52 protein-coding genes (2 of these 52 cut by a window edge) are annotated in these 57,671 nt (G+C 48.9%); 49 read left to right on the top strand and 3 right to left on the bottom strand.

The genetic code is table 11. The annotated features are described in order from the left end of the window. From leuD to ACT53C_RS09505, 28 genes are all read left to right on the top strand, one after another. A protein-coding gene (gene leuD / locus ACT53C_RS09640) for a 3-isopropylmalate dehydratase small subunit (protein ID WP_194746846.1) crosses the window boundary here: on the top strand, nucleotides 1-614 show its 3' portion. It extends 25 nt beyond the left edge of the window; only the last 614 of its 639 coding nucleotides appear in the window; the start codon falls outside the window, past its left edge; it ends in the stop codon at nucleotides 612-614. A gap of 177 nt (nucleotides 615-791) precedes the next feature. Next, entirely contained in the window at nucleotides 792-1,856 is a 1,065-nt protein-coding gene (gene leuB / locus ACT53C_RS09635; protein ID WP_275356369.1) for a 3-isopropylmalate dehydrogenase, read from the top strand. A 107-nt stretch (nucleotides 1,857-1,963) separates the two neighbouring features. Beyond that, a complete protein-coding gene (ppnP, locus tag ACT53C_RS09630; protein ID WP_194746844.1) occupies nucleotides 1,964-2,275 on the top strand; it encodes a pyrimidine/purine nucleoside phosphorylase in 312 nt (103 codons plus the stop codon). Between the two features lie 102 nt (nucleotides 2,276-2,377). Next, nucleotides 2,378-2,872 (top strand): YajQ family cyclic di-GMP-binding protein, encoded by a 495-nt coding sequence (locus ACT53C_RS09625; protein ID WP_476145735.1) that lies wholly within the window; start codon nucleotides 2,378-2,380, stop codon nucleotides 2,870-2,872. 34 nt (nucleotides 2,873-2,906) lie between these two features. Then, a complete protein-coding gene (locus ACT53C_RS09620; protein ID WP_343223934.1) occupies nucleotides 2,907-3,029 on the top strand; it encodes an entericidin A/B family lipoprotein in 123 nt (40 codons plus the stop codon). A gap of 63 nt (nucleotides 3,030-3,092) precedes the next feature. Continuing rightward, a complete protein-coding gene (gene asd, locus ACT53C_RS09615) occupies nucleotides 3,093-4,205 on the top strand; it encodes an aspartate-semialdehyde dehydrogenase (RefSeq protein WP_476145733.1) in 1,113 nt (370 codons plus the stop codon). Between the two features lie 209 nt (nucleotides 4,206-4,414). Further along, nucleotides 4,415-7,387 carry a motility hub landmark protein FimV gene (locus tag ACT53C_RS09610; RefSeq protein WP_476145731.1) on the top strand — a complete coding sequence of 991 codons (2,973 nt, stop codon included), beginning with the start codon at nucleotides 4,415-4,417 and terminating at the stop codon, nucleotides 7,385-7,387. Between the two features lie 77 nt (nucleotides 7,388-7,464). Continuing rightward, nucleotides 7,465-8,253: a tRNA pseudouridine(38-40) synthase TruA gene (gene truA / locus ACT53C_RS09605; RefSeq protein ID WP_476145730.1), complete on the top strand. Its 789-nt coding sequence runs from the start codon at nucleotides 7,465-7,467 to the stop codon at nucleotides 8,251-8,253. Nucleotides 8,254-8,269: 16 nt separating this feature from the next. Continuing rightward, complete coding sequence (locus tag ACT53C_RS09600; RefSeq protein WP_476145729.1) at nucleotides 8,270-8,917, top strand: phosphoribosylanthranilate isomerase; 648 nt, start codon at nucleotides 8,270-8,272, stop codon at nucleotides 8,915-8,917. 22 nt (nucleotides 8,918-8,939) lie between these two features. Then, entirely contained in the window at nucleotides 8,940-10,142 is a 1,203-nt protein-coding gene (trpB, locus tag ACT53C_RS09595) for a tryptophan synthase subunit beta (protein ID WP_476145728.1), read from the top strand. A gap of 79 nt (nucleotides 10,143-10,221) precedes the next feature. Then, nucleotides 10,222-11,022 (top strand): tryptophan synthase subunit alpha, encoded by an 801-nt coding sequence (gene trpA, locus ACT53C_RS09590; RefSeq protein WP_194746836.1) that lies wholly within the window; start codon nucleotides 10,222-10,224, stop codon nucleotides 11,020-11,022. Between the two features lie 50 nt (nucleotides 11,023-11,072). Beyond that, nucleotides 11,073-11,939 (top strand): acetyl-CoA carboxylase, carboxyltransferase subunit beta, encoded by an 867-nt coding sequence (accD, locus tag ACT53C_RS09585; RefSeq protein ID WP_194746835.1) that lies wholly within the window; start codon nucleotides 11,073-11,075, stop codon nucleotides 11,937-11,939. Then, nucleotides 11,939-13,234, top strand: a complete 1,296-nt coding sequence (gene folC / locus ACT53C_RS09580) for a bifunctional tetrahydrofolate synthase/dihydrofolate synthase (RefSeq protein ID WP_476145727.1) — start codon at nucleotides 11,939-11,941, stop codon at nucleotides 13,232-13,234. Before accD ends, folC begins: the two co-directional genes overlap by 1 nt. A 137-nt stretch (nucleotides 13,235-13,371) precedes the next feature. Next, complete coding sequence (locus ACT53C_RS09575) at nucleotides 13,372-14,025, top strand: SPOR domain-containing protein (protein ID WP_476145725.1); 654 nt, start codon at nucleotides 13,372-13,374, stop codon at nucleotides 14,023-14,025. Nucleotides 14,026-14,031: 6 nt separating this feature from the next. Beyond that, entirely contained in the window at nucleotides 14,032-14,550 is a 519-nt protein-coding gene (locus tag ACT53C_RS09570) for a CvpA family protein (protein WP_338657551.1), read from the top strand. A gap of 33 nt (nucleotides 14,551-14,583) precedes the next feature. Further along, nucleotides 14,584-16,119 carry an amidophosphoribosyltransferase gene (purF, locus tag ACT53C_RS09565; protein ID WP_476145722.1) on the top strand — a complete coding sequence of 512 codons (1,536 nt, stop codon included), beginning with the start codon at nucleotides 14,584-14,586 and terminating at the stop codon, nucleotides 16,117-16,119. 193 nt (nucleotides 16,120-16,312) lie between these two features. Beyond that, the gene (locus ACT53C_RS09560; RefSeq protein WP_194746830.1) at nucleotides 16,313-17,500 is read left to right on the top strand and encodes an O-succinylhomoserine sulfhydrylase; all 1,188 of its coding nucleotides are present in this window, start codon (nucleotides 16,313-16,315) and stop codon (nucleotides 17,498-17,500) included. A gap of 210 nt (nucleotides 17,501-17,710) precedes the next feature. Next, the gene (gyrA, locus tag ACT53C_RS09555) at nucleotides 17,711-20,284 is read left to right on the top strand and encodes a DNA gyrase subunit A (protein WP_194746829.1); all 2,574 of its coding nucleotides are present in this window, start codon (nucleotides 17,711-17,713) and stop codon (nucleotides 20,282-20,284) included. Between the two features lie 24 nt (nucleotides 20,285-20,308). Further along, nucleotides 20,309-21,388, top strand: a complete 1,080-nt coding sequence (gene serC, locus ACT53C_RS09550) for a 3-phosphoserine/phosphohydroxythreonine transaminase (RefSeq protein WP_476145719.1) — start codon at nucleotides 20,309-20,311, stop codon at nucleotides 21,386-21,388. Nucleotides 21,389-21,411: 23 nt separating this feature from the next. Continuing rightward, the gene (pheA, locus tag ACT53C_RS09545; protein WP_476145717.1) at nucleotides 21,412-22,494 is read left to right on the top strand and encodes a prephenate dehydratase; all 1,083 of its coding nucleotides are present in this window, start codon (nucleotides 21,412-21,414) and stop codon (nucleotides 22,492-22,494) included. 14 nt (nucleotides 22,495-22,508) lie between these two features. Next, a complete protein-coding gene (gene hisC, locus ACT53C_RS09540) occupies nucleotides 22,509-23,630 on the top strand; it encodes a histidinol-phosphate transaminase (protein ID WP_476145715.1) in 1,122 nt (373 codons plus the stop codon). Continuing rightward, nucleotides 23,627-24,709, top strand: coding sequence for a 3-deoxy-7-phosphoheptulonate synthase (locus tag ACT53C_RS09535; RefSeq protein WP_275355079.1), 1,083 nt, complete (start codon nucleotides 23,627-23,629; stop codon nucleotides 24,707-24,709). Before hisC ends, ACT53C_RS09535 begins: the two co-directional genes overlap by 4 nt. A gap of 251 nt (nucleotides 24,710-24,960) precedes the next feature. After that, nucleotides 24,961-25,902, top strand: a complete 942-nt coding sequence (gene pqqB, locus ACT53C_RS09530) for a pyrroloquinoline quinone biosynthesis protein PqqB (RefSeq protein ID WP_194746824.1) — start codon at nucleotides 24,961-24,963, stop codon at nucleotides 25,900-25,902. Nucleotides 25,903-25,911: 9 nt separating this feature from the next. Beyond that, the gene (pqqC, locus tag ACT53C_RS09525; protein ID WP_275355082.1) at nucleotides 25,912-26,673 is read left to right on the top strand and encodes a pyrroloquinoline-quinone synthase PqqC; all 762 of its coding nucleotides are present in this window, start codon (nucleotides 25,912-25,914) and stop codon (nucleotides 26,671-26,673) included. Between the two features lie 14 nt (nucleotides 26,674-26,687). Then, on the top strand, nucleotides 26,688-26,972 hold the full coding sequence (gene pqqD, locus ACT53C_RS09520) for a pyrroloquinoline quinone biosynthesis peptide chaperone PqqD (RefSeq protein ID WP_194746822.1): 285 nt from the start codon (nucleotides 26,688-26,690) through the stop codon (nucleotides 26,970-26,972). Nucleotides 26,973-26,986: 14 nt separating this feature from the next. Next, nucleotides 26,987-28,168, top strand: a complete 1,182-nt coding sequence (gene pqqE / locus ACT53C_RS09515; RefSeq protein ID WP_194746821.1) for a pyrroloquinoline quinone biosynthesis protein PqqE — start codon at nucleotides 26,987-26,989, stop codon at nucleotides 28,166-28,168. Between the two features lie 65 nt (nucleotides 28,169-28,233). Continuing rightward, on the top strand, nucleotides 28,234-29,433 hold the full coding sequence (locus ACT53C_RS09510; RefSeq protein WP_476146045.1) for a multidrug effflux MFS transporter: 1,200 nt from the start codon (nucleotides 28,234-28,236) through the stop codon (nucleotides 29,431-29,433). A 177-nt stretch (nucleotides 29,434-29,610) separates the two neighbouring features. After that, nucleotides 29,611-30,312, top strand: a complete 702-nt coding sequence (locus ACT53C_RS09505) for a hypothetical protein (RefSeq protein ID WP_476145712.1) — start codon at nucleotides 29,611-29,613, stop codon at nucleotides 30,310-30,312. A 65-nt stretch (nucleotides 30,313-30,377) separates the two neighbouring features. Here ACT53C_RS09505 and ACT53C_RS09500 read toward each other — a convergent pair whose 3' ends face one another. Beyond that, a complete protein-coding gene (locus ACT53C_RS09500) occupies nucleotides 30,378-31,181 on the bottom strand; it encodes a pyruvate, water dikinase regulatory protein (RefSeq protein ID WP_275355085.1) in 804 nt (267 codons plus the stop codon). Between the two features lie 44 nt (nucleotides 31,182-31,225). After that, nucleotides 31,226-33,598 carry a phosphoenolpyruvate synthase gene (gene ppsA, locus ACT53C_RS09495; RefSeq protein ID WP_476145709.1) on the bottom strand — a complete coding sequence of 791 codons (2,373 nt, stop codon included), beginning with the start codon at nucleotides 33,596-33,598 and terminating at the stop codon, nucleotides 31,226-31,228. Nucleotides 33,599-33,801: 203 nt separating this feature from the next. On the opposite strand from ppsA, the gene ACT53C_RS09490 reads away from it, so the two are divergent. The 9 genes from ACT53C_RS09490 to ACT53C_RS09450 all read left to right on the top strand — a co-directional run bounded on the left by ACT53C_RS09490 (nucleotide 33,802) and on the right by ACT53C_RS09450 (nucleotide 42,731). Next, nucleotides 33,802-34,776: a GHMP family kinase ATP-binding protein gene (locus ACT53C_RS09490; protein ID WP_476145707.1), complete on the top strand. Its 975-nt coding sequence runs from the start codon at nucleotides 33,802-33,804 to the stop codon at nucleotides 34,774-34,776. A 120-nt stretch (nucleotides 34,777-34,896) separates the two neighbouring features. Next, nucleotides 34,897-35,790, top strand: coding sequence for an NAD(P)-dependent methylenetetrahydromethanopterin dehydrogenase (locus ACT53C_RS09485; RefSeq protein ID WP_476145705.1), 894 nt, complete (start codon nucleotides 34,897-34,899; stop codon nucleotides 35,788-35,790). A 7-nt stretch (nucleotides 35,791-35,797) separates the two neighbouring features. After that, the gene (locus ACT53C_RS09480) at nucleotides 35,798-36,907 is read left to right on the top strand and encodes an ATP-grasp domain-containing protein (RefSeq protein WP_476145703.1); all 1,110 of its coding nucleotides are present in this window, start codon (nucleotides 35,798-35,800) and stop codon (nucleotides 36,905-36,907) included. Beyond that, the gene (gene mch / locus ACT53C_RS09475; protein ID WP_379076469.1) at nucleotides 36,873-37,868 is read left to right on the top strand and encodes a methenyltetrahydromethanopterin cyclohydrolase; all 996 of its coding nucleotides are present in this window, start codon (nucleotides 36,873-36,875) and stop codon (nucleotides 37,866-37,868) included. Before ACT53C_RS09480 ends, mch begins: the two co-directional genes overlap by 35 nt. 76 nt (nucleotides 37,869-37,944) lie before the next feature. Next, entirely contained in the window at nucleotides 37,945-38,841 is an 897-nt protein-coding gene (locus ACT53C_RS09470) for an ATP-grasp domain-containing protein (protein ID WP_476145701.1), read from the top strand. 9 nt (nucleotides 38,842-38,850) lie between these two features. After that, the gene (locus ACT53C_RS09465) at nucleotides 38,851-39,711 is read left to right on the top strand and encodes a triphosphoribosyl-dephospho-CoA synthase (RefSeq protein ID WP_476145699.1); all 861 of its coding nucleotides are present in this window, start codon (nucleotides 38,851-38,853) and stop codon (nucleotides 39,709-39,711) included. Between the two features lie 62 nt (nucleotides 39,712-39,773). Further along, the gene (locus tag ACT53C_RS09460; RefSeq protein WP_194746812.1) at nucleotides 39,774-40,148 is read left to right on the top strand and encodes a 4a-hydroxytetrahydrobiopterin dehydratase; all 375 of its coding nucleotides are present in this window, start codon (nucleotides 39,774-39,776) and stop codon (nucleotides 40,146-40,148) included. A gap of 38 nt (nucleotides 40,149-40,186) precedes the next feature. Then, the gene (gene miaA / locus ACT53C_RS09455) at nucleotides 40,187-41,155 is read left to right on the top strand and encodes a tRNA (adenosine(37)-N6)-dimethylallyltransferase MiaA (RefSeq protein ID WP_476145696.1); all 969 of its coding nucleotides are present in this window, start codon (nucleotides 40,187-40,189) and stop codon (nucleotides 41,153-41,155) included. Between the two features lie 130 nt (nucleotides 41,156-41,285). After that, nucleotides 41,286-42,731 (top strand): lipopolysaccharide biosynthesis protein, encoded by a 1,446-nt coding sequence (locus ACT53C_RS09450; protein WP_476145694.1) that lies wholly within the window; start codon nucleotides 41,286-41,288, stop codon nucleotides 42,729-42,731. A gap of 7 nt (nucleotides 42,732-42,738) precedes the next feature. Here the strand turns inward: ACT53C_RS09450 and ACT53C_RS09445 are convergent, their stop codons facing one another. After that, nucleotides 42,739-44,148: an undecaprenyl-phosphate glucose phosphotransferase gene (locus ACT53C_RS09445; protein WP_476145692.1), complete on the bottom strand. Its 1,410-nt coding sequence runs from the start codon at nucleotides 44,146-44,148 to the stop codon at nucleotides 42,739-42,741. Between the two features lie 234 nt (nucleotides 44,149-44,382). Between ACT53C_RS09445 and epsL the strand changes: the two genes are divergently transcribed. From epsL to ACT53C_RS09385, 12 genes are all read left to right on the top strand, one after another. Continuing rightward, a complete protein-coding gene (gene epsL, locus ACT53C_RS09440; RefSeq protein ID WP_476145690.1) occupies nucleotides 44,383-45,582 on the top strand; it encodes an XrtB/PEP-CTERM-associated polysaccharide biosynthesis outer membrane protein EpsL in 1,200 nt (399 codons plus the stop codon). 327 nt (nucleotides 45,583-45,909) lie between these two features. Then, nucleotides 45,910-46,938 carry an SLBB domain-containing protein gene (locus ACT53C_RS09435; protein WP_476145688.1) on the top strand — a complete coding sequence of 343 codons (1,029 nt, stop codon included), beginning with the start codon at nucleotides 45,910-45,912 and terminating at the stop codon, nucleotides 46,936-46,938. Between the two features lie 17 nt (nucleotides 46,939-46,955). Beyond that, nucleotides 46,956-48,311 (top strand): chain length determinant protein EpsF, encoded by a 1,356-nt coding sequence (gene epsF / locus ACT53C_RS09430; RefSeq protein WP_476145686.1) that lies wholly within the window; start codon nucleotides 46,956-46,958, stop codon nucleotides 48,309-48,311. A 48-nt stretch (nucleotides 48,312-48,359) separates the two neighbouring features. Next, nucleotides 48,360-49,223 (top strand): chain length determinant protein tyrosine kinase EpsG, encoded by an 864-nt coding sequence (gene epsG, locus ACT53C_RS09425; protein WP_476145684.1) that lies wholly within the window; start codon nucleotides 48,360-48,362, stop codon nucleotides 49,221-49,223. 1 nt (nucleotide 49,224) lies between these two features. Then, nucleotides 49,225-50,124, top strand: a complete 900-nt coding sequence (gene xrtB / locus ACT53C_RS09420; protein ID WP_476145682.1) for an exosortase B — start codon at nucleotides 49,225-49,227, stop codon at nucleotides 50,122-50,124. Nucleotides 50,125-50,132: 8 nt separating this feature from the next. Continuing rightward, nucleotides 50,133-50,846, top strand: a complete 714-nt coding sequence (locus ACT53C_RS09415; protein WP_476145680.1) for an exosortase C-terminal domain/associated protein EpsI — start codon at nucleotides 50,133-50,135, stop codon at nucleotides 50,844-50,846. A 49-nt stretch (nucleotides 50,847-50,895) separates the two neighbouring features. Further along, a complete protein-coding gene (locus ACT53C_RS09410; protein WP_476145678.1) occupies nucleotides 50,896-52,062 on the top strand; it encodes a nucleotide sugar dehydrogenase in 1,167 nt (388 codons plus the stop codon). 53 nt (nucleotides 52,063-52,115) lie between these two features. Continuing rightward, complete coding sequence (locus ACT53C_RS09405; RefSeq protein ID WP_476145677.1) at nucleotides 52,116-53,564, top strand: lipopolysaccharide biosynthesis protein; 1,449 nt, start codon at nucleotides 52,116-52,118, stop codon at nucleotides 53,562-53,564. Then, nucleotides 53,561-54,718, top strand: coding sequence for a glycosyltransferase (locus ACT53C_RS09400; RefSeq protein ID WP_476145675.1), 1,158 nt, complete (start codon nucleotides 53,561-53,563; stop codon nucleotides 54,716-54,718). Before ACT53C_RS09405 ends, ACT53C_RS09400 begins: the two co-directional genes overlap by 4 nt. Before the next feature lie 90 nt (nucleotides 54,719-54,808). Next, nucleotides 54,809-55,879, top strand: coding sequence for an acyltransferase family protein (locus ACT53C_RS09395; RefSeq protein WP_476145673.1), 1,071 nt, complete (start codon nucleotides 54,809-54,811; stop codon nucleotides 55,877-55,879). Between the two features lie 21 nt (nucleotides 55,880-55,900). Further along, nucleotides 55,901-56,767 (top strand): glycosyltransferase family 2 protein, encoded by an 867-nt coding sequence (locus ACT53C_RS09390; RefSeq protein ID WP_476145671.1) that lies wholly within the window; start codon nucleotides 55,901-55,903, stop codon nucleotides 56,765-56,767. A gap of 15 nt (nucleotides 56,768-56,782) precedes the next feature. After that, a protein-coding gene (locus tag ACT53C_RS09385; protein ID WP_476145669.1) for a beta-1,6-N-acetylglucosaminyltransferase crosses the window boundary here: on the top strand, nucleotides 56,783-57,671 show its 5' portion. Its footprint extends 8 nt past the window's final position; the window shows 889 of its 897 coding nt (coding positions 1-889); the start codon lies at nucleotides 56,783-56,785; its stop codon lies beyond the right edge, outside the window.

Below are 57,671 nucleotides of genomic sequence, written 5' to 3'. Positions count from 1 at the left end.
GGCTGGTTTGTCCGCTGGATCGAGCCAACGTGGACACTGACGCGATTATTCCCAAGCAGTTCTTGAAATCAATCAAACGTTCTGGTTTCGGCCCGTATTTGTTTGATGAGTGGCGCTATACCAACTATGGCGAGCCTGGTATGGATTGCAGTACGCGTCCATTAAATCCGGACTTTGTCTTGAACCAGCCGCGTTACCAAGGTGCACAAGTCCTGCTCGCGCGTGACAACTTTGGCTGCGGCTCTTCACGTGAGCATGCGCCATGGGCGATTGAAGACCAAGGCTTCCGTGTCATTATTGCGCCCAGCTTTGCCGATATTTTCTTTAATAACTGCTATAAAAACGGTATTTTGCCCATCGTGGCTGCTGCCGAGCAGGTGGATCAGTTGTTCAAAGAATGCTTTGCCAATGAAGGGTATACACTGAATGTCGATCTGGTAGCGCAAACAGTGACCACGCCTTCTGGCCAGTCATTCAGCTTTGAGATTACACCGACACGCAAGCACAATTTGCTCAATGGCCTGGATGAGATCGGCCTGACCTTGCAGCATGCAGATGAAATCAAAACGTTTGAAGAGAAACATAAGGCTGCACAACCCTGGTTGTTCGCATAAAAACGTAATTCATCTGCGACAAAATGAATTGGCGTTGTTGCTCGGTGCTCGAAATCCTTATGTATTCAGTGTACATTCCGGTTTCTGCGCTCCGAGCGCCTAGCCACGCCATCGCTCGCGACGGTTTTTCATCGTTTTTATTGAGATTGTATATATAGTTAGGAAAAAATAATGGCATTGAATATTGCAGTGTTGCCAGGCGATGGCATCGGCCCGGAAATTATTAAACAAGCCTTGCGCGTACTGGATGTGTTGCACAAAGAAGGTCTGGAAATGACCTTCACCGAGGCACCGTTGGGTGGTCAGGCGTATGACCAGTTCGGTCATCCCTATCCAGAGTTTACGCAAAAAGTTTGCCGTGAAGCGGATGCTGTTTTGTTGGGCGCGGTAGGCGGCCCACAGTATGACACCCTGGACCGTCCATTGCGTCCAGAGCGCGGTTTGCTGGCGATTCGTAAAGACTTGGGTCTGTTTGCCAACTTGCGCCCAGCGGTGCTGTTCCCAGAGTTGGCCAACGCTTCTACGCTAAAACCTGAAGTGGTGGCTGGTCTGGATATCATGATTGTGCGTGAACTGACCGGTGACGTCTATTTTGGTCAGCCACGCGGCATGCGCACCAACGAGCAGGGCGTGCGCGAAGGTTTTAATACCATGATTTACAGTGAGCCAGAAGTCCGCCGTATTGCGCACGTCGCTTTCCAGATCGCGATGAAACGCCAGAAAAAACTGTGTTCAGTAGACAAGGCCAATGTGCTGGAAACCACCGAGTTCTGGAAAGAAATCGTGATCGATGTAGCGAAAGAATATCCGGAAGTCGAGTTGAGCCATATGTATGTGGACAATGCCGCCATGCAGCTGATTCGCAACCCTAAACAGTTTGACGTGATGGTGACTGGTAACATTTTTGGTGACATCCTGTCTGATGAAGCCTCCATGCTGACTGGCTCAATTGGTATGCTGGCTTCTGCATCCTTGAACGAGAGCAAAAAAGGCCTGTATGAACCATCACACGGTTCTGCACCGGATATCGCCGGCAAGAACCTGGCTAACCCGATTGCGACCATTTTGTCTGCGGCCATGATGTTGCGCTACAGCTTTGATAATGAAGCTGCTGCCACCCGCATTGAAAATGCTGTGAAAAAGGTTCTGGCAGCGGGCTACCGCACCGGTGACATCTACGAAGAAGGCACCAAACGCGTGTCATGCTCGGAGATGGGCGACCAAATCGTAGCGGCCATGTAACACTGGTTGCGCGGGCGGATGCAACTTCATCGCGCTCGCGCAGATTTAGCTGTGATATAGTCCTTTGCTTGTTTTGCAGCGTATTGAAATTAAACAGGAATTTAAAAATGGCGCAATTTGATAATGTCAGTGTAAAAAAGAAAGCCAACGTCTATTTTGATGGCAAATGTGTGAGTCACACCGTGCTGTTCCCGAATGGCACGCGGTGTACCGTAGGCGTAATTTTTCCGAGTACATTGACCTTTAATACAGGCTCCCCGGAGTTGATGGAAATCAACGATGGTGTTTGCAAGGTACGCCTGAAAGGCGAGGAAAACTGGACCACCTACAAGGGCGGTGAGAAATTCACGGTACCGGGTAATTCCAGTTTTGAGATTGAAACAGTAGAGACCGTAGACTACGTCTGCCACTTCGAATAATTGCGATTGCTCGGCATGACTGCGTTGGTCGCGCTGGTCGTACTAGATGTACTGCCTGCGCGCTTCCGCCTTGTCCTGCCATCGCTTGTGAGGTTTTAAAAAATGCCTAGCTTTGATATTACATCCGAAGTCGATATGGTTAATTTGAAGAATTCGATTGATGCTGCCAGCAAGCAAATTACCAATCGCTATGACTTTAAAGGCACTTCGGCCAACATCGAGTTTAACGAGAAAGACAAAGTGATCACTTTGTTTGGGGATAATGATTTTCAGCTGGATCAGGTGAAAGATATTTTGCTGCCAGCCATGGAAAAAAAAGAGCCAGAGTCTTCCAAGCGGCTGGAGCACAAGGATGTGCAAAAGGTGTCTGGTAACAAGGTCAAGCAGGAGTTGATTGTGCGTGATAGCATTGATAGCGACCTGGCCAAAAAAATCACCAAGCTGATTAAAGACAGTGGCATGAAAGTCCAGGCCACCATTCAGGGCGACACCGTGCGCGTGAATGGGGCGAAGCGAGACGTCCTGCAAGAGGCGATTGCATTTGTGAAAAAGAGTATTACTGATTTTCCGTTGAAATTTGGTAACTTTAGAGACTGATGACGGTCGGCATCAGTCATTTGAGGAGAGGATGATGTTTAAAACGTTAATTTTGTGTGTAATCACTGCATTGACCTTGGCGGCCTGTAATACCATTGACGGCATGGGCAAGGATCTGGAAAAGGCTGGCGAAGCCGTGCAAAAGTCAACCAAATAAGGGTTGAATCAAAATTATCTGCGTTTATCCGCACGGCTGTGCGGTTAACAATAAAGGTTGAATATGTTGAAGGTAGGGTTTGTAGGCTGGCGTGGCATGGTGGGTTCTGTGCTGATGCAACGCATGCGTCAGGAAAATGATTTTGCGGATATCGAACCGCAGTTTTTCACCACCTCGCAAGCAGGCGGTGCAGCACCCAATGTGGGTAAAGCATCTCCCGCGCTTAAAGATGCGAAAAATATAGACGCATTGAAGCAGATGGAGGTGATTGTCACCTGCCAGGGCGGCGATTACACCAGTGAAGTGTTCCCGCAATTGCGCGCTGCCGGCTGGAACGGTCACTGGATTGATGCTGCCTCGACCTTGCGTATGGAGGACGATGCCGTGATTATTCTTGATCCGGTCAATATGCATGTCATTAAAGATGCGCTCGCGAATGGCGGAAACAACTGGATAGGCGGCAATTGCACGGTTTCGTTGATGCTGATGGCGCTTAATGGCTTGTTCAAGGCCGATCTGGTTGAGTGGGCAACGTCCATGACCTACCAGGCTGCGTCTGGTGCCGGTGCACAAAATATGCGTGAATTGATTACGCAAATGGGCGTGGTCAATGCCTCTGTGGCTGACTTGCTGGCCGATCCTGCTTCTGCGATTCTGGATATCGACAAACAGGTGGCCGATACCATCCGCAGTGAAGCGCTACCGCAATCCAACTTTGGCGTGCCGCTTGCCGGTAGCCTGATCCCCTGGATAGACAAGGATTTGGGCAATGGTCAAAGCAAAGAAGAGTGGAAGGGGGGCGTTGAGACCAACAAGATTCTGGGGCGCTCGGCAAATCCGATTGTGATTGATGGTTTGTGTGTGCGCATTGGCGCCATGCGTTGCCATTCACAGGCTTTGACGCTCAAACTGCGCAAAGACGTGCCGCTCGATGAGATCAACCAGATGCTGGCGGAAGCCAACCCCTGGGCAAAGGTGATTCCCAACGAGCGCGAAGTGAGTATGCGTGAGTTAACGCCAGCGGCGATTACCGGCACGTTGACCACGCCGGTGGGGCGTTTGCGCAAACTGGCAATGGGTGGCGAATATCTGTCCGCGTTTACAGTCGGCGACCAGTTGTTGTGGGGTGCCGCCGAGCCATTGCGACGCATGTTAAGAATTTTGGTAGAAGCTTAAGTAGTTTGTGAAGTAGCAGCCCGTAAAGCTATGATTTATCAATGAAATCATAGTCTTTTCGGGCTTTTGCTTTTTTGGGGCTAGTGTTTAATGGATGCGAGACACTAAAAACAGTGTATATATTGCCTGCAAGCCGTCTGCACGCGCTTGCGTGGCTGTCTGAATGATGCTATTTTGACAAAAGCCATGAATGAAAAAAGGGTGAATCGGTGCGTAAAATTCAATTAAAAAAAATAGCCTTTGCCTTGAGTCTGGGTGCTGCCATGTCAGCGCATGCTGCCGGATTGGGTACCATCACGTCCAGCTCAAAACTGGGGGAACCACTCAATGCTGAAATCGAGCTGTTGGCCGTCACGCCTGCAGAGTTGAGCAGCATTCAAGCTGCGCTTGCCAGTGAGCAGGTATATCAGGATCAAATGCTGGAAAAGCCTGCGGCTTATCCATTCATCAAAATTGAGGTTGGCAATAATACAAAAGGCCTTCCTATCCTCAAGTTGAGCAGTACACAACCGATTACAGAAGCCTTCCTGGACATGCTGATCCAGGTAGACTGGCCGACCGGTCGCCTGGTAAAAGAGTACACCTTACTGTTAGACCCGCCCGGTTTTAACTCTAATTATGCTGCCGAAGCTGCGGCGACGCCCACGGTGAAACAGTCAGAAGCCCAACCTGCGCCAGCCGTGGCCGCTGAGAGCCGTCCTGCAGAAACTAAGAGTGCGAAGGCTCCGACTGCAGCCAAGCTAGCGGTCAAAAAAGTCGAGCCTAAATCACCGGCTCAAGACACTGCCTCTGAGGCGCAAGCGTTGACGACAGAGCGTGGTGATACGCTATATGCCATCGCGCGCCAGATGAAGCCAGAAAATGTCAGCATGGATCAAATGCTGGCTGCGCTTTATCAATCCAATCAGGACGCTTTTGACGGTAAAAACATGAACCGTCTCAAGGTAGGTAAAATCATTCGTCTGCCTGACCAGGCAAGCCTGGAGCGTCTGAGTCGCAAGCAAGCGCAGCAAGTGGTGGCTGAGCATACGGCCAACTGGCTAGCTTATAAAAATACGCTGGGCAAAGTGGTTAAGGAAAGTGCGCCTGCCCAGACCGGTGGCAACACTCAACAATCTGCAGGCAAGATTGGCAGTGCGGGTGACAAACCATTGCCACAGTCCAAGCCAGCCAAGGATGTGTTAAAGCTTTCGGCAGGTGACGAAAAATCGACTTCGTTGACTGACAAGGCCAACAGTAAGGCCTCCGCGACTGCTGCACAAGAGGACGCGACCGCCAAAGCGAATGCGATCAAAGAAGAGCAAGCACGTGCTGCAGCGCTTGAGAAACAAGTGGCCGACATGAAAAAGCTCGTGGAAATGAAAAGCAATGCCATGGCACAGGCTGAAAAAAATGCTGCGCAGGCAGCGTCTGCATCCAACGCTGAACAGAATAAAACGGCTACCGAGCCAGTTAAGCCTGAACCAGCCAAGTCAGAATCTACAACCTCTGCCCCGGCTAAAGCAGAAGCAGATAAGGCCGCTGGTGAGAAAACTGAGCCGGCTAAAACCGAGTCACCCAGCACTGTTGCAGAAAACAAGCCAGCGGCACCACCGGTTGAGCCTGCGCCTGAAGTTGCGACCACCCAACCCTCATTTATGCACGTGTTGCTTGAGCGTCTGAAGTCAATTAACCCTGTCTTGCCATTTGCCTTGATTGGATTGCCTATCTTGCTTTGCATTTGGGCTGTGATCCGTATTCGTCGTAAAAAGCAGATTGATAACTTTGAAGACGTGATTGTGACCTCGCCGGCCACTGAAATGCAAAACAATACAGTGTTCGGGGATACACAAGCGGCTGCTTCGGGCGACACTTCATTTCTGACCGACTTCTCGCAGAGTGGGGTAGGCGGCATGATTGACTCTCATGATGTTGATCCGATTGCCGAGGCTGAGGTGTATATGGCCTATGGCCGCGATGCGCAGGCCGAAGAAATCCTCAAAGATGCCATTCAAAAAGATCCTGACCGCCATGAACTCAAACTTAAACTGCTGGAAATTTATCAGGCAAGCGCGAATAAAGGCGCATTTGAGTCGTTGGCCAGTGATCTTTATGCCAAGCTGGGGCCGGCTGACAGTACCTGGGCAAAAGTGACGGCTATGGGACAGAAGCTGGACCCTGAAAACAGCCTGTATCAGGTCAGTGCAGAGCCCGTGAGTGCGTCAGAGGATGACAATGTCACTGTTGCCCGTGCAACTGAACCATCTACTTCAGCCGAAAATGAAGAGGGTTACCATTTCAATTTTGAGGCCCCTGCTTTAGAGTTTGAGTCTGTAAATGCAGCGGTCTCGGCTTCACCCGAGCCTGTTGAAAAGTCTCAGAATAATGAGGTCGCCGAAACTGAGAAAAATGAGGCTGAGGCTGCCATTGGTATGAGCCAACAAGCGGAGGACGAGCCATTGGTTTTTGAGTCAGCTGCGTTGGCTGAAACTGATGTTGCAAAAGAAACCCTTGCACAGCCTGGCGCAACAGCATTAACGCTCGAGGATGAGCCGTTGTCATTCACCGCGCCCGAGCGTGCTGCAGCTGAACCGGAAGCGTCAGCTCTCAACAGCACTGGGCTTGAAGATGTGGCAGATTCTGTAAATGAGGCAGCCGCTACCGACCCTGCGCTGCAGGTCGCCAGTGCCGAGGCTGAGTTGACCCCAAAATCACTGGATTTGCCATCACTCAATCTGGATGATGCTGAACAGACTGCGGCGCCATTTGCCGCGCCTGCTAATTCAGTCAGTGGCGAGCCTGCATTGTCCAATGAAGACGCTGTATTCGAGTCGCTGCCGGAGCTCTCTCTGGAATTGGGTGGGCCTAACGATGCAGCCGGAAATGATCCTGAGGACTTGTCATTGGACGATCTGGATATGGAAGCTCCGGTGGCCTCATTGAATGAGCCCGTTGCGCCAGAGGCTGCTGCTCCTGAAGCTGAGTTTCCTGAGATTTCCCTGGATGTGAGCGAAGCAGTGCCTGCGCCAGCCGAAGATCCGGTCGACGAGCCTGAAGAGGTCAATACCAAGCTGGATTTGATTCAGGCCTATATTGATATGGAAGATGTCATTGGTGCCAGAGAACTGATCGAAGAGGTGATGGCAGAAGGTGGTGAACGCCAGCGGCAACGCGCCAGTGAGTTACTCGAGAAAATTGCATAATCAAAGGCCGGGTTTCCGGCCTTGTTTTTGTGTGCCTTGATTAGGCGTTATCGCACTCAGCCCTTATACTAGGCGCCATGAAAATTGCGATTGGCATAGAATATCATGGCGCTCACTTTCAGGGCTGGCAAAGTCAGCCCAATGGTGCCGGGGTACAGGATGCATTAGAGCGCGCAATTGCGCTGGTTGCAGGCGAACAGGTGCGTTTGCATGCGGCGGGACGGACGGATAGCGGGGTGCATGCATTGATGCAAGTGGCCCACTTTGAGACTGCTGTGGCCAGGCCCTTGAATGCCTGGGTGCGTGGCAGTAATGCACATTTGCCGCCTTGGGTACGTGTATTGTGGGCAAGCGAAGTCGCTAATGATTTTCATGCCAGGTTTAGTGCACGGGCACGCAGTTATCAGTATGTGCTATATAACCACCCGGTTGCGCCTGCGAGTCAGCATGGAAGAGTAGGCTGGTATCATCGGCCACTGGCGGTTGCCGCCATGCAGCAGGCTATGCAAACCCTGCTTGGCGAGCATGATTTCAGTGCGTTTAGGGCCAGTGAGTGTCAGGCCAGTAGCCCGGTGCGCACCCTCTCTCAGGCAGCGCTTAAGGCGCAGGGGCGTTACCTGATTTTTCACTTTCAGGCCAATGCTTTTTTGCAGCATCAAATCCGTAATATGGTCGGCGCCTTGATCTATGTTGGACAAGGGAAGCTGGATGTCTCAGCGTTTGCCGAGCTGCTGCAACATCGGGATAGACGGCTTGCTCCGCCCACCTTCATGCCCGATGGTCTGTATTTTACCGGCGTTCAATATGAGGCCGCCTGGCAATTGCCGCCATGCAGTGCCGATTGGGATGCATTCAACACGGATTGAAACCTGACTGAACAACATGAGAAGAACCAGAGTTAAGATTTGCGGGATTACCCGGTTAGAGGATGCGCTGGCGGCGATCGCTGCTGGCGCAGATGCGTTGGGGTTTGTATTTTACGCGCCCAGTCCGCGTGCGGTGAGCGCTGAGCAGGCAAGGGCGATTGTGGCTGCGTTGCCTCCATTTGTCAGTAAAGTGGGATTGTTTGTCAATGCGCCAGCCGACGAGGTGCGCCAGGTGATTGCCACGACCGGTCTGGATTGTTTGCAGTTTCATGGCGATGAGTCTGCGCAGGATTGCGCGCAATTTAATCTGCCATATTACAAGGCAATCCGCGTCAAACCAGGGGTAAATTTGATACAATGCGAGTCTGATTTTGCTTCTGCGAACGCTTTGCTACTGGATACCTATTCTGAAAAGGCTGTGGGCGGAACCGGCGAAACCTTCGACTGGTCACTGATCCCGTTGCAGATGCAAAAGCCCTTGATTCTCGCTGGCGGATTGCAAGTAGAGAATGTGGCGCAAGCTGTTGAGCAGGTTCAACCCTATGCCGTGGATATTAGCGGCGGTGTGGAAGTACAAAAAGGGATAAAGTCCCCACAAAAAATAGCTGCATTCATGCGGCAGGTCGTGCAGGCAGATGCTGTACATAATGGGCGGTTTGAGTAACGAGATAGATACGGAGTAATACATGCAAGTCTATGATATGCCAGATGCGCGTGGCCATTTTGGTCCTTTTGGTGGGGTTTTTGTAGCTGAAACCTTGGTCGAGGCGTTGGAAGAACTGCGCCTGATGTATGAAAAATACCGTCACGACCCTGAATTTCTGGCTGAGTTTGCTTATGATCTCAAGCATTTCGTCGGTCGCCCCAGCCCGATTTACCATGCCAAGCGTTTGTCCGACAAAGTCGGTGGCGCTCAAATTTACCTCAAGCGCGAAGACCTGAATCACACGGGTGCGCACAAAATCAATAACACGATAGGTCAAGCCTTGTTGGCTAAACGCATGGGTAAGCCACGCGTGATTGCCGAAACCGGGGCCGGTCAACACGGCGTGGCTACAGCTACGATTGCGGCCCGTTTGGGTCTGGAGTGTGTGGTCTATATGGGCTCGGAAGATGTGAAGCGCCAGGCGCCTAATGTGTTCCGCATGAAGCTGCTGGGAGCGACCGTTGTGCCGGTTGAAAGTGGCTCAAAAACGCTCAAAGATGCCTTAAACGAAGCCATGCGTGACTGGGTGACCAATATCTCGGATACGTTTTACATCATTGGTACCGTTGCCGGCCCACATCCTTACCCGACGATGGTCAGGGACTTTCAGGCCGTGATCGGCGTGGAGGCCAAACAGCAGATGCAGGAAATGCTTGGTCGCCAGCCCGATGCTGTGGTGGCCTGTGTTGGTGGTGGTTCCAACGCGATGGGGATCTTCTATCCCTATATTGATGTAGAAGGCGTACGCCTGATTGGCGTAGAGGCGGGTGGTCATGGCTTGACCACTGGCCAGCATGCCGCACCTTTGACCGCTAACAGCCCAATCGGTGTCTTACATGGCAACCGTACCTATCTGATGCAGGATGAAGACGGCAACATCATAGAAACGCATTCGATTTCTGCCGGCCTGGATTATCCCGGTGTGGGTCCTGAGCATGCCTGGTTGAAAGACATCAAGCGCGCCGAGTATGTGGCCATTACGGATGATGAAGCCATGGCTGCCTTCCATAACTTGTGCCGTACCGAAGGCATTATCCCCGCGCTGGAGTCCAGTCATGCCTTGGCCTATGCTGAAAAATTAGCCAAAACCATGTCACCAGATCAGGTTGTGTTGGTGAACTTGTCCGGACGCGGCGACAAAGATATCAACACCGTCGCAAGCTTGGCCAATATTACATTGTGATTCGCAGCCGCCAGGGAGAAAGACCTCTCTGGCGCATGTGCATCTTTCATTTTCTGAACCCTTAAAAACACAGATTCTTATGTCCCGTATTCAATCGGTTTTTGCCTCGCTCAAGGCGCAAAACAAAAAAGCATTGATCCCCTATATCACAGCAGGTGACCCGCATCCTGATCAGACCGTGCCTTTAATGCATGCGATGGTTGCTGCTGGCGCAGACATGATCGAGCTTGGTGTCCCTTTTTCTGATCCGATGGCGGATGGCCCGGTCATTCAGCGTGCCAGTGAGCGCGCGTTGGTGCACAAAATGGGCTTGCGTAAAGTGCTGGGCATGGTGAAGACCTTCAGGGAAACCAATCAGCAGACGCCGATTATCCTGATGGGTTACGCTAACCCCATTGAAGCCATGGGCGCTGCAGAATTTGTTGCATTGGCGCAAGCCTCAGGTGTCGATGGCGTGTTGACTGTGGATTATCCGCCTGAAGAGTGTGATACGTTCAATCAAACGCTCGCAGCTGCAGAGATAGACAGCATTTTCCTGTTGTCTCCGACGACAGAGCCTTCACGTACCGAGCTGATTGTGAAACAGGCGACTGGATTTCTTTACTACGTTTCGCTGAAGGGCGTGACAGGGGCGGCCAACCTGGATATCACGGAAGTGAAAAAACGCGTGGCTGAAATCCGTCAGCAGACAAGTTTGCCCATAGGCGTTGGCTTTGGTGTGAAAGATGCGGCCACCGCGCGTGAAGTGGCCGCGATTGCCGATGCGGTGGTTGTCGGTAGCCGGATGGTGTTGGCGATTGAACAATCCGATGCGGCTAACTTGCAGTCAAATGTACAAGCCTTGGTAAAAGAATTACGTACTGCGATTGACTCTGTTTAAGCTGTGATGAACAGGTATTCAGAGATCGTCATCTATCCGTAGGAGAAGTTATGAGTTGGTTAGACAAGATTCCACAAAAGATTAAACGTGCGGTAGGCTCGGTACAAAAGCGTAACGTGCCCGAGGGCTTGTGGCATAAATGTGATGCCTGCCAGACCGTGTTATATCGGACCGATCTGGACGCGAACTTGGAGGTTTGTCCGCAATGTGGGCATCATCATCGTCTGGGTGCGCGTGATCGTTTGAACGTCTTGCTGGATGAAGCGGGACGCGTTGAAATTGGTGCCGATGTCACCCCCGTGGACGCACTCAAGTTCAAGGATAGTAAAACCTACGCCGAGCGTATGAAGGCTGCCCAGCGTGATGTCAAAGAAAAAGATGCACTGATTGTGATGCGCGGAACGATTGAAGGCGTGCCTGTCGTTGCTGCCGTGTTTGAATTTAAATTCATGGGCGGCTCTATGGGCTCAGTCGTTGGTGAGCGTTTTGTGCGTGGGGTACAAGCAGCCATCGAGCAGAAGTGTGCCTTTATCTGTATCTCTGCCAGTGGCGGTGCGCGCATGCAAGAGGGCTTGCTTTCATTAATGCAAATGGCCAAAACCAGTGCGGCATTGACCAAGTTGTCCGAAGCAGGCTTGCCTTACGTGTCGGTGTTGACTGATCCGACCATGGGTGGGGTTTCTGCCAGTTTTGCCATGCTCGGGGATGTGATTATCGCCGAACCGAATGCCTTGATCGGCTTTGCAGGCCCGCGTGTGATCGAACAAACAGTACGTGAAACCTTGCCAGAGGGCTTTCAGCGTGCAGAATTTTTGCTGACGCATGGTGCGATTGACATGATCGTCGACCGTCGTGAAATGCGTGGCAAATTAAGCCAGGTGTTATCCAGCTTGTTGAACATTGCCAAAGCTGCCTGATGTCCACTGTGATACCCGAGCATCCGCAAACGGTTGAGGATTGGCTCGGTTATATTGAGTCATTGCATCCCAAGTCCATTGAGATGGGCTTGGGCAGGGTGCAAGCCGTTGCGCAGCGATTACAGCTCACTTTTCCATTCACCGTCATTACGGTGGGTGGCACCAACGGCAAAGGCTCGACCTGTGCCATGCTGGAGCACATTTATACTGCGGCCGGTTATCAGGTCGGCTGCTATACTTCCCCACACCTTGTGCACTATCAGGAGCGCGTGCGCTTCAACGGGCAAGTCATTGCTGATGATTGCTTATGCCAGGCCTTTTCCGCCGTCGAGCAGGCGCGGGGCGATATCACACTCACCTATTTTGAAATGGGGACGCTGGCGGCCTTATGGGCGTTTGAACAACAGGCGTTGGATGTCGTGGTGCTGGAAGTCGGCTTGGGCGGACGCCTGGATGCCGTGAATATCGTCGATGCCGCCTGTGCGATTGTCACCAATGTAGACTTGGACCATATGGAGTATCTAGGGGATACGCGTGAATTGATTGGCCGCGAGAAGGCTGGCATCTACCGGGCTGAGCAAATCGCTATCTGCGGCGACGCCGAACCGCCGCTGTCCTTGCTTGCCTATGCAGAACAATTGGGCGTTAAGCTATACCGCTACGGTAGTGACTACCAGATAGACATCCGCGAGTCACAAGTCGCGCATTATGAAGATGCATTCGGCGTGTTGGATATTGCCAGTTTGCGTTTGTATGGCCGCTACCAATGGAATAATGCCGCTAATGTAATTTTTGCCGTACGTGCATTGCAATCACAGTTGCCAGTAACTTCTTCGGTCATGTTACAGGCGCTAATAGACACCGAAGTGACCGGACGTTTTCAGTATTGGCAACGCTCCCCCGACATTATTCTGGATGTCGCCCATAATCCACATGCTGCGCGTGCCTTGCGTGATAATCTCCAGCAGGTTAGTACCGGTGGTGGACGCGTCATCGCTGTGTTTTCCATGTTGTCTGATAAAGACATCGCCAGTGTTGTCGATATCCTGCATGATGTCTTTGACGAATGGCATATTGCCCAGATTGCGCATCCGCGCGCGGCAGACATTCACGAATTAAACACATATCTGGCCCATCAGGTTGCGCCTGATCGGCTGCATACATATGCCGCGTTGCCTGATGCCTTGCGAAGCGCCTATAAGAAAGCAGCGAAAAATGATAAAATTATCGTATTCGGTTCCTTTTTTACCGTGGCCGCAATCCTTGAATTAACGCCTGATCAGTGGGGCTGCTAGAGAGCGTCCTGCACTTGAAATCTGCTGAGTGAGAACTTCAACACATTATGGCGAGAGATGCTTTGACTGAAAATGAGCTGTTGCTCAAGAAAACTGCCCGCAGGCGGTTAGTGGGTGCGGTCACCCTGGTAATTCTGATGCTGATTATCCTGCCGTTCGTGCTCAAGGACAGAGTCGTGGATACCAGCCAGGAAAATGTCGAAATCACTGTGGTAAACCGCCAGGCGACCCGGGAACCGATTTTAGAGCTGCCAGAAGATGAAGTTGTGCTTGATAATGAAGCCGCGCCTGCAGGCAATGAACCCACTCCCACTCAAGGTGTAAAACCCGTTGCGACCGAGTCCGCAGCGTCTGCCCCTGTTGTAGCAGAAACACCAAAGCCTGCGAAAGTCGAAGCGGCGCCTGTTGTGACTGCCGAGCCTGTCGTTGCCAAAGTTGAACCCAAAGTTGAACCCAAAGTTGAACCCAAAGTTGAACCCAAAGTTGAACCCAAAGTTGAACCCAAAGTTGCGCCAGTGAAACCTGCGGTTAAAGAAGCCGCTGTAGAATCCGATAAAAAAGCAGGCAAGTTTTTTGTCCAGTTTGGGGTTTTTTCTGATCCAAAAAATCTTGAAAATCTTCAGGTCAAGCTGAAGCACGCAGGGTTTGAAACGGCCACTGAGAAAGTCGATGTGGCTGGACAGAAGCTGCGGCTGCGGACAAGGACTTATGCGACACGTAACGAAGCGGCAGCCACCCTCAAAAAATTGGAAGCGGCAGGTTTTAGCGGTATCGTCGCCAGTAAGTCATAAGTACTTATGACAGTATTTGATTATGTAGTATTAGGCATTCTTGGTTTTTCGATTTTGGTCGGTCTCATGCGTGGTGCCATTCATGAGCTGTTTTCTGTGCTTGGATGGGTATTGGCTTTTTATTTAGCCAACCGCTTCAATAGTCAGGTGATCGCTTATATGCCAGAACAGATTCCTGGTGAGGCGATCAAGGCCATGGCCGCATTTTTACTGGTATTTTTACTGGTATTGTTTGTTTGTACCTTGCTGGCGCTGTTGTTGACCACGTTGATTAAAGCGGTCGGATTAGGTGGTATGAACCGTATTTTGGGCGGTGCGGCTGGGGCGCTGAAGGGGCTGCTGATTGTCTGTATTCTGGTGATGTTGGCTGCCATGACGGAACTTCCAAAGGATCCGCGCTGGTCAAATGCCATGTTCAGCGCGCCAATTGAAGTGCTGGTCTTGAAATTGCTACCCTGGATGCCATCTAGTATTGCCAAGCATGTGCATTTGGACCAGCAACAGCTCGACGAGTCAGTGATTTAATTTGTAATCTCAAGTGTTTGATAGGATGTCACTATGTGTGGAATTATCGGTATTGTAGGCAAGAACCCGGTGAATCAGTTGTTGTATGACGGATTGCTGGTCTTACAGCACCGTGGTCAAGATGCCGCTGGCATCGTGACCTGTGATGGCAATACCTTCCATATGCATAAAAATAATGGCCTGGTGAAAGACGTCTTTCATACGCGCCACATGCGCAATCTGGTTGGTAATGTGGGTATCGCGCATGTCCGTTATCCAACTGCGGGTTCCTCCAGTGCGGCAGAAGCCCAGCCTTTTTATGTCAACTCACCATTTGGCATCGTGTTGGGCCACAACGGTAACCTGACTAACTCCGAGCAGTTGAAGTCAGAAATGTTCCGCCAAGATCTGCGTCATATCAATACCAATTCAGACTCTGAAGTGTTGTTGAATGTCTTGGCACACGAAATTGAAAGCACCTCAAAAAATGCCCTGTTAAACAGTGATATGGTGTTTGATGCAGTGGCGGGCGTGCACAGACGTTGTAAAGGTGCCTACGCTGTGGTTGCCATGATTGCTAATTTCGGGCTGCTGGCGTTCCGCGATCCGCATGGCATCCGTCCGCTGGTTATCGGCAAGCAGGAAACAGAAAAAGGCGCCGAGTATATTGTGGCTTCCGAGAGCGTGGCACTGGATGTACTGGGCTTTACGCTACTGCGTGATGTTGAGCCTGGTGAGGCCGTGTTTATTGATATGGATGGCAACCTGTGCAGCCGCCAATGTGCCGAAAATGCCAAGCTGACTTCCTGCATTTTTGAATATGTCTATCTGGCTCGCCCGGACTCTGTGATTGATGGCGTGTCTGTCTACCAGACCCGTCTGGACATGGGGACCTTGCTGGCAGAAAAAATTAAACGCGAATGGGCCGATAAACAGATTGATGTCGTGATTCCGATTCCTGATACCAGTCGTCCAAGTGCGTTGCAACTAGGTATTGCCTTGGGTCTGGATTATCGCGAGGGCTTTATTAAAAACCGCTATATTGGCCGTACCTTCATCATGCCAGGTCAGGCCTTGCGCAAGAAATCCGTGCGCCAGAAGTTGAATCCAATCGGGATTGAATTCAAAGGCAAAAACGTCTTGCTGGTAGACGACTCGATTGTACGTGGCACCACCTCACAGCAAATCGTGCAAATGGCGCGCGATGCGGGCGCAAACAAGGTTTACTTTGCCTCAGCTGCGCCACCGGTGCGTTATCCTAACGTGTATGGCATTGATATGCCCAGCCGCCATGAATTGCTGGCAACCAACCGTACCGATGAAGAGATTTGCGCTGAAATCGGTGCAGATGCCTTGATTTACCAGGATCTGGACGCCTTGCGTGAAAGCATTACCAAATCCAATCCGCACATGACTGAATTTGATTGCAGTTGCTTTGATGGCAAATACGTGACCGGCGACATTGACGCCGCTTATTTGAATCGTATTGAGTCTGCCCGCAGTGACATGAGTAAAAAACAGTTGCCGCCAAACTCTACCACCCAGCTGGATCTGAACTTGTTATCAACGGATTTGGTGGGTGTCGAGTAAGACTTGACAGCCTACTTTAAAAGGCGTTTAATGAAATTGCGCTGATTTGAGTGGCGAACTTTAAACGAAGCCAAACTCAGCTTGCGGGCGCATTATAAATACTGCTAAAGCGAGAGCCCAAAGACCCGTTTTAGCGCAATGCTGAAACGGGTTTTTTATTGCCGTCCGTTTGCGGACAGAAGTTTGAGGAAGTATGAACGATCAATACCATTTGGAAACGCTGGCGGTGCGTGCTGGCACCTTAACCACCGAGTTTGGCGAAAACTCAGAGGCGCTGTTTTTAAACTCGAGTTTTCGCTTTAAAAATGCAGCGCAAGCGGCAGCACGTTTTGGCGGCACCGAGCCAGGTAATATTTATTCCCGTTTTACAAACCCGACCGTCACCATGTTTCAGGATAAACTGGCCGCACTTGAAGGCGCCGAACAATGCGTGGCGACTGCCAGTGGCATGTCTGCCATTCTGGCTTGCATCATGGGGATGTGCAGTGCAGGTGATCATGTGGTGGCGTCACGCAGTATTTTTGGCACTAGCGTGCAGTTGTTCACCAACATCCTCAAGCGCTGGGGTTTGGAGGTGACGCTGGTTTCCTTAACGGATCTTGATGCCTGGCAAGCGGCCATCCAGCCGAATACCAAACTGTTTTTTGCTGAAACGCCATCTAACCCGCTAACCGAGATTGGGGATATTGCCAAACTGGCAGCGATTGCGCATGCCGCAGGTGCTTATCTGGCGGTAGACAATTGTTTTTGTACACCAGCCTTGCAGCAACCGCTTAAATTGGGCGCGGATATTGTGATTCATTCCGCTACCAAATATATCGATGGACAGGGGAGGGTGCTGGGCGGGGCAGTGTTGGGTAGTAAAGCCTTGATGGAGCCTGTGTATGGCTTCTTGCGTACGGCAGGGGTGACCATGAGTGCGTTCAATGCCTGGGTGTTTGTGAAGGGGCTGGAAACATTGCAAGTGCGCATGGAGGCCCATGCGGCGCGTGCATCGGCTTTGGCGCAATGGCTGGAGCAACAGCCTGGCGTTGAACGTGTATTTTATCCTGGGTTAAGCTCGCACCCGCAATATGCTCTGGCGCAGCAGCAACAGCGACTGGGCGGCGGCATCGTCAGCTTTGAAGTGAAACCACGCGCCGGTCAAACCGGTCAGGAAGCCGCCTGGGCATTGATTGATGCCACACGCTTGATTTCGATTACCGCGAACCTGGGTGATGCCAAATCCACCATCACCCATCCAGCCACGACCACGCATAGCCGGGTGAGCGCTGAGGCGCGGGCTCAGGCGGGTCTCAAGGATAACTTGGTTAGAATAGCTGTTGGGCTTGAGCATGTTGAGGACTTGAAAGCCGATTTGCAATTGCTGACAACCTATTAATTTGTGTGCATGGTCCGTGAGTCGATTTGACTGCGAGTAGCATGGTCTGCAAAGGGAGCATTTAGGCTCCCTTTTGCATTTTACATAGGTTGTCCCTGCTTACGTTGAGGCACGTAAGGCCCGGGGTCTATCGGTGGTGATTTAGCAAGCGGAAGTGCGCTATTTATGCTAAAATCGCGTGATAACTTTTAACTATAAATTGGGTCAAGAATGAGTCAGTCTCCAGATCAATTTGCTAAAGAAACCCTGCCTATCAGTTTAGAAGACGAGATGCGCCGCAGCTATCTCGATTACGCCATGAGCGTGATTGTAGGACGGGCGCTCCCGGATGTTCGTGATGGTCTCAAGCCTGTGCACAGACGTGTATTGTACGCGATGCACGAGCTGTCTAACGATTACAACAAGCCCTACAAAAAATCTGCGCGTATCGTCGGCGATGTGATCGGTAAGTATCACCCGCATGGTGATACGGCTGTGTACGACACCATCGTCCGTATGGCGCAGGACTTTTCATTGCGCTACATGCTGGTAGACGGCCAGGGTAACTTCGGTTCGGTCGATGGCGACAATGCTGCCGCGATGCGGTATACCGAAATCCGTATGTCCAAGATCGCACATGAGCTATTGGCGGATATCGAGAAAGAAACCGTAGATTTTGGCCCTAACTACGACGGCAGTGAGCAAGAGCCGCTCATTATGCCGACCCGTATTCCTAATCTGCTGATTAACGGTAGCTCAGGCATTGCCGTGGGCATGGCAACCAATATCCCGCCTCACAACCTCAACGAAGTATTGAATGCGTGTTTTGCCCTGCTCAAGCAGCCAGAAATCAGTGTGGATGAGTTGATTGAATTGATCCCAGCCCCTGATTTCCCGACAGCCGGGATTATTTATGGCACGGCAGGCGTGAAAGAGGGCTACCGCACTGGCCGTGGCCGTGTGGTAATGCGTGGTCGCACCCATTTTGAAGACCTGGACAAAGGCGGTCGTCAGTCCATCATCATTGATGAGTTGCCATATCAGGTAAATAAAAAGACCCTGATTGAAAAAATTGCCGAGCTGGTCAACGAGAAGAAAATAGAAGGTATTTCTGACCTGCGCGACGAGTCCGACAAGTCCGGCATGCGCGTGGTGATTGAGCTCAAGCGTGGCGAAGTGCCAGAGGTGATTTTAAATAACCTCTACAAGCAGACACAACTGCAAGACACGTTCGGCATGAACATGGTGGCCCTGATGGATGGCCAGCCACGGTTGCTTAATCTCAAACAGATGTTGGAAGCGTTCCTGCGTCATCGCCGTGAAGTGGTGACACGCCGGACTGTGTTTGAGTTACGTAAAGCGCGTGACCGTGGGCATGTGCTGGAAGGCTTGGCAGTGGCGTTGGCCAACGTGGACGAGATGATTGCCATCATCAAGGCCGCGCCAACCCCACCTGAAGCGAAAAAAGAGTTGATGGCCCGCAGCTGGCATTCACCAGTGGTCGAGGAAATGCTCAAGCGCGCCGCCATGGAGGCCTCGCGTCCAGAAGGACTGTCGGTCGATTTTGGTCTGACACCGCAAGGTTACAAACTGTCAGATGTACAGGCGCAAGAAATTCTGCAAATGCGTTTGCAACGTTTGACTGGTCTGGAACAAGACAAGATTGTCAGCGAATACAAAGAAGTGATGGATATCATTGCTGACTTGCTGGATATTTTGGCCAAACCTGAACGTGTCACGGCCATTATTGTGGACGAGTTGAATGAAATCCAGAAGCAGTTTGGTGACAAGCGCCGTTCAGAGATCGAGCAGAATACGCAAGATTTATCGTTGGAAGATCTGATTACACCGCAAGATGTTGTGGTGACCTTATCACATACTGGCTATGTCAAATCGCAGCCGCTAGACGAATACCGTGCCCAAAAACGCGGTGGTCGTGGCAAGCAGGCGGCCGCCACCAAAGAAGATGACTTTATCGACAAGATGTTTGTCGCCAACACGCACGACTACATCCTGTGCTTCAGTAGCCGTGGTCGTGTGTACTGGTTAAAAGTGTATGAAGTGCCGCAAGGTAGCCGTGTCAGCCGTGGCAAGCCGATTGTGAACCTGTTCCCACTGGAGGAAGGCGAGAAGATCAATGCGATCCTGCCGGTGAAAGAGTTTGACGAAAATCACTTCGTCTTTATGGCGACCGCAATGGGGACCGTGAAGAAAACAGCGCTGACCGAGTTTGCAAATCCACGTAAGTCCGGCATTATTGCCATTAACCTGGATGATGGTGACTACCTGATTGGTGCTGAAGTAACCAACGGCCAGAACGATATTGTGTTGGTCTCCAATGGTGGTAAAGCGGTCTGGTTTACCGAAGATGATGTGCGTCCGATGGGACGCGCGACGCGCGGTGTACGCGGCATGAAGCTGGCTGCGAAACAACAGGTTCTATCCTTGCTGATTGCCGAGAACGATCAGCAGTCTGTGTTGGTTGCCACTGAAAATGGTTACGGTAAACGTACAGTGTTGTCCGAGTTCCGTCATTCTGGCCGCGGTACCCAGGGCGTGAAAGCCATTGCCATCAGCGAGCGTAACGGTCTGGCCATTGCTGCCAAGCTGGTGACAGCTGAGGATGAAATCATGTTGATCACGACCGGTGGCGTGCTGATCCGCACCCGCGTCAAGGAAATCCGTGACATGGGCCGTGCCGCACAAGGCGTGACGCTGATTAACCTGGGCGAAGGTGAAAAACTGTCTGGCTTGGAAAAAATTGTCGAAACTGACGACGACACTGACACCGACATCGAAGAATGACCTTACTCAAGAATATTTAGGCACATGAAACAGATTTTTAATTTTTCTGCCGGGCCGGCAGTGTTACCAAAACCTGTGCTGGAACGTGCCCAGGCTGAAATGCTGGATTGGCATGGTTCAGGCATGAGCGTGATGGAAATGTCTCATCGCGGTAAGGAATTTACCAGCATTCTTGAGAAAGCCGAAGCCGACTTACGCCAGTTATTAGCGATTCCAAGCAATTACAAAGTATTGTTTTTACAGGGCGGGGCGATTGCAGAGAATGCCATCATTCCCATGAACCTGTTAAACGGCAAGTCTGCTGATTATGTGGTGACTGGTTCCTGGAGCAAGCGTAGTGTTCAAGACGCAAAAGCTTATGGCCAGATCAACATTGCCGCAACGGCAGAAGCAGATGGCTTCACTCATGTGCCCGCATTTTCTGACTGGAAGCTCAATAAAGAGGCGGCCTACGTTCATTATTGCACCAATGAAACCATCAATGGGGTGGAGTTTCTTGAAGTGCCTGAGACGCATGGTGTGCCGATTGTTGCTGACATGTCTTCGCATATCCTGTCACGCCCGATTGACGTTTCAAAATACGGTGTGATTTATGGCGGCGCACAGAAGAATATAGGCCCTGCCGGATTGTGTCTGGTCATTGTGCGTGAAGACTTGCTGGAACAAGCCTCCCCGCTCACGCCGGCAGTGTTTCATTGGAAAACGCAGGCAGATAACCAAAGTATGATCAATACGCCACCGACCTACAGCATTTATATTGCTGGTCTGGTGTTTGAGTGGTTACTGGCGCAGGGCGGCGTGGAAGCGATTGAGAAAATCAACATCGCCAAAGCCAACCTGCTGTATGACTATCTGGATCAAACCGAGTTTTACAGTAATCCGATTGCGCACGCCTATCGTTCGCGCATGAATATTCCCTTCCGTTTGCGTGACGAGGGCTTGAACGAAGCCTTCCTCAAAGCAGCGGATGCGCGAGGCTTATTGCAACTCAAAGGACATCGCTCAGTCGGCGGCATGCGTGCCAGCATCTACAACGCGATGCCGATTGAAGGCGTGCAGGCACTGGTCGCCTTCATGCAGGAATTTGAAAAAAATAATTCTTAAAACACATTAAAATTAAGCTTTAAATGTCTGATTTATTGAAACAATTTAGAGATAAAATTGACGCAATTGATGCGCAGGTGCTTGCGCTCGTCAACGAACGTGCCAAGTTGGCACGCGAAATCGGTCATTTAAAAGATGATGGTGTGATCTACCGACCCGAGCGCGAAGCGCAGATTATCCGCCGCCTGCAGGCTGAAAATCAGGGCCCGTTAGCGCCTGAAGCCGTGAGCCATATTTTCCGCGCCGTCATGTCAAATTGTCGCGCACTGGAGAAAGAGCTGGCCATTGCTTTTCTTGGCCCGCTGGGGACTTATAGTGAAGAGGCTGCACTCAAGCAATTTGGTGAGGGTAGGCAGGCCGTGGTGTGCGGCAGTATTGATGAGGTCTTTCGCACAGTAGAAGCAGGGCAGGCAGATTATGGCGTTGTGCCGGTCGAAAACTCAACCGAGGGCGCGGTGGGCATTACGCTGGATTTACTATTAGGCAGTGCGTTGCAGGTGGTTGGTGAAATCACTTTACCTGTGCACCACTGTTTGCTGTCGGCTCAGCAGGATCTCAACCACATCACGCATGTCTTTTCGCACGCGCAGTCGCTGTCGCAATGTCATGAATGGTTGAACAAGGTACTGCCAAATGTCCAGCGCGAAGCAGTGACCAGTAATGCACGCGCTGCGCAAATGATCCATGAATTGGTTGCCACACAAGGCACGTTTGCAGCGGCAATTGCCAGCAAGCGCGCGGCAGAACTGTTTGACTTGAATATCCTGGCCGAGAATATTGAGGATGATCCCAAAAACACCACGCGTTTTCTGGTGTTGGGCAATCATGCTGTCGCGCCATCCGGCCAGGATAAGACCTCGCTCGTAATGAGCGCACACAACCAGCCAGGTGCTGTCCTGCAATTGCTGGAGCCTTTATCGCGTCATGGCGTGAGCATGACCAAGCTCGAGTCACGACCTTCACGCCAGAATCTCTGGAACTATGTATTCTTTGTGGATATTGAAGGTCACCAGCAACAGCCGGCAGTGCAGGCGGCCTTGCAAGAGCTGGCTGCACGTGCCACTTTCCTTAAAGTGTTGGGTTCTTACCCAACCGCCATTATTTAACTACGTCTTCGATTATGTCTGACTTATCCAGCGATACTATTTTGTCTGCTTTGGCGCCTGCCAATATTCGTGCGATTGCGCCTTACCAAGGCGGTAAACCGATCAGTGAACTCGCTCGCGAGATGGGCCTTAACGAAGCCGATATTGTCAAATTGGCATCGAATGAAAACCCGCTGGGCATGAGCCCGAAGGCGCAAATGGCGGTAGAAGAGGCCATTGATGACATCGCGCGTTATCCTGATGGTAATAGCTTTGCTTTGCGCGATGCCGTAAGCCATAAGTATGGCGTCGCCCCCTCGCAAATCGTGTTTGGCAATGGTTCGAATGATATTCTGGAATTAGCGGCGCGCGCATTTTTGTCTGCAGGCGATGAGGTGATTTATTCACAACATGCGTTTGCCGTGTATCCCTTGGTGACACAGGCCGTTGGTGCCATTGGTGTGGTGGTGCCCGCCATCGACTTTGGTCATGATTTGCCTGGTTTTTTAGGTGCTATGACGCCTAAAACCAAACTGATTTTCGTGGCAAACCCAAATAATCCAACGGGTACATTGATTCCTAAAGCAATATTAAATGATTTTCTACGCCAGGTGCCTAAAAATATTCTGGTGGTATTGGATGAAGCCTATGACGAGTATCTGTCAGCCACGGACAAATCTGAAGCGATTGGCTGGCTAAGCGAGTTTGAAAACCTGATCATTTCGCGTACTTTTTCCAAAGCCTATGGCTTGGCCGGATTACGCGTTGGCTTTGGTCTGATGCATGCCAGCCTGGCTGATTTGATGAATCGGGTACGGCAGCCATTCAATGTGAATAATCTGGCACAAATTGCAGCGACAGTGTCTTTGCAAGATGACGACTTTGTGGCGCGCAGCTATGCCGCCAATCAGGCCGGGATGGCGCAAATTACCCAAGGCCTGACGCAATTAGGCTTGAGTTACATCCCGTCATTCGGCAACTTTGTCAGCTTTAAGGTGACCAATGCGGGTGCCATTAATCAGGCCTTGCTCAAGCATGGCGTGATTGTGCGGCCGGTGGCCAACTATGAAATGCCGGATTATCTGCGCGTCAGCATCGGCCTGTTTAGCGAGAATGCACGTTTTCTGGACGTGCTGGAAAAGATTTTAAAGTCATGACTGCATACGAAAAATTAGCCACCGACGACGTCAGGGTGCTGGAAGTTAAACCGCTCATCAAACCTGCAGAGCTGTTGTCACGCCTGCAGGAAAGCACGGTGAGCACACAAAATATCCTGCAGACGCGCACGGCCATTCACCAGATTCTACATCAGGGCGATGACCGCTTGCTGGTCATCGTTGGGCCATGCTCTATTCATGATACCGAGGCGGGCATGGAGTACGCAAGGCGTCTGCTTGACGTTCGTCAGCGCCTGGGCAACGAGTTGCTCATTGTGATGCGGGTCTATTTTGAAAAGCCGCGTACGACAGTTGGCTGGAAGGGACTTATCAACGATCCGCATCTCGATGGTACTTACGACATTAATTTGGGCTTGGAAAAAGCTCGCCGATTTTTGCTCGATGTAAATGAAATCGGCATGCCAGCCGCCACCGAGTTTCTGGATGTGGTTTCCCCGCAATACACGGCAGACCTGGTCAGCTGGGGCGCCATTGGCGCCCGTACGACCGAGTCGCAAATCCACCGTGAGCTGGCCTCTGGCTTGTCCTGCCCGGTGGGCTTTAAAAATGGTACCGATGGGGGCGCCAAAGTCGCGATTGATGCGATCAAGGCCGCTGCCAGCCCGCATCATTTCCTGTCAGTCACAAAAGAAGGCGAGTCGGCGATTTTTGCAACCAAGGGCAATGAAGACTGCCACGTGATTCTGCGCGGTGGCAAAACCCCTAACTACGATGCAAACAGCATTGCGGCTGTGTGTGATCAATTGGCTGAAGCGGGGCTGGCGCCTGTTTTGATGGTGGATTGCAGTCATGGCAATAGCCAAAAACTGTATAAAAACCAAATGGTCGTGGTCGATGATGTCGCGACGCAAATTGCTGGCGGCGATGCCCGGATCATAGGCGTTATGCTGGAGTCGCATCTCAATGAAGGCCGTCAGGATCATACGCCTGGCTGCAGCCTGAATTATGGTCAATCGATCACGGATGCCTGTCTGGGTTGGGACGACTCGGTCTCCGTGCTGGAGACACTGGCCGCAGCCGTGAAAGTTCGGCGCGCTAAGCGCGCTGCTGAGGAATAAGCCGTTCTGAACATCCGCCGTGCTCGAGGGCACGGCTTTTTTACGCCCATTTGCGAGCAAAACCTGAGTGCTCATGATAATCATGAGGGGGGAATCATTGTGAGTAGCAGGCTCTGACTGCAACGCATGCGTATGATGCCAGTCTTACTGATGAACAAGTGGCAAGCTGTTGCTGCAAGTGCAAACACAGAATTGTTGTATGATGCAGCGGTACAACACGATTAAAAGATCCAATGGAATAACGAGCGATTATGCATATACATGTTTTAGGTGCCGGGGCAGGCGGGGGCTTTCCGCAGTGGAATTGTAATTGTCAGAACTGTGATGGTCTGCGTAAAGGCACGATCAAGGCCAAACGCCGTACGCAATCATCCATCTGTGTCTCCAGTAATGGCATCGACTGGGTGTTGTTCAATGCCTCCCCAGATGTATTGCAGCAGATCCAGGAGTTTCCACCGTTGCAACCTGGGCGCGCCATCCGTGACTCAGGCATCCAGGCGATCATTTTGATTGATGCGCAAATTGACCACACGACAGGCTTGTTCATGTTGCGTGAAGGCCAGGTCAAGCGTGAGATTTATTGTACACAGGCCGTCTATGGCGACTTGACCTCTGGCAACCAGATTCTGAATATTCTGGGCCATTATTGTGGCGTGAATCATCATGAAATCCCGATTGATGCCAGTGATATCAGCCATGCGCACAGTTTTGAGATTCCCAACGTGCCCAATCTGCGGTTTACTGCCGTGGCCTTAAAGAGCGCAGCGCCACCATATTCGCCACACCGCAATGACCCGCATCCGGGCGATACCATAGGCGTATTGATTGAAGAAATCACCACAGGCAAAAAGTGCTGGTATTCCCCAGGGCTGGCAGAAATTGAGCCGCATTTACCACCACTGATGCACCAGGCGGATTGCATTATGGTCGATGGCACTTTTTGGACCAATACTGAAATGCTGGACATGGGCTTGATGACCAAGACTGCACGTAGCATCGGTCATAATCCCCAGTCTGGCCCAGGCGGCATGATAGAAGAGTTGGACAAGTTTGGTACGGATAAAGCAGTGCGTAAGGTACTGATTCATATCAACAATACCAACCCGATTTTAAGGGAAGATTCCGCCGAACGCGCCATTCTGTCCGATCACAAGATCGAGGTGGCGTACGACGGCATGGACATCATTCTATAGGAGAGCATTATGAACGCAGTCAGCCACGATAACTTGCCATGGTCCCGCGAGGAGTTTGAAGCCAAACTCCGTGAAAAAGGGCAGGGCTATCACATCTATCACCCGCTACATATGTTGATGTATGAGGGCAAGTTGAGCAAAGAGCAACTGCAATGCTGGGTTGCCAACCGCTATTACTACCAGATCATGATCCCGCAAAAAGATGCGGCTATCATGTCTAACTGCCCGGATAAAGAAGTGCGTAAAGGCTGGATTCACCGGATTACGGACCATGATGGCTATGAAGGGTCTGAGGGTGGCATCGAGGCTTGGGTCAAACTGGGGGAGGCCGTGGGCCTGACACGTGAACAGGTGACCTCACTCGAGCTGGTGTCACCTGGCGTCCGTTTTGCGGTAGATGCTTATGTGAACTTTGCCCGTCAGCGCCCTTGGCAAGAAAGTGTCTGCTCCAGCCTCACCGAATTGTTTGCACCACACATCCACCAGCAACGCATCAGTTCCTGGCCCACCATGTATCCGTGGGTAAAAGAAGAAGGTTTTATTTACTTTAAAAAGCGTTTGACCGAAGCCCGTCGTGACGTTGAGCAGGGCTTGGATATTACGCTGGATTATTTCAGTGTCAGCCGTGACATGCAGTTGCGTGCGCTGGACATTCTGCAATTCAAGCTGGATGTCTTGTGGGTGATTGCTGATGCCATCATGCTGGCCTCTACGCAGGTCAAGGTTGAAGACCGCGACTATACGCGTCAGCCCGTGATTAAATTCAGATAAGCGAAAGCATTGTGATGGAAAACAACATTCAACATTCAGATATTTACGCCATTGCCTTGCATCATCGCTTTCAATGGGAAGAGGCACAGCAGAGTTATGTCATTCTGTTTCCTGAAGGCATGGTCAAATTGCATGGCGGCGCAGGCGAAATTCTGAAACGTGTGGATGGCAAGACCAGTGTCGGTGAGATCGTGGCTGATCTGAAGGCCACGTTTCCCGACGCGGAAGATATTGAATCCGATATCGTCGGCATGTTTGACCTGGCGTTGGGTAAAGCCTGGCTACGCAAAATCAATTAAGCAAAGGTAACAACATGGCACAAATGAATAACGGTGTAGCATCCAGCGTGACGCGCAAACAGCCTTTATGGTTGCTGGCGGAAATCACCTATCGCTGTCCATTGCATTGCGCCTTCTGTTATAACCCGACCGATTATGACAAACATACCAAAAACGAATTAAGCACCGAGGAGTGGATCAGAGCCTTGCGTGAAGCCAGAAAAATGGGGGCGATACAGCTGGGCATTTCCGGCGGGGAGCCTTTGTTACGCGATGATATTGAAGAAATTGTGGCAGAAGCGCACAAGCTGGGCTACTACAGCAACCTGATTACTTCTGGCGTTGGGCTGACCGAAAAACGTATTCAGGCCTTTAAAGAAGGCGGCCTGGATCATATTCAGTTATCTATGCACGATATCACTGAAGAAATCAACAACTTCATCACCAATACCAAAACCTTCGAACTCAAGAAAAAAGTCGCGGCCATGATCAAAGACCATGGCTATCCCATGGTGTTAAATGTGGTGATTCACCGCTATAACATTGGGCATGTCGACAAGATTCTTGAGATGGCCGAAGCGCTGGGGGCCGATTATGTCGAACTGGCCAATACGCAATATTATGGCTGGAGCCTGGTCAACCGTAGCCAGCTGATGCCGACGCGCGAACAGCTGGCAGAGGCCGAGCGCATGACCAACGCTTTTCGTGAGCGGGTAGGCAACAAGATGAAAGTATTTTTTGTCGTGCCGGATTATTTTGCCGATAGACCTAAAAAATGCATGAACGGCTGGGGCGAGGTGTTTATGATCGTCACCGCCAATGGCGACGTATTGCCTTGCCATTCTGCACGTGCGCTACCCGGACTGACCTTCCCGAATGTGCGGGAACATGGGCTGGAGTGGGCCTGGAATGAATCGCCAGCCTTCAATAAATATCGTGGCATGGATTGGCTCAAGGAACCTTGCCGCAGTTGCGATGAAAAAGAAAAAGACCTCGGTGGCTGCCGCTGCCAGTCTTATTTGCTCAGTGGCGATGCTGAGGCTGCTGATCCGGTCTGCACCAAGTCACCGCATCGACATTTAATTGATGAAGCAATCAAGGATTCGGAAAACCCTTTGTTACGTGAGCAACCGATCATTTTCCGTAACGATAAAAATTCCAAGAAATATGTAGAAGGTGACAAAGAGCGTATTGAGCAGTTTCACGCATTGCCTTGATTCCTTGCTCGCCTGCATAATGTCAAAGGTGCCTGTTGGCACCTTTGCTTTTTAAAAGGGTATTTATTTTGCTTTCCCGTGCTTCTCTTTTGGTCCTGGTGCTGGCCATGCTCGCTGCTTTAGCCCCGTTTGCAATTGACACTTATCTGCCAGCCTTTCATGTGATGGCCGCTGAATTCGGCACAGATGAGCTGGCGATCCAGCAGAGTTTGACCTTATATCTGCTCCCTTATGCTGTGATGACGCTTTGTCATGGCGCGATTTCAGATGCGATTGGACGCATTACCACGATCAAATGGGGCCTGGCGATTTTTATGCTGGCCAGCCTCGGTTGTGCATTTGCACCAAACGTCCAGACCTTATGGCTGTTCCGCGCGCTACAGGGCGTCAGTGGCGGGGCAGGTAACACGGTGGCACGCGCGATGGTACGCGACCTGTTTGACGGGCCGCAAGCGCAACGGGTGATGGCCACGGTACAATTGCTCTTTGGCATTGCGCCTGCGGTGGCTCCCATTCTGGGCGGCGTATTGCTGGGCATCCATTGGCAAGCCATTTTTCTCTTTCTGGCATTATATGCGGCGGTTGCCCTCTGGATGGCGGTGCGTCATCTTCCCGAGACCGTCACCCCTGAAAAACGCATTGCTTTTTCCGTCGCTGGCATCGCCCACACCTATGGGCAAATGCTTAAGAACCGGCTGTTTCTATGTTTGATCACCTGCCTCGGTCTGAATTTTTCGGCGTTTTTTATTTATGTGCTGGCCAGCCCGGTGTTTCTGGTTAAACATCTGCATTTAAATAGCCAGCAATTTGGCTACCTGTTTATTCCTACGGTCACCGGAATGATGCTGGGCTCATGGATTTCTCGCTATACAGCGGGCAAGGTCGCTGCGGCCAGGCTGTTACGCTGGGCATTTGCCTGGATGGTCGCCATTGCAATATTGAATGTCTGCGTGCAAGTGGCGGCAAGTGACCAGATGCATGAGGCCTGGTGGTTAGCCATTTTGCCTATTGCCTTATTCAATATCGGCATGGCGACGGCCATGCCGGTGCTATCCATTGCCGCGCTGGATTGTTATCCAAAATTACGGGGGACGGCTGCCTCGGCGCAGGCGTTTATGCAAATGCTCTGTTCGACGCTGAGTTCGGCATTGGTGGTGCCGTTGGTATGGCACTCGCCCTTGACGCTTGCCTCCGCCATGCTCGCAATGACAGTCGTGAGTGCCTTGTTGCTATTCTTCATACGTAGATCCTCGATCAGCGTTTAATGTGAGCTCCCTGGTAACTTTTCTCAGCTTACTTTATCAAGGAAGGTCGCATACGCAGAAATGTGGGGCATTTCCCAATTTGATTGCATGTTTGATATACCCGCAGCTGTTTTAAGATAAAGCTGTAAACACTTGCCTTAAGTGAGTGATCCTAAAAAGAAATGGTGGGAGTCAAATATGGAAATCAATCGCGAACAAGAAGCACAAAAAGCGTATGTCAGGCTACTGACTGGACAGGGTGTCAGCCAGCGCGTTCTGGTGCAGCGCGAATTTGTCATTGTTCGGCTGAGTGCTTTTCTAAAAGACATTCCTGCAGATGGCAGCCATTACCGTCAGGCCGTAGACCGTTTTATTGCCAGCGTTGACCCGGCAGAGATTCCAACGGTCTTGCCGGTGATTCGTGAGTTTTTTTCGTTTTGGGTACGTGACATCAAGGCCATTGCCGCCATGAGTCAGGCAAAAGTATTTAGTGGCACAACACCAGTGACCACGGTCACGCAAGACGAGCTGTTCAAGCATTGGTATGAGCTGGATAAAACCGTATTGAATAGCCAGGAAAAACAAATGATGGATGCATTTGAGCAAGTCACGCTGATGCGTGGTTACGAGCCACCTGTATTCAAAGAACGCATGCGCATGGCCAAATGTTTGCTGCTTTCATTGCGGCTTGTGTCGTACAAGCAATCACACAGCTATCGCCAAATGGTCGATCAAAATCTGCCTTTGTTCAATGCGCTGGGTTCCCAGCATACTTTCTTGAGTGTTTCGCGCGAGTTTTATTATTTCTGGCGTGCTGATATGCTGAAAACGCACCCGGCACCAGTCAAGCCTGTACAGCCTGCCGTCAGCCAAGCACGTGATATGGCCATGGCGGCATAATCGCCTGAGCAGCTATTTTGCTGCATCTTCCTTAATATTGGGGAAAAGTAACAAAAAACGCCAGCTTAACGCTGGCGAATTTTTTGCAGGATCAATGCCGCCAGCTCTTCAATCGAGCGGCTCGTTGAGTCTGCCCATGGGATGCCAGCCTTGCGCATCATGCCTTCGGCAATTTCGATTTCCTTACGGCAGTTATCCATGGAAGCATAAAAGCTGTCTGGACGGCGCTCGTTACGCACCGAGTGCAGGCGCTCAGGTTTGATGGTCAGACCAAAGATTTTGTCCAGGTTTTTTTGTAAAGCCGCGGGCAGGGCACCACGTTCAAAGTCTTCTGGAATCAATGGATAATTGGCCGCCTTGATACCAAACTGCATGGCCAGGTAAATACTCGTCGGTGTTTTCCCGCAACGAGAAACCCCGATCAGAATCACATCCGCTTCATCCAGCCCCGAGTTAGTCATGCCATCGTCGTGGTTTAGCGTGAAGTTAATCGCCTCCATGCGCTCAAGATAACTTTGCCCTTTGACGCTATAGGCAATGCTGGCGCCTGTCAGTGGCTCTTGGTTAAGCTCGGATCCCAGCGGGTAGATAAAGCGATGGAACAGATCAATAAAGTAAGCGTTGGCCTGCTTTAAATGATTACGATGCTCACCGTTACCGATGGACATAATGACGATAGGACGAATCCCATCCTGCTCAGCCACTCGTTGGATATGTTCAAACGCGGCTTGTACTCTTTCATCGTTATCGGTGAAAGGCAGGCGGGTCGTGGTGAATTGTGTGTTTGGAAAATGCTCGAGCAGCTTGCTCAAGGCACCCGCCGTAATCCCCGTACCATCAGAAATAATAAATACAGAACGGTGATTCATACAGGTAGGTGCCTCAAGTCAAATGCTGTTTTAATACTGACTGCTTATTTTTTTGTCAGACGTTGCCAGGTCGCAACCACGGTGTCCGGATTCAGCGACACGGACTGGATGCCTTCGGCAACCAGCCACTCGGCAAAGTCTTCGTGGTCAGAAGGACCCTGACCGCAAATCCCGACGTATTTGCCCAGACGGTTGCAGGTATTGATGGCCATCTTCAACAGTACTTTCACTGCATCATTACGCTCGTCAAACCCATCGGCCAGGATGCCTGAGTCACGGTCCATGCCCAATGTCAGCTGTGTCAGGTCATTGGAGCCGATGGAGAAGCCATCAAAGTACTCCAGGAACTGCTCTGCCAGCAAGGCGTTGGCCGGGATTTCACACATCATGATCAGGCGCAGACCATTTTCGCCGCGCTTCAGGCCGTTGGCTGCCATGATTTCGGTCACGGCACGCGCTTCTTCCAGCGTACGAACAAACGGAATCATCAACTCAACATTGGACAAGCCCATTTCATCACGTACTTTTTTCATGGCCTGGCATTCCATGGCAAAACACTCTTTAAAGTCTTCAGCCATGTAGCGCGCTGCACCACGGAAACCAATCATTGGGTTTTCTTCATCGGGCTCATAAATGTCTCCACCGACCAGTTTTTTGTATTCGTTAGACTTGAAGTCTGAAGTACGCACAATCACTGGTTTTGGATAGAAAGCAGCGGCAATGGTCGCCACGCCTTCGGCCACTTTGTCGATGTAGAACTGTTTGGGGCTGGCATAGCCGCGGGCACGGTTCTTGATCGTCGCCTGTATGGCTGCCGGCATGGCGTCAACGTTCAGGATGGCTTTCGGGTGAATGCCAACCATGTTGTTAATCACAAATTCCAGGCGGGCCAGACCTACACCGTCATTTGGGGTTTGCGCAAAGGTAAACGCCATGTCCGGGTTGCCAACGTTCATCATGATCTTGCAGGGTGGTTTGGACAGCGCGCTATTGGATTGCGTAGACACTTCATAGTCCAGCGCACCGTGATAGACAAAGCCGGTTTCACCTTCTGCACAAGACACAGTCACAATCTCGCCATCGCGCAGCAGGTCAGTCGCGTTGACCGAGCCTACGATCGCTGGAATGCCCAGTTCGCGTGCAATAATCGCTGCGTGGCAAGTGCGGCCACCACGGTTAGTCACCAAGGCACTGGCGCGCTTCATGACGGGTTCCCAGTTCGGGTCAGTCATGTCGGCAACCAGAACATCCCCTGGCTGCACTTCATGCATTTCAGAGGGGTCCAGCACGATACGTACGGGACCCACGCCTACTTTTTGTGTCACAGCACGACCGGCGACCACTGGCACAGAGGCGTGTTTTTGCAGCTTGAAGGTTTCTGTGACATTGTTGGCCGCTTCCTGGGATTTCACTGTTTCAGGACGGGCTTGCAGGATGTACAGTTTGTTATCCAGACCGTTTTTACCCCATTCGATATCCATTGGACAGCCGTAATGCTGTTCAATCGTCATGGCATAGCCGGCCAATTCCAGAATGTCCGCATCAGTCAGGGAGTAGCGGTTGCTTTCAGCAGGATCAACTTCCACCGTATGGGTGGATTTTCCGGCTTGTGTCGCATCCGAGAATATCATCTTGATCAGTTTTGAGCCCATAGTGCGACGCACAATGGCTGGCTTGCCTTGCGCCAGCAATGGCTTATGTACATAAAACTCATCCGGGTTAACCGCCCCTTGCACCACCGTTTCACCCAAGCCGTAAGAAGAGGTGATGAACGCGACATCACGGTGGCCGGATTCAGTATCAATGGTAAACATGACACCGGCACAGCCAATGTCTGAACGTACCATTTGCTGCACACCTGCTGACAAGGCAACATCGGCGTGCACAAAACCTTTGTGTACACGGTAGGAGATAGCACGATCGTTATATAAAGAAGCAAACACTTCCTTGATGGCGTGGTTGATGTTATCCAGGCCATGAATATTGAGGAAAGATTCTTGCTGACCGGCAAAAGAAGCATCAGGCAAATCTTCAGCCGTGGCAGAAGAGCGCACCGCAAACGTGGTCCCTGGCGCTGATTTTTCAATCAATTTGGCATAATTGTCAGCAATCGCCGCCTGCAGGACAGGGGGGAACTCGGCTTCCATGATCCATTGGCGAATTTGCGCGCCTACGCGAGCCAGTTCTTGCGTGTCATCAGCATTTAGCTTGTCTAGCAAATCGTTAATCTTGTTGTTCAGTCCGCCTTGCGCTAAAAATTCACGGTAGGCATCTGCGGTCGTTGCAAAACCAGTCGGAACGCGCACACCTTTGGCAGAGAGCTGAGAAATCATTTCACCCAGTGAAGCGTTCTTGCCGCCCACGGATGGCACATCGGTGTTTCGTAGATTCTCAAATGGAATAACATGACTTACCATATAAAACCCTTAATGATTTAAAACTGGTGATAATCTATCGCGAAATGCAATGGATTGAATTCGATAAATAGAGGCCGTTTGCCAGACATCGTCTGATTATAGAATGACTTTTATTCCGTGCATTATGCCAAAATCATGTTTTAATGTCACGTCAACGTCAAAGACGTGAAATAATTTTTTTCACACTAAATAATATTAATGCCATGAATGCTCAGATCCCTGTCGATCGTTCGGTCAGTGTGGCCACTTATGGGCGTTTGCACCTGGGTTTTTTTAACCTCGGTGCGGACGATACGCGCCGGTTTGGCAGCATGGGGGTGGCGATCGATGCCTTTCAAACCGCGCTGACTGCCAGTATCGGTCCACAGTCTGCGCCACTGGACAGCTGGGCCGCTGCCATTGTACACCGTCATCTGGCTGCGCTTGGCGTGCAACAAGCCGTCAATCTGAATATACAGCAGGCAATCCCTCGTCATGGCGGGCTGGGCTCAGGCACGCAGATGGCCCTCGCCATTGGCGTCGCCCTCAATCACCTGTTTGCTCACACACTCACTGAAGCGCACATTGCAGCCTTGCATCAGCGTGGTGGTCGCTCGGGCATAGGCATTGGTACCTTTGTTCAGGGCGGCCTGATTGTCGATGGGGGCCGTGGCCCGAATACCGTGGTGCCTCCCATTCTGGTTAGGCATGCGTTTCCGCAAGACTGGCATTTTTTGCTAGTCACCGACAATAGCCGCGATGGCCTGCATGGGCAAGGTGAAAAAACAGCATTCCAACAATTGGCCCCGCAATCGGCCGCAGCGACCCAGGCGATACAGCAGCAACTGCTCAGTCACGGACTGCCTGCCTTGATCGAACAGGATTTTGCTGCATTCAGCCAGTTTGTAGGCGATTTGCAAGCCTACAATGCCGAGTATTTTGCCCCGGCCCAGGGTGGCCTCTACGCCAGCCAAGGCGTCAGCCAGATTCTGGAGCAGCTCAAAGCGCAGGGGCATCGTGGCTTGGGGCAAACCTCCTGGGGGCCGACCGGATTTGTGTTATTACCAACGCGTGCAGCAGCGGTAGCGTTGCAGATGCAATTGCTTGCCAGGTATGAAGATCGGCCTGCACTGGGGTTTATCGTCACGGCAGCCATAAATTCGCCAGCCTTGATTGAGGTCAAGGCATCTGTCAATTAACTTTTATTAAGATAATTTTGAAAAGTTACAATTTTCACGGTCTGCTCTTGATTTTGAACGGGGCTCTTAGTGTGTATATTTGAGCCTGAATCTATTTAACAAACGGTTTCAGGGGGAACAATGAAGAAAACCAGCATTATGCATTTGTTTACAGCCGCAAAAAATGCGAGTCCATTTGATGTCAATATGGCATTTGATGCAGGCTATGAGAAGATTATTTCTTATACCGACGTCACCCTGAATGAAATCATTCCATTGACTCAGGATGCCATTTTCTCCCGCAGTCCGAGTGGCCTCAAACAACAGGCCTTGTTTTTTGGCGGCCGTGATATTCAAGTCGCGCTTGAAATGCAGAAGCAGGCACGTAGTGCCATGTTCAAACCTTTTGAGTGTCATACGTTTTCTGATCCTTCTGGCGCGTTTACAACCGCTGCAGCCATGTTGGCCAAGGTTGATTTTTACTTGCAAAAATCCGGCAGCGGCCTGGGCAAGGAAAAAGTCGCCATTTTTGGCGCCAGTGGCACGGTAGGTTCTACCGCGGCATTGATTGCGGCACGCCAGGGCGCAACGGTGCTAATGGTGGCCCATGCCGAAATCGCGAGCATGCAGGCTTATGTAGACAAGTTGTCGACCAGTTACGACGTCAAATTGCAAGTGGTGGATGGTAGCAATGAAGCTGCGAAAATGGCGGTGTTGAACGAAGCCAGCGTGGCCTTGTGTGCAACCCCGGCCGGCGTGCGCGTGCTCGAAGTGCGTCATTTTTCCAACTCCAAAACACTGAAGGTGGTTGCTGATGTCAATGCCGTACCGCCGTCTGGCATTGAAGGCGTTGACACCTTCTCGAATGGTGGCATGATTGAAGGCACGCAAGTGGCCGGTTTTGGTGCGCTGGCGATTGGTCAGCTCAAATATGTCACCCAGAATAAATTGCTGGAGCAAATGTTGCAGAGCGAGAGCCCGATGCACATTGACTATCACGAGGCATATGAATATGCCTGTGCGCACGTAGAATAGGTTGCGCTTGCGGTTGGCCATTTTGTCGCACAGTGCACGCATTTATAGCCAGATGGCACGACGTGAGGGCTTTAACGTGTTGGCTGTGGACGCATTTGCGGATGCCGAGACGCGACAAGCCGCACAAGCCTGTTTTATCTGGCCAGGGTTTGACAACTCCGGGGCTGCACATGTGATGGCCGACTTGCTTGCGCAACTGGATGCATTTGCGCCAGAGGCCGTTGTGTTCGGTTCAGGATTTGAAGCCAATACAAAAGCGTATCAAGCATTGTGCGAGCGCTATCCGGTGTACGCCAATGCTGCCGAGGTCGTGATGCAGGTGAAGGACCCGTTCGTATTGCAGCAGACTTGTGAGCGCAGCGGCGTAGCATCGCCCATGGTGACAAGGCAAAAGCCGGTTTCTGGCACTTGGCTGTATAAACAGATCGGAGCATGCGGTGGCGGACATGTGCAGATCGACGATTGCGCAACGAGAGCGCCGTCTGTAGCTTCTGACCAAGCCTATTGGCAAGCTTTTCAAGCGGGCCAGGCCGTTGGTCTGTTGTTTATCGCACAGTCCAACGCATGCGAGCTGATTGGCGTACATGCACTCAAACAGCGTCCCGGCGGCTTTACCTATGCCGGCGCGAGCCGTCTGCACGATGAAAAAATATGGGCGGCAGCGCAGCAACTTTTGAACGCGCTCCTGCCAAACTTAAATTTGATAGGCTTGAATAGCCTGGATGCGATCTGGGTAGAGGACACTTTACATGTGCTCGAGATCAATCCACGACTCAGTGCCAGCATGCGATTGTATAGCCAGATGCCTCTGATACAAGCACATCTGGCCAGTTGCCAGCAAGCGCAAGGGCCTGCACTGAATCGACCGGCAGGCTACGCCAGCAATTGCATGGTTTATGCCCAACAGGCTATCACGGTCGGTTCACTCGACTGGCCAGAATGGGTAGAAGATCGGCCAACAACCCATGAGATTGCAGCCGGACAACCGGTGTGCAGTCTTTATGCTGAAGCAGAGACTGCGTGCGGGGTGCGCGCGGCCTTGCAAGACCAAAAAACACAACTTGAAAAATTATGGGGGACGTATGTCTGCAAGCACATCGAATTCAATATCCACTAATGAGCAACCATCAAGCATTAGTGTTCAACGCTACAGCGCACCGCTCGTTGCTGAACTGGTTGCCAATGCAGCCGCCTTGGGCTGTGTGGTATCCACGCACGAGACAGGTGCAACCATCGTCGATGCCGGCATTCAAGTGCCGGGAGGATTGGAAGCCGGTCGCCTGATTGCTGAAATCTGTATGGGCGGACTCGGTAATGTGGCCTTGCGCCATGTGCCGCAATTTGCCAACTGGCCATTAAGCGTGGTGGTCACGGCCAAACAACCGGTGATTGCCTGCCTGGGCAGCCAGTATGCCGGTTGGGCGCTGTCCCATGAAAAATTCTTTTCGCTGGGTAGCGGCCCTGCACGGGCGATTGCACAGCGTGAAGAGGTGTTTAAAGACATCAATTACCGCGACCAGGGTGAGCAATCGGTATTGGTGCTTGAAACTGACAAGGTGCCGCCTGCCGCCGTGATTGAAAAAGTATCCAAAGACACCGGGCTTCCGGCGAATAAACTTACCTTTATCCTGACGCCTACACGCAGTGTAGCCGGTTCATTACAAGTGACTGCGCGCGTGCTCGAAGTAGCCTTGCATAAATGTCACGCCTTGCATTTTGATTTATCTGCCATTGTGGATGGCTACGGGATTGCGCCGGTGCCTGCACCATCGCCAGACTTTATCGTCGGCATGGGCCGCACCAATGATGCGATTTTGTTCGGTGGCTTTGTGCAGTTGTTTGTGAATACGGACGATGCTGCGGCAGAAGCCCTGGCAACGCAATTACCTTCTTCCGCCTCCAAAGACTATGGTCGTCCTTTTGCTGAGGTATTTAAAGCAGTCAATATGGACTTTTACCAGATTGATCCGATGTTATTCTCTCCGGCCAAAGTCAGTGTCAGCAATGTGAAAACAGGCCGCACATTCTTTGCTGGAAAGTTTAATGAAGATCTTTTAAATCAATCTTTTGGTAGCTAAATCTAAAGTGATTTAATATGTTCTGAACGCAGGCGTCGGGTCTCAAAACCTGCACCTGCGTCATCGTGCAAACCTTATGCAAGTTGTTCCCATTTTTACTGACGAAGTGGCCCAGGCCGGTGGCTGGCATGGTCAGAGCTTGGCTCAGGCGTTCGCACGTCGTGGGTGGCAAGCGCTGATGGTGTCACTGGATAGCTGTCATCTCAGTATCGCCAATCAGCAGGTGCTGATTCATATCCCCGGCTTGACCCAGCCTGCCCCCATGGCCTTTGTGCGTGGGGTAGCCGCAGGCACGACACAACAAATTATTACGCGTATGAACCTGCTGCATACTTTGCAGCGGCAGGGCATGGTCATTTATAACTCGGCACGTGCCATCGAAACCACGGTGGATAAAGGGCTTACCAGTCAATTGCTGGCAGAGCAGGGCGTGGCGACGCCAGCTACCTGGGTCTGTGAGCATCGGCACATTGCGCATATGTTGATGCAGCAGGCACTGGATACTGGAAAAACGCTAGTGATCAAGCCGTTGTTTGGCTCGCAAGGCAAAGGCGTGCGTCTCATCGAAAGCCGTCAGCAGTTTGCCTTGCCGCAAGACCCTTTCGTTGATGGCGTGTATTACTTGCAGGAAAAAATTGAGTGCGGGCCTTACCAGTATGATTACCGTGTGTTTGTGGTGCGCGGAGAGCCGATTGCCGTGATGCAGCGGCAAGGTGACAGCTGGTTGCATAATGTGGCACGTGGTGCACGTTGCAGTGCCTGTGACGAACAAGATGTGGCTGACATTGGCGTGCGCGCTGCACAGGCCGTGAATATCGCCTATGCCGGGGTCGACGTGATGCGGGATAAACATGGCAAATTGTGGGTGATCGAGGTCAACAGTATCCCGGCCTGGCGTGGGCTGCAAACTATTACCTCGTTTGACATTGCGGATGTGCTGGTCAATGATTTGTTAGAGCTGGCTGATGCTTAAATGATGCAGATGAATGCACAGATTCAAACCGCTTATTTGCAGGCTTGCCTGGCCGAGCTCGAAGCGCTCAAGCCCGGCAATGTGCATATTTTTGCTGATGGTCATGGCATGCAGGTCCAGCATTTCGTTGAGAGCGCACGTGTCTCGGCACCCGCCCTGTGTGATGATGCGCAATTTGGCAAGCGCAGCCTTGGGCAACGTGTTTTGCAGGCCTTGCAGGCCACTTACACCCAAGTCGGTTGCAATACTAATCTGGGGATTGTCTTGTTGGCCGCGCCGCTGGTACAGGCTACGGTGGATTATGCGGCTTTGCCGTTAAAGACCGGCTTGCAGCAAGTCTTGCAGCAGACCACGGTGGAGGATGCGGCAGCGGTCTATGCCGGGATTCGCCTGGTGAATCCGGCCGGCATGGGGCAGCGCAGTGAGCATGATGTTTCAGAAGCGCCACAGATCACCTTGTTGCAAGCCATGCAACTGGCCAGCGCGCAGGATGAAATCGGCCGTCAATATAATGAGGGCTATGCCCGTCTGTTTGAGGAAGCGCTGCCCCTTTATCTTGAACAATGCCAACGCTGGGAACGTCCCGCCTGGGCACTGACGGCGGCTTATTTGTACTGGCTTTCCAGCGTGCCGGATAGTCATATTGTACGCAAATATGGCTTGCAGACAGCGCTGGAGGTGCAAGCTACCGCCGGGCAGCATTATCATGCACTGCTGGCGTTAGATAATCCTAAAACCTACCTGCCTGCATTGCTGGCCTGGGATCAATCACTGAAAGCAGAGCGCTTAAATCCGGGCACCAGTGCAGATTTAACGGTCATCACAGCCATGTTGGCAACCATGCAAACAACGGGCGCCCGCACCCTGTAAGTCAATGCCTGACCTGCGGTATACTGCAGGATTGACATGTTTTAGTCAGTCTGGAGCCGCGTATGTCCGAGCAAGTATTCACCGAGCAGGAAATTCAACAACTTTTGAGCAGCTCTTTGCCGCATTGGTACTATGAAGAGGGCTGGATACGCCGCAAATATAAAACCAATAGCTGGAAAGGGACGCTGATGGTGGTTAACACCATCGGTCATCTAGCAGAAGCGGCTTGGCACCATCCTGACCTGACGGTTTCTTATGCCTTTGTCATCGTCAAGTTATGCACGCACAGCGCAAAAGGCATCACGATGAAAGACATCGAACTCGCCAGAAAAATTGAAGAGGTGATTCAATGGCAACCTGCTCAGCAAGCAGGCTCAGCCTTAGAGGGCACACCACAAGATGACCTCCGCTTTAGTTACGTCAAATACGACCAATAACTGTTTTTACGTTTAATCTTAATTGTTGATATTGTTGTATGTCTGCCCCAGATAAAAGCCATCTACCGCCAGCGATCTTTTTTATGGGGCCGACGGCTAGTGGCAAAACAGCCGCCACCATTGCGCTAGCCCAGCGCTTTCCGGTGGAAATCATCAGCGTCGATTCTGCGCTCGTCTATCGCGGCATGGACATTGGCACCGCCAAACCCGATGCCGAGACCTTGCGCCAGGCGCCACACCATTTAATCGATTTAATCACACCACTGGAGCAGTATTCCGCCGCCCAGTTTGCCAAGGATGCGTTAGCGCTCATGCACACTGCCACCGCCAACGGACGCATCCCGGTGCTCGTGGGCGGCACCATGCTTTATTTCAACGCCTTGCAACATGGCTTGAGCGACTTGCCGCCGGCGGACCCTGTCATCCGCGCGCAAATCGAAGCTGAAGCCAGCGCGGTTGGCTGGCCTGCCATGCATGCCCAATTAGCCAGCATAGACCCCAGCGTCGCTGCCAAAATCCATACCACTGACTCACAACGCATCGAGCGTGCATTAGAGGTGTATCGCATCAGCGGTCAGCCCATGAGTGTCCTGCGCGCACAGTCCGAAAAAGTCACGCTACCGTTTGATATCCTCAAAATCGCCCTCATGCCTAGCGATCGCAGTGTCTTGCATCAGCGCATTGCCGATCGTTTTCAAGCCATGCTGAAACAAGGCTTTATTGCGGAGGTTCAACACCTGCTGGAAGTGTACCCACAACTCACCGAAGAAACACCCAGTATGCGCTGTGTCGGCTACCGGCAAGTGCTGCACTTTCTAAATGATCAAATGGATTTACCAACTTTGGCTGACAAAGGTGTTTATGCAACACGACAGTTAGCAAAAAGACAACTCACTTGGTTAAGACAAATGACAGATACTTTTGCCATTGATTGTGTAAAAGATAGTTTCTTGAATGAGGTCTTAGAAAAAGTGGATTTTTACTGCCAGCGCATTACTTCAATTTAAATGATTCGTCTTGATGTTCAATTTAATAAAATTTACATAAATTTTTAATTTACTATAATTAACAATCGAATGTAAGTAAATTGTCAAATTGAAAATATACAATCGATAAAAATGTATCTTCAAGGCCACTATGAGAGCACTCGCTAATGCGAAATGGGTCGCCATTTCGCAATTCTCCAGAATAGGTTCTCAGCTCGCTAATCTTTTTGTATTAGCGAAAATATTACCTCCCTATGATTATGGCTTGATGGCCATGGCAAGTATGGTGACGACTTTTGCCTTTTTGTTGAGAGATCAGGGGACATCAGCCGTTTTAATTCAAAAGGAAGACATTAACCACAATATTATCAATACAGTATTCTGGTTTAACGTCTTATTTGCCACTTGCATTACTTTGGCCATTATTTTGGCATCCCCCCTCATTTCACATTACTTCAACCAGCCAAAACTTGAGTCTATTCTAGTGATACTGGCGCTGATTTTCCCTTTGTCAGGCTCTACAATCTCGCATCAAGCATTGCTTGAGAGGGAGTCGCAATTTAAAAAGCTAGCGATTATCGACATTAATGCCTCTGTGATTGCGATGGTCTTTGCCATTATCTTTGCGCTCATGGGGGCTGGCGTATACAGCCTCGTCATACAGGCTGTGCTGATGGTACTAATCACTTCCGGACAATTGTGGTTTATTTCCCCCTGGAGACCGCATGGCAAACCCAATTGGACTGAGTTAAAAGCGTTGCTTCCATTTACAGGCCATATGTCGGCATATCAGTTTGTTTCGTATTTTTCCAGTAATGCGGATACGCTTATTATTGGCCGATTACTTGGGGCGACCCCATTGGGGATCTATTCTATGGCTTATAGAATCATGATGTTCCCGGTTCAGAATATTACTTATGCCTCTATCCGTGCGCTACTACCAATTATGAGCCGCCAACAGGCGGCGCTTGAGGAAATGGGCGCACTTTATTTGCAGTCATTAAAAACAATTTCATTGATCACGGCGCCTCTTATGGGTCTGATGTTCGCACTAAGAGAGCCTTTTGTCATGGTTATTTTTGGTAGCAAATGGAGCGCAGTGGCCGATGTACTAGCCTGGTTGGCGATTGTCGGTTTTATTCAGTCTATTTCTTATGCTTCAGGAACTGTTCTGATGGCTCAGGGCAAGACAAAACTACTCATGCAGTTGGCAGTCTTCTCGTCTTTAGTACATGTGATTGCTTTTGTGGCTGGCAGTAAGTATGGGGTCGTCGGTGTCGCAGAGTATTATTTTTATGCCAGTCTGGTGGTTGGCAGCGTATTTATTTTTACATCTGCGTTTAAATGCCACTTGACAGTGATTAAAACGCTATATTCTTTCATGCCACAGGTGATTATCACGAGCGGTGTCGTGCTGTTTGTGCAAAAACTCTTAACTATATGGAGTCATTACCATAAGGTCGATTTCTTTTTATTGGCTTATCTGGTCATGATTGGCTTCATTATGCAAGTACTGATCTATGCAGTGTGCTTCAGACATGAAATGGGCGCTTTGTTGAGAAAGCTCTATAAAGGCAGAAACCTGAAGGCATTTTAGATTTGAATTAATAAGCCCCCTCTTGACCAACAGCGGTTAACCATATCGTTTTTGCTACAATCAGCATATCTAGGCGAGGGCTCCAATTGCGCAAGTATTCCAAATCATAATGTACGCGCTGCTCCATCTTTTCTAATGTGTCGGTCTCGCCACGAAAACCGTTCACCTGCGCCCAGCCTGTGATGCCAGGCTTTACCTTATGTCGTACCATATAGCCTTTAATCAATTTTCGGTACTCTTCATTATGCGCTACCGCATGAGGGCGTGGTCCTACGACACTCATGCGACCCTGTAGCACATTAATAAATTGTGGAAGCTCATCCAGCGAGGTTTTGCGTAAAAAAGCACCTAAAGGCGTGATGCGCTGGTCATTTTTAGTCGCTTGCGTTACCTTGCTACCATCTTCTGTGACGGTCATGGAGCGAAATTTGTACACCAAAATTTCCTGGCCATCCAGTCCATAGCGCCGTTGCTTGAAAATGACTGGCCCAGGAGAGGTCAGCTTTACACCTGCAGCAACGATCAGCAAAATCGGTGAGATTAATATCAGCACAAACAGCGAGAACAAAATATCTGCCGTGCGTTTAATCATGCCGTCTACGCCTGTAAAAGGCGTCTCACAAACAGAAACAACTGGAATACCATTAACGTCTGAAACTCGCCCCTGAATCAAATCCGTCACAAAAATATCTGGCACAAAATAAATAGATGCGGTGGTATCTTTCAGATCATCTAGCAGTTTCAAAATGCGCGGATGGCTAGACATCGGAAGCGCAATGTAAATGGTATGAATCTGGTGAGATTTACAATAGGCAGGGATGTCAGTCAAGGCGCCCAATAAATTGTAACCGTGATTTTGAGGTGCACGATCGGGAGATCTGTCCTCAAAAAAGCCGAGCACATTCACGCGACTGTAATCATCCGCCAATAAATTGTTAGCGACGACAAGGCCCTGCTCATTGAGTCCAATAATCACTGCATTTTTACTTGGGCCTTGTAGGCGAATAAAGAAGGGAGAGAGTTCTTTTAATGCAGTCAGCCCCAGAATTTGAGCAACAGGCGTCCCTATCAGCCAGGTATATATGATTTCTGGGGTAAATAGGCTGATGTAGTCAGTGATTTTGGCAAAAATGAGCACCATCCCAGCCAACAGTAGCCATTGGAATATCACATCACGTGACATTTTCCAAAAACCAAGTCTAATTTTTGCCCCGCTGGGAAACGTGACAGAAAACAACAGGATCGAGGTGAAAAAGATCGAAATTGGAATTCTATCTTCAAAGTAGATGAAAATTCCCCACATGAAAAAAACCATGACTAAGGGCTCAACAATGGACTCAACAAAATAGAGAGGGCTGCGTGGGCCTGACGATAAGCCTGCAATTGTTCGAATAGGGGGTTTAATGGCGTTTTTCATGATTGTAGATTTTGATGTTCTCGGAAGAGTTTAACCAAATTAAAGATGAATCACAATCAACCTTACAACGCCCCACTGATGTGATGCACACCGTCGCTAGAATTACGCATTAATTTTATGTTTTGATGACAGCTTTTTAAAAACTGTGATCAAAAAGTTAAAATCTAATACTAAAAATAGTATGTTTACAGGTTAGAATACGGTAAGAATTATATCTACAGTTGCTTATTTCTAATGCCATCCATCAAGCAATATCGCAGAATTAAAATCAAAAGTTCACTTCCCGTATACATTGCGGTAGTACTTTTATTTTCTTCACTCTCAGCCAAGGCTGATGAGCTGGATACCTTGCAATTTAGAGCTACTGTAAACAAGACTTATGACAGTAACCTGTTTAGACGTGCAAGCAACGAGATTTCAGATCAGATCACAACAACGACTCTGGGTATAAAGCTAGATAAAACCTACTCTTTGCAACGAGTACTTTTTGATGTTTCAATGACTGATTACAAGTATGATGTCAGTAACTTTTTGGACTTCACGGCAAAAAACTATAATGGCGCGTGGCAATGGTCTCTGACGCCAAGCCTCACAGGTTCACTGTCTACGCAGCGCTATCAAAGTCAGAATAACTTTGGTGATTTTCGTAGTAGCGTACTGAATATACGGACGCAAACCGATAACCAGCTGCAGGTACGCTATTCTCCACATAATGTTTGGAGTGGCTTGTTAGGTTTTACGCAATCAAACCTATCTAACAGTGCTGCTTTTACCGCGATTAGTGACTTTGATTCATCGGGTTTTGATTCTGGTGTCAGTTACCAGTTTCCTTCTGGTACCTCAATAACACTCCAAAGTCATAGACGCAATGCCGAATATAAAAAACGTCCATTAAACCCTGTTATTGCTTTTGATAATGGCTACGAGGAACAGGAGTACGAGGCTAACTTCTTTATGGCAGATGAAGGACGTAGCAAATTAAATGCAAAGCTAGGGTATCTGGAACGAGAATATAACAACTTTACGATTAGAAATTATTCTGCGGTCACTGGATATGTTGATTACGAGTTGACGCTTACTGGCAAACTAAAGTCCACCATTAATGTATCCAGAATGCTTGCCCCATACGAGACAATTAACACAGCCTACTCCTTAACAGACTCGGTAAGTGGCCGTTTAATCTATAACCTTACCTCTAAAGTTCAAGCCGGGGTTAATGCCCAATACGGAGAGCGTGATTTTGGCGGGAGAGGGCAATTTGGTTCCAGTGGTCGACTGGATAAAGACACTTCTTATGGTGCCACCTTAAGATGGGTTCCGATAAAAAATGTAGGCTTTTCCTTAAGTACGTCCAAATCACACCGTAATTCAACATTAGCGAATTTCAGTTACGACGATACACTGACTTATATCAATGTTGATTTGAGTCTTTGATTGTTAACTGATACTTGGTGCGAGAAGTCCATTGCTTTTACAGGCCTCATTATTATTAAAATTGTATGGATGCCTTAAGCAAGGCTATACTCTAAAGATGGTTCGGCCCATTTTTTAGTGCATATTCTGTTTAACTAATAGTTCAAATGGTTGATGAGTCACAAAACTAGCTGCAAACTGAATTTAAATTTAGGGGCATGGCAGCGTAACTGTAGTTTTTATCGTTATTAATTAAAGATGAGCACTGTCTGTAAAGGTCATAATGATTTGTAGTGGCCTGTTTTTTCCGGGCTTTATTCAGATAAATCGAGAGAAGAGAACACGAGTATGATGCATTATTTAAGATACTTATTGATTGCAGTGATCGCTATTTTTAGCTTGACGGCAAAAGCTGATTACACACTAGGGGCTGGCGATGCTGTCAAGATCACCGTCTATGGGGATGCTGATCTTACCCGTGAAACTCGGGTGGCTGAAGATGGGCAGATTACACTACCATTGATTGGGGAGGTCGCCGTTGGTGGGCTGACAACCATTCAAGCCGAAAGGAAAATTGCAGAACAACTCAAGCGTGGCGGTTTTATCGCCAACCCACAAGTCTCTGTCCTGATTCTTGAGTTCATGAGTAAAAGCGTTTCTGTCCTGGGTGGCGTTCTCAAGCCGGGCAGATACCCTGTTACACGTCCCACAGATGTGAAAGATATCCTGGCTGAAGCTGGCGGGCTTACTTCGGAGGCGTCAGAAATTATCACTGTTGTCCGCGGTGACAAGCGTAGTGAATACAACTTGAATGAGGTGATGGAGCGTAAAAATCTCAACGCTCAAGATATCAACCTTGTTGGAGGTGAAACCATTTATATCAGTGTGAGGGATATCACGGTTGCAGGGCAGATTCTTCGTCCTGGAAAGTATGGTATACAAGGCGGTACACGCAAAATTAGCGATTTTATTGCTCTAGCAGGGGGCGCGAATGAAAATGCAGCTGAAACATTTTTCTTCACAACTTCTCGTTCCGGTTCAGCAGTGACTGAAGAAATCAATATTGATGAACTTTTCAGAGCGCCTGCGAGCGAGATTAACAAAGACCTCGTGCCCGGCGATGTAATTTATATTCCTAAAGCACCACAAGTGTATATCTACGGTGAAGTGCAACGTCCAGGTATGTATAAAGTTGATAAGAACATGACCATTATGCAAGCGATCGCCAAAGCGGGAGGCTTAACAACGCGTGGCACCCAAAGATCTGTGAAGTTACATCGCAAAAATGCCGAAGGCGCACTCGTCAAACAATCTTCTGACCTTACTACCACATTAAAAGATGAAGATGTCTTGTTCATCGAAGAGAGCTTGCTCTAGATTATTAGGCGTTAATTATGAATTTCTCACAACTTGCAATTATTCTTAAAATTAGACTCTACTTGGTAGTCCTTGTTGCGATTGTTACATTGCTCACCGCTGTCGTCATTAGCATGCTGATGCCAAAGAATTATCTAGCTACGGCTACTGTACTGCTCAATTACAAAGGGGTAGACCCTGTCACAGGTACTTCATTACCAGCGCAATTGCTGCCAGGGTATATGGGCACTCAAGTAGAGATCATCAAGAGTAAAAGTGTTGCTATTGATGTCGTTAAACGCCTCAAGCTGGCAGACATTCCCACGATCCAGCAAGATTTTGCCAAGGCCACCAAAGGTCGAAAAGGGGATGCCGATATTAATAGCTGGCTGGCGGATCGTCTCTCCAGCAAACTTGAGGTCAGCCCATCCAAAGAAAGTAGTGTTATCAGTCTTTTATACAAAGGCGTTGAGCCTACGTTTGCCGCAACGATGGCAAATGCATTTGCTGAGTCTTACATCGCCATGAGTTTAAAGCTCAAGATGGATCCTGCGATCAAAGCATCTGTTTATTTGTCTGAGCAAACAAAAGTCTTGAGGGATAACTTGCAGCAGGCTCAGGAAAGACTTTCAAAGTACCAGCAAGAACATGGGATGACGAGCGTACAAGAAGCGTTGGACGTCGAAACAGGAAAGTTGAGAGATCTGTCATCACAGTACAGTATGATGCAATCCCAGTATAGCGATGCTAACTCAAGAAGAAATGATGCTGCCAAAAATATGAGTGATTCACCAGATGTTGCGCAGAATCCAACGGTGCAAAGCTTGAGAATTAATCTTGTCAATGCCGAGTCAAAACTGGCTGAATTGTCACAGCGGTACAGTAAAAATCATCCTTCCTACATCTCTGCCGAAGCTGAAGTGGCTAAACTCAGAAGTCAGTTACAAACCGAGATTGATCGAGCAGTTACTAGTCTTAGCAATAATGCCAATATCAACTCGCAACGATTCGCTGATGCGAAAGTACAGCTTGAAAAGCAGAAGCAAAGAGTGCTTGAGTTGAATCGTGCGCGCGCAGAGTTGATGATTCTTGAAAAGGAAGTTGAGCTTGCACAAAACGCCATGGAAGCCGTCAATAATCGCTTTAGCCAAACACTTTTGGAAGGTCAATCCAATCAGGCCGATATTGCGATATTGCAAACGGCGACACCTCCTTCCGCACCAAGCAATCCAAGTTTGTTACTGATTATTCCGTTTTCTTTGGTTGTTGGTACGATACTGGGCTGCCTGTTTGCACTCGTGGCTGAATATCTGGATCGTCGCGTTCGTAGCAAGCATGACATTCTCTCGCTGGGTGATATTCCAGTTTACGAGTTTACGATTAAGTCGGCTTAAAACGCACCAGATTTTACTCATCAATTTACATAGCAAAAGTGATTGTGTATGAATATTCAAGCAGACCAAAATAGTCAAACAAAAACAATGTCTTCAAGTATTGGTCATTTATTGCTCGATATGGGCAAAATTACTGATAAAGATGCAGAGCGGATCCTCAAATTCCAAAAAGAAAAGTCTATGCGTTTTGGTGAGGCTGCAATGGCGCTCGGTTTTATAACCATGGAGGATATCAATCAGGCGCTGTCCTATCAATTCGACTATCCCTATCTATCACCTGACAATGCCAGCTTTAGCCGAACCTTGATTGCAGCCTTTGATCCTTTTTCCAAACAGGTAGAATCCTTACGATCACTCCGTACACAGCTTACATTGCGTTGGCTGGAGCGAGGATTCAAATCGATTGCAATTTCATCTGCCAAAGAGCCAGATGGCGCAAGTCATCTGGCTGCAAATCTGGCGATTGTCTTTTCGCAGTTAGGTGAACGTACCCTGTTAATTGATGCGAACCTGAGAGCCCCCCAACAACAGAAGTTATTTAACTTGAATACCGCGCACGGATTGTCGGATATTTTGGTTGGCCGCGCATCCCTGGACACTCTAGTCAAAATCCCGTCTTTACTTAATCTGAGTGTGTTGACTTCCGGTGCAATTCCACCCAACCCGCAAGAATTACTCAATAAAGAAACGCTGGATGAACTGCTCGCCACTGTCAGCAAACAATTTGATGTAGTGATCATTGATACCTCCCCAATTCTTGAGTCATCCGATGCGCAGATCGTGGCTAAAAAAGTGGGCGGGGTGCTTATTTCAACACAACTTCACAAAACCGTTTTTAATGATACACAAGCGGCTGTTGAAGCATGTCGTGCGCTGGGGATTGAAGTGCAAGTCGCATTAAATGCGGGCTAACATGACAAGCGCTCCGATATTTGATGACGTAGCACAAAAGCACAAGCTTCTGGCTTATGGCGCTCTGCTTTTTGCTGTCCTGATTCTGTTTGCACCCGTATTTTATGACTTATTCGTCACCGTCTGGAGTAGTGATACCCAATCACATGGGCCTATCGTTCTTGGCATCGGGATATGGTTTTTTTATTTTAAAACCCGTCAAATACTGTCGTCACCAAACCTGCGTTTTTCGCCGGCTCCGATGCTGGGCTGGCTATTTGTTTTAGTGGGGAGCTGCATCTACATCGTAGGGTACTCACAAAGTGTTTATATCTTTTCAATTCTTTCACTCGTGTTCATATTATGTGGTTTGATTTGCATGATATTTGGATTGCAAATTGCCTATAAATATTGGTTTGCACTGTTTTTCTTTATTTTCCTGATGCCATGGCCAGCGTCGGTCATTGATACCATCACCCAGCCGATGAAAATTGCCGTGTCTTATGCAGCTGATTATTTACTATACGCCTTGGACTATCCGATTGCCCGTTCAGGCGTCATTTTACAAATCGGTCAATATAAACTGCTGGTTGCAGATGCCTGTGCTGGGCTTAACTCGCTGTTCACCCTGGAAGCAATTGGTTTGCTTTACATCAATGTGATTAATCATCAGGCTTTCTTGCGTAACGTCTTGCTCGCTGTGCTGATTGTACCTATCTCATTCACCTCCAATGTGCTCAGGGTCTGTACCCTTGCCTTAATCACCTACCACATGGGGGATGAGGCGGGACAAGGCTTCTTGCATAACTTCTCTGGCATGGTGCTTTTTTTAACAGCGTTGATTCTGATTATTGCTGTCGATGCCCTGATCCAGCGCATTGCCGAGAAATTTAAAATCAATCGCCTATTAAGCACAGACTAGTCTTAATCATGAAAGATCTGTTACTCAAGTTGCCAGCATTAAAGCTCTCCACAGCGCTTAAAGTTCTATTGCTGAGCGCTGCGTTTTTAGTCTTGGCCATTGCACTCAAGCCACACAAACACTACGCCGCGGTTGCCAGTGATTTTGAACACAATATCCCGCATGTGATTGGCGAGTGGACCGAAGTTGAACAGTCTACGCCGCAAGTGAGTATGGTGAGTGATGAACGCAGTTTGATTAATCAACTGTATGACGATACGCTGATGCGAGCCTACGCGGACAAGCAGGGCAACCAAATTATGGTCGCTTTGGCCTATGCTAAAGAACAGCGTCAGGATGTTAAAGTTCACCAGCCTGATATTTGTTATCCTGCACAAGGTTATCAAATGTTATCATCTCAGGAGAAACGGTTTGATGGTCTGTCCAGCCTTGCTCCAGTGGTGGGCAAACAACAACTCTATGTTGGTCAGAATCATAAAGAGGCCGTCAGCTACTGGATTCGTGTCGGGGACAGTACCCTGACCTCAGGATTGCAGATGCGCCTGAAAATCATCAAAGATGGACTGTTAAAAGGTAGATTGGATGATGGCATTCTGGTTAGGGTGTCGAATATAGTTACGGACGAATCCAAAACCGCACAGGCGTATGCGCTGCATGAAAAGTTTCTTCAAGCATTTGTCAAAGAAGTTGAGTCAAAGCACCCCAAGCTGCTAGTCCCATAAAGACCCGCTCAACGCAATAAGATTTTATTTAGATGTTGAGAGTGATGTTATGAAAATTTGTATTGCTGGTACCGGATATGTTGGTTTGTCTTTAGCCACATTATTATCTCAAACACACGAAGTCGTCGCGCTCGACGTGGTTGCGGAAAAAGTTGCATTAATCAATAACCGTCAATCACCGATTTCAGACAAGGAAATCGAATCTTTTTTTGCCAGCAAGTCCCTTAATCTGACGGCAACACTCGACAAACAAGCTGCCTACAAAGGTGCCAAATATGTCATCGTCGCCACACCCACCGATTATGACCCGGAAACCAACTACTTTAATACCAGCTCAGTAGACCAGGTTTTGGCTGATGTTACCGCCATGGCGCCCGAGGCGATCATTATTATCAAATCCACCATCCCCGTGGGTTTTACAAAGCAAGCCAGAGAAAAGCATCAAAACCAAAATATTATTTTCTCCCCAGAGTTTTTGCGCGAAGGCAAAGCACTTTACGATAATCTGTATCCCTCAAGAATTATTGTGGGTGACAGAACCGAGGATGCAGCGGCATTTGCAGAGTTGTTAAAAGCTGCCTGCCTCAAACCAGATGTTCAGGTATTGCTCACTGACAGCACAGAAGCAGAAGCCATTAAGCTTTTCTCTAACACTTACCTCGCGATGCGGGTGGCTTATTTTAATGAGCTGGACAGCTATGCCATTAAATATGGACTCAACACCAAAGAGATCATCGACGGCGTATGTCTCGACCCCCGTATTGGCAACCACTACAACAATCCTTCGTTTGGCTATGGCGGCTATTGCCTGCCCAAAGACACCAAACAACTGCTGGCCAACTATGAGTCTGTCCCGCAAAACCTCATTAATGCCATCGTGCAATCCAACACTACGCGCAAAGACTTTGTAGCAGATACGATTATCAAGCTCCAACCCAAAACGGTGGGCGTGTTCCGTCTCATCATGAAGGCCGGATCGGACAACTTCCGCGCCTCCAGTATTCAAGGCATCATGAAACGCATCAAAGCCAAAGGTATTGAAGTCGTCGTCTTTGAGCCAGAGCTGAAGGAATCACTTTTTTTCAACTCAAAAGTCATCAATGACCTCAACGAGTTTAAGAAAATCTCGGATGTGATTATCAGTAACCGCATGACCAGTGAACTAGGCGACGTCCAAGACAAAGTCTTTACCAGAGACCTGTTTGGTAGCGACTAAGCAGCACTTCTCTAAACGGGTCTGTTAAGGCCCATTATACAAAGCATCACTTCATGAATCAGGTTTCCAGTAATGCCAGATGGCTGGCCATTTCGCAAATTGTGCGACTTGGCGTGCAGCTATTAAGTGTCACCATACTCGCCAGGCTATTAAAGCCCGAGTATTACGGCATTGTTGCGCTTTCATCTTCGGTGATGGCGTTTATCAGCCTGTTTAAAGATTTAGGCATAGGCGCCTCACTGATACAAACCAAGACTCTGACAGACGAGCACAAAAATACGGCCTTTGTCATTTCTTTTGGCATGTCGCTCTTCCTGCTGGCGCTCATCGCCATCACTGCCCCGTTTATTGCAGATTACTACCACGAGCCAGATCTCAAGTGGATATTGATATTGGTTGCCATTGGCTTTCCAATTTCCTCGGTGGGGATCGTTCCTGGCTGTATCATGGAGCGAGAAGGGCGTTTCAAAGAGTTAGCGATTATTGAGGCCGTAACAAACTTCATCACCTTTGCCATTACGCTCACTTTTGCGCTCACAGGCTTTGGCGTTTACAGTCTGGTAATCCCCAGTTTAATTGTGGCGCCTTTATATCTCGCCTGGGTGCTCAAACTAAACGACTGGAGACCCTCGCTCAAAGCCTCTTATCAAAGCGTATCCGCCATGTTTGGTTTTAGTGCAAACCTCACAGGCTTTAACCTGATTAATTTCTTTTCGCGAAATCTCGACGTATTTATCGTTGGTAAATTGTTGGGTACAACAGCACTGGGACTTTACTCCACAAGCATGAAGTTGATGTTAATGCCCTTGCAAACAATCACTTATGTTTCAAACCGAGCATTATTCCCTGTTTTAAGTCAATTACAGCACGATCAAGAGGCATTTAAAAACACTTACTTTAGTGCTTTGTCATATGTGAGCTTAATCACTTTCCCCATGATGTTTGGCTTATGGGCAAGCCGCGAAGCTTTTGTAAACGCTATTTACGGGACAAAATGGCTTGGACTTATAGACCTACTTTACTGGCTTTGCCTGACGGGGGCCTTACAGTCGATTAATAGCACGACAGGGACTGTGTTCATGGCCAAAGGTAAAACGCACACACTGTTCAGACTTGGATTTTATTCCGCTGTACTTCAGGTCGCAGCCTTTTACTTGGGATCGCTCTACGACATTAAGGTGATGTGTAAATACTATTTCATTGCCAATATCTTGATTGTCATCCCCCATTTTTATCTGGTGATCCGTTTGGCAAACTCCAGCTTTAACGAGCTCATAGGCCGGCTCCAGCCAGCCATTGTTGCTACCTCCGTCATGTTGCTGGCTGCTACGTTAGTCAACATATACTCAATTCACCGGCATAGTTTCATTGTAACATTAATGTTGCAAGTGCTTTTTGGCGGGGCTACTTATCTGGGTATCATCAAGGTTATGTTTCCTGCATCCTGGGAGACACTGCTAGGTAGCTTGAAAATAAAAATGCCAAGGATTCAAAAGACATGAAAAAAACTGTCCTGGTTTATCGCCACAGCCTTCTCCCACCTTCAGAGACTTTCATCAAGTCACAAGTCTCATTAATCAAAGAGTGGGATGCTATTCTGTTTGGGTTAGAGAAAAGTGCTAATTCGCTAGACCTTACAGGGCTAAAACATCACATCTGCCAGCCGCCGCAAAAGCTTTCACTGTTCGCCAAGCTCAAAAGAAAAGTGAATAGTATTTTGAACCGTGATCTTGTGGAGCCATATGTTTTGGAGCAAGCAAGCGCATTAAACCCCAGTCTTATTCACGCCCATTTTGCTGTCGATGCGCTCGAAGCTTACAAGCTTGCAAAGGCGCTCAAAATAAAACTGGTCGTCACGTTGCATGGCTACGATGTCTCCGTTTATCCAGAGGTTTGGGCTTCTGGGCAAATGGGCGAGGGCATGCGGGATTATCCCGCCAGACTTTCACAAATGGCCAATGACCCAGATGTATCCTTTATTGCCGTATCAAACGCCCTCAAAAATATTGCCACTGCGCAATTTGATATCCCGGCAGATAAGGTCAAAGTGATTTATTTAGGCATCAATCCTGATGACTTTCCACCTTCACCGATCCCGATTGCTCAACGTCCGCTCAAGGTGCTCTTTGTAGGCCGCATGGTCGAGAAAAAAGCGCCTGATGTGCTTATAAAAGCTTTTGCACAGGTGCAGAAGCAGATACCAGACGCACAACTCGTAATGATAGGTGATGGACCTATGTTGCAAGACATGCAGCAGCTTGCCAGCACTCTAAAAATCAACGTTGACTTTAAAGGTGTTCAACCCTCGTCTGTTGTTAAGTCTGAGCTTGAAACAAGCCGCATATTTTGCCTACCTAGCATACGTGCAAAAAATGGTGATTCCGAAGGCCTACCAATCGTGTTACTCGAGGCACAAGCCATGGGAGTACCCGTAGTGACATCAGCATCCGGCGCTGCTGGCGAGGGGGTTAACGATGGTATTACTGGTTTTGTTTTCGATGAGGGCGATGTTAATAGATTGATCGTTCTTTTAACCGAGCTCTTAAATGATGAGAGTGATTTAATCAAACTTAGTCAAATGGGACCTAGCTTTATCAAAAGTAATCATGATTCAGTTCTGCAGGCTATTAAACTTAATTCCGTTTATGAAGATTAATTAACGGAAGATAGTCATACAATTTATTTTCACAAGTTTATATGCTTTCGTAGTTGGTTTTTATGAATAGGATATTTGTTTTATAAAATTATGAATAAGGTACTTGGATTTGATGGTATTAGAGGACTGGCTGTCATTGCAGTAGTTTTAACACATTTGCATTTTTATAACATTCTGGAGGGGATTCATTTAATGAATCCTGCTATCAAGTCTTTGGTGAGTGGTACCGCTGGTGTTCAAGCATTTTTCATTTTATCCGGCTTTCTGATTACGATGCTCTTGATTAAAGAGCATAGAAAAACAGGGGCGATTTCAATTAAAGATTTTTTTATTAGAAGAGCACTAAGAATATTTCCTCTTTATATTTTATTTTTGGTGATTAGTACAATCCTATTCGCAATTGATCAAAAGGTAACTAATTTAAAATCTCTTATCTTTTCTTATTTATACATTTACAACTTTATACCTAAAGAGTCTTATACCCCGTTCCTTGGTCATACATGGTCATTGGCAGTAGAGGAGCATTTTTATTTGCTATGGCCTTTTGTATTTATCTTATTAGTTTCATGGAAGTTAGGCTCACGATTAATTGTGTTATTTCTTGCAGTTTTAGCCGCACAGGTTTTATATTTCCTACTCCTTAAATCACACTATTCAGATTTATATTTTATTGAGCGTTGGAGCTTTGTAGGCGGGTACAATATTCTTCTTGGGTGTTTGATTTCTATTTTGGTACACAGTAAAGAGGCTGGTGAAAAGGTGATTAGCCTTTTAAACAGACGTTTGCTTTTTATTGGTCTATTAATTTATCTTTCATCATCATTATTATTTACTGACTTTCCTAGTTCTAAATTAGTAATTGCGTCGCTCCTAAGAGCTATGGGTCTTTGTATATTTGTCCTGTATGTTTATGCAAATCAAAAAAGTAGAATAGTGAAATTGTTGGAAAATAAATCTTTGCGCTACCTAGGTTTAATTTCATACGGAATCTATATGTATCAGGGCTTGTTCTTGGCTACAGGCCCAGAGCGTACTCCAGGTGTTTTTTGGCCACCAAGTCAGAGTGTTGGGATCTTTTGTGTACTTTTGATTGCACCCCTCTCTTATCATTTTTTTGAGAAACCATTTATAAGTCTCAAAAGCAAATTCGCCAGAACATAACCGCTTCAGAATGGAAAACTATTGCTAGTCTCTATCTATATTCCTACAAGAAACCGCCTGGATATGTTGCAGGCGGCAATCGAGTCTGTGCTCAATCAAACGCACCGCGAGGTTGAGGTGATTGTGGTTGATGATGCTTCTACCGATGGCACCAAATCTTATTTAACGGAGCTTGCTACCAAAGATACGCGGGTTAAGTTTTTATCCAACAGCCAAAGTAAAGGCGCTTGCGTTGCGAGAAATATGGCTATCAAGCAGGCACAAGGGGAGTTTGTGACTGGCCTGGATGATGATGATGAGTTTGAGCCTTATCATTTGGCCGCGCTATTGGATTATTGGCAGCTTTTAAAAAAGTCAGCGGTTGAGTTTTCGGCCTTGTTCGTCAATTATAAGTACCGCAACGATGGTCAGTTTAGCTATTCCAAAAAAGTCTCTTCGGTTGATTTTATGGATCTGCATACAGCTAACCATGTCGGTAATCAGTTATTTTCTACCCGTGAAAATTATCTGAAGGCAGGGTTGTTTGATGAAACGATGCCGGCCTGGCAGGATTTGGAGTTTTTCTATCGCTTTTTAAAAGTGAATGGTACCGCCCGGTTGCTGGATGTGAATTCTTATGTATTTGATATCACCCCAAGGGGTGACCGGATTTCACGTTTGAACAAATCGCGCATTCTCAATTCATTTGTAAAGTTTGCCGCCAAGCATGATCTTTTAACTAATCATTTAGTATGCTGTGAGTTGGCGGGACAGGTTTACTCTGACTATTATGGGTTTAAATTTGAACCAGCAGATGTGGGCTATTTTTTAAAGGCAGGTTTTCTGCCAAAAACGGTATTTAAGATATTTAGGGACTGTAGAAATAAAAAAGCAGTTAAGTATTACTGATTGCACGGTGAACATATGAAAATTGCTTATTTGATTTTGGCACACAATAATCCTGCACACCTGGGGCGATTGATTGAAGGGCTAAAAACGAGCGACACTGACTTTTTTGTACATATTGATAAAAAGTCTAACCTGGATGAGTTTATCCACTTAGCTGGCCCACAGGTTTTTTTTAGTACCCAAAGGGTGCCGGTTTATTGGGGGACATTTTCACAGGTAGAGGCAACGCTTGCGTTAATGCAGCAGGCATTGGCTGCAGCAAGTGGGTATGATTATCTGGTGTTGTTGAGCGGTGCTGATTATCCCATTCAGTCTACGGCGTATATTCAGGACTTTTTTAGCGCTAATGCGGGTAAGCAGTTTATCAGTACATTAAAAATGCCTAATTTGGCGGCAGGTAAGTCGCTGGCGCTGTTAGAGGATTACAATATTGAAGGGAAATATAAAAAAATAAAAAGTCGGCTTTACCGACTGCTGAAAAAACTTGGTTTTGCCGGGTTTAAGCGTAACTATCAAGCGGCTTTAGGTGGGTTGACCCCTTATGCTGGCGCTCAATGGTGGGCTTTAACGCGTGATGCTTGCGAATATATTTTCGATTTTATTAAAAATCACCCTGAATTTGTCCGTTTATATCAAAAAGTGGTGGTTCCAGATGAAATGTTTTTTCAGACAATCATTGGTAACTCTCCTTATGCTGATTCTTTGGCCCGGAGTTTGACTTATAGTGATTGGCAACCGGGTAAGTCTAGCCCGGAAAACATGACGGTAGATCATGTAGAAAAACTTAAAAAAAATAGACAATACTTTATGCAATGTTCAAATTACGGGAAAGGTGAGGTTTTGTTTGCGCGAAAGTTAACAGGGGATACGTCCGCGATTGTGAGTTTAATCAAGAGGTATATTT

It is taken from the genome of Methylophilus sp. DMC14, from assembly GCF_056314085.1.
Note: the sequence above shows the minus strand (reverse complement) of the source record. Positions and strands in the feature narration are given on the sequence as shown.

Coding starts and splice junctions, on each gene's coding strand:
- ACT53C_RS09500 (WP_275355085.1), bottom strand. CDS start 31,181: ATGAATCACCGTTCTGTATTTATTATTTCTGATGGTACGGGGATTACG.
- ACT53C_RS09465 (WP_476145699.1), top strand. CDS start 38,851: ATGAATGCACAGATTCAAACCGCTTATTTGCAGGCTTGCCTGGCCGAG.
- ACT53C_RS09600 (WP_476145729.1), top strand. CDS start 8,270: ATGAGAAGAACCAGAGTTAAGATTTGCGGGATTACCCGGTTAGAGGAT.
- pqqB (WP_194746824.1), top strand. CDS start 24,961: ATGCATATACATGTTTTAGGTGCCGGGGCAGGCGGGGGCTTTCCGCAG.
- ppnP (WP_194746844.1), top strand. CDS start 1,964: ATGGCGCAATTTGATAATGTCAGTGTAAAAAAGAAAGCCAACGTCTAT.
- hisC (WP_476145715.1), top strand. CDS start 22,509: ATGTCTGACTTATCCAGCGATACTATTTTGTCTGCTTTGGCGCCTGCC.
- folC (WP_476145727.1), top strand. CDS start 11,939: ATGTCCACTGTGATACCCGAGCATCCGCAAACGGTTGAGGATTGGCTC.
- ACT53C_RS09625 (WP_476145735.1), top strand. CDS start 2,378: ATGCCTAGCTTTGATATTACATCCGAAGTCGATATGGTTAATTTGAAG.
- epsF (WP_476145686.1), top strand. CDS start 46,956: ATGAATTTCTCACAACTTGCAATTATTCTTAAAATTAGACTCTACTTG.
- truA (WP_476145730.1), top strand. CDS start 7,465: ATGAAAATTGCGATTGGCATAGAATATCATGGCGCTCACTTTCAGGGC.
- xrtB (WP_476145682.1), top strand. CDS start 49,225: ATGACAAGCGCTCCGATATTTGATGACGTAGCACAAAAGCACAAGCTT.
- ACT53C_RS09535 (WP_275355079.1), top strand. CDS start 23,627: ATGACTGCATACGAAAAATTAGCCACCGACGACGTCAGGGTGCTGGAA.
- asd (WP_476145733.1), top strand. CDS start 3,093: ATGTTGAAGGTAGGGTTTGTAGGCTGGCGTGGCATGGTGGGTTCTGTG.
- ACT53C_RS09490 (WP_476145707.1), top strand. CDS start 33,802: ATGAATGCTCAGATCCCTGTCGATCGTTCGGTCAGTGTGGCCACTTAT.
- pheA (WP_476145717.1), top strand. CDS start 21,412: ATGTCTGATTTATTGAAACAATTTAGAGATAAAATTGACGCAATTGAT.
- ACT53C_RS09460 (WP_194746812.1), top strand. CDS start 39,774: ATGTCCGAGCAAGTATTCACCGAGCAGGAAATTCAACAACTTTTGAGC.
- accD (WP_194746835.1), top strand. CDS start 11,073: ATGAGTTGGTTAGACAAGATTCCACAAAAGATTAAACGTGCGGTAGGC.
- epsG (WP_476145684.1), top strand. CDS start 48,360: ATGAATATTCAAGCAGACCAAAATAGTCAAACAAAAACAATGTCTTCA.
- ACT53C_RS09395 (WP_476145673.1), top strand. CDS start 54,809: ATGAATAAGGTACTTGGATTTGATGGTATTAGAGGACTGGCTGTCATT.
- ACT53C_RS09405 (WP_476145677.1), top strand. CDS start 52,116: ATGAATCAGGTTTCCAGTAATGCCAGATGGCTGGCCATTTCGCAAATT.
- ACT53C_RS09560 (WP_194746830.1), top strand. CDS start 16,313: ATGAACGATCAATACCATTTGGAAACGCTGGCGGTGCGTGCTGGCACC.
- ACT53C_RS09470 (WP_476145701.1), top strand. CDS start 37,945: ATGCAAGTTGTTCCCATTTTTACTGACGAAGTGGCCCAGGCCGGTGGC.
- ACT53C_RS09575 (WP_476145725.1), top strand. CDS start 13,372: ATGCTGATTATCCTGCCGTTCGTGCTCAAGGACAGAGTCGTGGATACC.
- serC (WP_476145719.1), top strand. CDS start 20,309: ATGAAACAGATTTTTAATTTTTCTGCCGGGCCGGCAGTGTTACCAAAA.
- ACT53C_RS09450 (WP_476145694.1), top strand. CDS start 41,286: ATGAGAGCACTCGCTAATGCGAAATGGGTCGCCATTTCGCAATTCTCC.
- pqqC (WP_275355082.1), top strand. CDS start 25,912: ATGAACGCAGTCAGCCACGATAACTTGCCATGGTCCCGCGAGGAGTTT.
- ACT53C_RS09415 (WP_476145680.1), top strand. CDS start 50,133: ATGAAAGATCTGTTACTCAAGTTGCCAGCATTAAAGCTCTCCACAGCG.
- pqqD (WP_194746822.1), top strand. CDS start 26,688: ATGGAAAACAACATTCAACATTCAGATATTTACGCCATTGCCTTGCAT.
- trpB (WP_476145728.1), top strand. CDS start 8,940: ATGCAAGTCTATGATATGCCAGATGCGCGTGGCCATTTTGGTCCTTTT.
- ACT53C_RS09435 (WP_476145688.1), top strand. CDS start 45,910: ATGATGCATTATTTAAGATACTTATTGATTGCAGTGATCGCTATTTTT.
- epsL (WP_476145690.1), top strand. CDS start 44,383: ATGCCATCCATCAAGCAATATCGCAGAATTAAAATCAAAAGTTCACTT.
- ACT53C_RS09570 (WP_338657551.1), top strand. CDS start 14,032: ATGACAGTATTTGATTATGTAGTATTAGGCATTCTTGGTTTTTCGATT.
- purF (WP_476145722.1), top strand. CDS start 14,584: ATGTGTGGAATTATCGGTATTGTAGGCAAGAACCCGGTGAATCAGTTG.
- pqqE (WP_194746821.1), top strand. CDS start 26,987: ATGGCACAAATGAATAACGGTGTAGCATCCAGCGTGACGCGCAAACAG.
- ppsA (WP_476145709.1), bottom strand. CDS start 33,598: ATGGTAAGTCATGTTATTCCATTTGAGAATCTACGAAACACCGATGTG.
- ACT53C_RS09445 (WP_476145692.1), bottom strand. CDS start 44,148: ATGAAAAACGCCATTAAACCCCCTATTCGAACAATTGCAGGCTTATCG.
- ACT53C_RS09400 (WP_476145675.1), top strand. CDS start 53,561: ATGAAAAAAACTGTCCTGGTTTATCGCCACAGCCTTCTCCCACCTTCA.
- miaA (WP_476145696.1), top strand. CDS start 40,187: ATGTCTGCCCCAGATAAAAGCCATCTACCGCCAGCGATCTTTTTTATG.
- ACT53C_RS09410 (WP_476145678.1), top strand. CDS start 50,896: ATGAAAATTTGTATTGCTGGTACCGGATATGTTGGTTTGTCTTTAGCC.
- mch (WP_379076469.1), top strand. CDS start 36,873: ATGTCTGCAAGCACATCGAATTCAATATCCACTAATGAGCAACCATCA.
- ACT53C_RS09485 (WP_476145705.1), top strand. CDS start 34,897: ATGAAGAAAACCAGCATTATGCATTTGTTTACAGCCGCAAAAAATGCG.
- gyrA (WP_194746829.1), top strand. CDS start 17,711: ATGAGTCAGTCTCCAGATCAATTTGCTAAAGAAACCCTGCCTATCAGT.
- trpA (WP_194746836.1), top strand. CDS start 10,222: ATGTCCCGTATTCAATCGGTTTTTGCCTCGCTCAAGGCGCAAAACAAA.
- ACT53C_RS09620 (WP_343223934.1), top strand. CDS start 2,907: ATGTTTAAAACGTTAATTTTGTGTGTAATCACTGCATTGACCTTGGCG.
- ACT53C_RS09505 (WP_476145712.1), top strand. CDS start 29,611: ATGGAAATCAATCGCGAACAAGAAGCACAAAAAGCGTATGTCAGGCTA.